A 57671-nucleotide genomic window follows, 5' to 3' on the forward strand; every position below is an offset into this window, starting at 1 on the left:
AAAGCGGATGGCCTGTTGAATGCTAATTTAAGTTTATCCGGCAATGCGCAAAACCCCAAAATTTCTGGCCCTCTGGTACTTGATCAACTGAAGTTGAATACCCAGATGATCCCTCTGACGGTTAAAGATGGTCGTATTGCTCTGAACTTCAATGGTACCAGCTCTGAACTAACCGGCCTTATCCAGACAGAGAAAGGTTCATTGAGTCTTGGGGGAAATGCAGACTGGCGTCAAATTGATGCATGGCGAGCATCAATCACGGCAAAAGGCGACCGGATTCGCATTTCTATGCCACCAACCGTGTTGCTTGATGTGTCTCCTGATATTGTTTTTGAGGCAACACCTCAATTGCTGACATTAAACGGTTCTGTCGGTGTGCCGTGGGCTAGGATCTCAGTAGAAGAGATACCTGAAAGTGCTACGGGTGTCTCTTCTGATGAAGTGATGCTGGACAAACAGCTAAAACCGATTGAAGCCAGAACCACATCAATACCAATTAATAGCAATTTAGTTATTCATATCGGTAATAACGTTGCAATTAATGCATTTGGTTTGAAAGCACGTTTACAGGGTGATTTAAAAGTTGCTCAGGATAAAAAAGGGCTAGGCTTAAACGGTCAGGTTAATATTCCAGACGGTTCTTTTCGCGCTTATGGGCAGGATTTGGTGATTCGTAAAGGTCAAATTCTGTTTGCCGGAGCAGCCGATCAGCCAATGTTGAATCTGGAAGCTATTCGTAATCCTGATGCGACAGAGAATGATGTTACCGCGGGGGTTCGCGTTACCGGGCTTGCCAGTGAACCGAAAGTAGAGATTTTCTCCGATCCGGCAATGTCACAGGAACAGGCGCTATCTTATCTGCTCAGGGGGCAGGGGCTGGACAGTGGTGGTGGTGACAGTGATATGATGACTTCGATGCTGATTGGAATAGGCGTTGCCAAGAGCGGTAAACTGGTTGGACAGATCGGTGAAGCTTTTGGCGTTAAAAATTTATCACTGGATACGCAAGGCGTTGGCGACAGCTCTTCTGTTGTTGTGAGTGGCTATATTATGCCAGGCTTACAGGTAAAATATGGTGTAGGGATTTTTGACTCGCTGGCAACATTAACTTTACGCTATCGGCTGATACCAAAATTGTATCTTGAAGCGGTGTCTGGCATCGATCAGGCGTTGGATTTGCTTTATCAGTTTGAGTTTTGATTATGCGAATTATTGTTTATGGTAGTTTACGACGGGGTCAGGGTAATAGTCACTGGATGACAAACGCCCAGTGGCTTGGTGAATATCGCATTGCTGGCTACGAGCTGTATGATTTAGGGCATTACCCTGCTGTAATTAAAGGTGAAGGAGAGATCGATTGCGAGGTTTATCGCATCGATTCATCTATTCTGGCTGAGCTTGATGAGTTGAAAAACGATACGCGGGACTATAAGAGAGAGTTGGTTAAAACGCCTTATGGCAGTGCCTGGATGTATTTATATCTGCATTCAGTTGACGGGTTAAAGCGTATTGATAGCGGTGATTGGGTTCATCGTAAAGATGATGAATAATTCATGCTAGGTGTTATTTGTCACCAAGAAATGACTACAAAAAAGAGCGCTAATTAGCGCTCTTTTTACGTTGATTAAAAGCTGTATTACTTCTTAGCGCGTTCGAAAGAGGCCATGATTTCAGCTTTAGCGGCGGCAGCGTTATCCCAACCGTCAACTTTCACCCATTTGCCTTTTTCTAAATCTTTATAATGTTCGAAGAAGTGAGTGATTTGTGCACGTAGCAGCTCAGGCAAGTCGTTAACATCTTTGATGTGATCGTATTCTTTGCTCAGCTTAGTGTGAGGTACGGCAACTAACTTAGCGTCTTCGCCTGATTCATCAGTCATCTTCAGTACGCCAACTGGACGGCAGCGAATAACAGAACCTGGCAGCAGTGGATAAGGCGTTGGGACTAAAACGTCAACCGGATCCCCATCCAGAGATAATGTGTGGTTAATGTAACCATAGTTGCATGGATAGAACATGGCGGTTGACATAAAACGGTCAACAAAAATAGCGCCGGTCTCTTTGTCTACTTCGTATTTGATCGGATCGGCATTGGCAGGAATTTCAATTACAACATAGATATCTTCCGGAAGGTCTTTCCCTGCCGGGACTAAATTAAGGCTCATCTCTATTTCCTTTTACTCAAATAAAGTTGGGTTACAGTTGGCGCCTATTATAGCCGACTCTGGAACGGAATCTTCAATTTTTGACGAGATTGCTTTTAATTAATCATCAATCAGAAAGATTAGTTGAAGCATCGACGGGGGAACGTTTACAAGAATGCAAAAACAGCCAGAAGATATTGACTCTCTGGTCATGAGAAATGAAGTAACGCTATTAGGAAATCGAGTGGGTGTAGATGATTAAACCTGCAAGCGCAACGCCACCGATGCCGGATAATGCACAGATAGAAATCAACGCAATAATACTTTTGTGTATGAAGTTATTCATTGCCTAGTCTCAGAAAATTGTAAACCGCACTGATTATAAATGTTTTATAAATGTAAACAATGATAACGCGTTAATTTTATACACATCGTTAAATAATGATGATTTTGGTAATGTAAATAGATATGAATAATACATTGAATTTATTAAATTCCTTATGCAGTGAAAATGAAAACGGGCAGAAATATCTGCCCGTTATAACTTGCTTTTACTTATAGATGAAAAATATTACTCATCTGGATAGTTATGCATGAAGCGCTCAGCATCTTTAACCATGGATTCTGTGCCGATAAACAGTGGCATACGCTGGTGAAGCTCTTGCGGCACAATGTCCAGAATACGTTTGAATCCATCGCTGGCGCGGCCGCCAGCCTGTTCAGCCAGAAAGGCCATTGGGTTGCATTCGTACAGTAAACGAAGCTTACCTTTCGGGTGTGAAGCGGTGCTTGGGTAGAGATAAATGCCCCCCTTTAGCAGATTGCGGTGGAAGTCTGCTACCAAAGAACCAATATATCGGGAGGTATAAGGACGACCGGTAGATTCATCCTGCTCCTGACAGAATTTGAGGTATTTCTTAACCCCTAATGGAAACTTAATATAGTTACCTTCGTTGATGGAATACATATTCCCCTTGCTCGGGAAACGAACCTTTTCATGGGACAGACAGAACACCCCAATGGAAGAGTCGTAGGTAAAGGCATGCACACCAACACCCGTAGTGTATACCAGCATGGTTGATGAACCATAAACCACATATCCGGCAGCAACCTGGCGATTACCTGGCTGTAAGAAGTCAGCTTCAGTGATTGGCTGACCAATTGGCGTAATACGACGGTAGATAGAGAAAATTGTACCGACCGAGACGTTTACATCGATATTTGAAGAACCATCCAATGGATCCATTAAAACAACATATTTTGCATGAGTGGCGCGCTCGCCTTCAAAAACAACAATGTCATCTTCTTCTTCTGAGGCAATACCTGCCACTTCACCACGGGCGATTAAGGCCGCCTTAAGCTTTTCGTTGGCATACAGATCAAGCTTCATCTGAGCTTCACCCTGTACGTTAGAAATGCCGTTTGTCCCGAGAATATCAACTAGGCCCGCTTTGTTAATGTCACGGTGAATAATTTTAGCGCCTAGCTTAATTGCTGAAAGCAGTGACGTAAGCTCACCTGTCGCGTGAGGGAAATCTTGTTGCTTCTCGACGATAAATTCGCCTAACGTTTTCATGAACGATTCCTGAGTCAACCAAAGGTATAATGGCGATTGTATGCCATCCGTGTTATGTGGAAGGAAATTTTAACTAAAGGTTAAAGAAATTGATAGGTTATTCCCCTTCTTATAACCTATCTGAGGCGTTAGAATGAGAGCTAACTCGATACACCAAAAACTGGAAATATAATGCATATTCATATTCTTGGTATTTGTGGCACTTTCATGGGCGGTATTGCCATGTTGGCCCGTGCCCTAGGGCATCAAGTCACAGGTTCTGACGCTAACGTTTATCCACCGATGAGTACGCTGTTAGAAAAGCAAGGTATCGACTTGATTCAGGGATATGCTCCATCACAGCTTAATCCTCGTCCCGATCTGGTCATTATTGGTAATGCGATGGGGCGTGGTAATCCTTGTGTTGAAACGGTGCTGGAAGAGGGTATCCCCTACATGTCTGGACCTCAGTGGTTACATGACAATGTACTGCGCGATCGTTGGGTGGTTGCCATAGCGGGGACGCACGGCAAAACGACTACCGCTGGTATGGCGACCTGGATTCTGGAAAGCTGCGGCTATAAGCCCGGTTTTGTTATTGGTGGTGTGCCGGGAAATTTCGATGTTTCTGCTCGTTTGGGCGACAGTCCGTTTTTTGTGATTGAGGCCGATGAGTATGATAGTGCCTTCTTTGATAAGCGTTCTAAATTTGTGCACTACTGCCCTCGTACTCTGGTCCTGAATAACCTTGAGTTCGATCATGCGGATATATTTGAAGATTTACGAGCAATCCAAAAACAGTTCCACCATCTGGTGCGTTTAGTTCCGGGACAAGGCAAGATTTTACTGCCAGAAAACGATTTGAACTTAAAGCATGTGATTAATATGGGGTGCTGGAGTGAATTAGAAACTACCGGTGAAGGGTACACATGGGCGGCGCATAAGCTCACGGTCGATGCCAGCCACTATCAGGTGTTATTAAATGGTGAGGTGGTTGGTGAGGTTAACTGGTCGCTGGTAGGTGAGCACAATATGCAAAATGGTCTGATGGCCATCGCTGCAGCTCGTCATGTTGGCGTTCAACCCCAGGATGCCTGCCGTGCTTTGGATGACTTTATTAACGCCCGTCGTCGTCTGGAGTTACGTGGTGAGGCTAATGGTGTTACCGTTTATGATGATTTTGCTCATCATCCAACCGCAATTTTAGCAACCCTAACGGCTCTGCGAAGTAAAGTTGGCGGGACAGCGCGTATTCTGGCAGTGCTGGAACCTCGCTCAAACACTATGAAGATGGGAGTGAGCAAAGATGAACTGGCTCCTGCATTTGGCCGGGCGGATGAGGTATTCTTGCTGCAGCCGGCAAACCTTCCTTGGCAGGTTACTGATGTAACCGATGCCTGTATTCAGCCTGCTCACTGGTCTGGCGACTTGGACGCGTTGGTAGATATGATTGTTCGCAGCGCTCAGCCGGGTGACAACATTCTGGTAATGAGTAACGGCGGCTTTGGTGGCATTCACGATAAGCTGTTGGCTGGGTTAAAACAAAAGCAGAAAGATACCCAGTAACTTGAATTGATAAATAAAAAGGCCTTCTCCGGAAGGCCTTAGTTTTTTAAGCAGGATTAGAGCTCCTGCTCAAACAAATCGAGAATTGCTTCGTAAAGTTGTTCTACGCTAAACCCTCTGGCAGGGGTAGTGAAAATCGTGTCATCTCCGGCGATAGTGCCGAGAATTCCCTCTGATTTACCAATTGAATCGAGTAATCGAGCCAGAAGCTGTGCTGCGCCGGGGCTGGTGCGGATCACTACCAAGGCATCGTTGTAATCAATATCCAGAATCAGGTTCTTCAGTGGGCTAGTTGCAGTCGGCACCCCGAGTTCAGTGGGTAGGCAGTACACCATCTCCATTTTAGCGTTACGAATTCGTACTGCGCCAAATTTGGTTAGCATGCGTGAGACTTTGGACTGATTAATGTTCTCAAAGCCTTCATCCTGTAAAGCCTGAACAATTTCACCCTGAGAGCTGAGTTTTTCTTCTTTTAACAGCGCTTTAAACGCCTTCACCAAATCATCTTGTTTTGTTGGGCTTCGCATCGTGCACCGTCGATAGTTGGATAACAATACTAGTATTATGAATAAAAATGACCGAGTACTCAAAAGTCTTTACTCATTGCTGTGATTAAAATGCGTTTAACTCCTGATTCTCGCGACCAAAATGTTTTTAATTCCCTATTTATGTGACCATAATGTTTTTAATTAATTATTCTTTGCAGCATATCTCAATCTTAAATCTAAGGATTGGTGATTATGCTCACGATCCTCTAAGCTTGATGTTGCATTTTAGTTACACATCAAAATAAGCAAAAATAAAAGGAGTAATGAATGAAAATTACAGTTCTTGGCGCAGCCGGTGGAATTGGTCAGGCTTTAGCCCTGTTACTGAAAACGCAGCTTCCTGCGAATTCTGAGTTATCTCTCTATGATATCGCGCCGGTTACTCCGGGGGTTGCTGTTGATTTAAGTCATATTCCGACAGCAGTTAAAATCACCGGTTTTAGCGGTGAAGATGCTAAACCAGCTCTGCAAGGTGCAGATATTGTTTTAATTTCTGCAGGTGTTGCACGTAAACCCGGCATGGATCGCTCCGATTTATTTAATATTAATGCGGGTATTGTACGTAATCTGGTAGAACAGGTAGCTCAGGTATGTCCAAAAGCGTGTATTGGTATCATCACTAACCCAGTTAATACCACTGTTGCTATTGCCGCAGAAGTATTAAAGAAAGCTGGCGTTTATGACAAAAATAAACTGTTTGGTATCACCACGCTGGACATTATCCGTTCTAATACTTTTGTTGCAGATCTGAAAGGTAAGTTACCTACTGACGTAGAAGTTGCCGTTATTGGCGGTCATTCAGGCGTAACCATTTTGCCTCTGTTATCACAAATTCCTGGCATAAGCTTTACCGATGCTGAAATCGAGTCACTCACTAAACGTATTCAAAACGCAGGTACCGAAGTGGTCGAAGCTAAAGCTGGTGGCGGATCGGCAACCCTATCAATGGGGCAAGCGGCAGCGCGTTTTGCGTTGTCCCTGCTGCGCGGATTACACGGGGAACAAGGCGTCGTTGAGTGTGCTTATGTTGAGGGTGATGGTAAGTATGCCCGCTTCTTCGCCCAGCAGTTAGTATTAGGTAAGAATGGTATTGAGAGCAGAAAAGCGATCGGCACATTAAGCGCGTTTGAACAACAAGCGCTGGATTCAATGCTGGACGTATTGCACAAAGATATTGAACTGGGTGAAAAATTCATTCAGGGATAATTTCCTCTTAGAATAAGTGAGATCAGACCGCTATCGAAAGTATTTCGGTAGCGGTTTTTTTCACTTAATGTCATGTCTACGGCTATCAGGTAGGTTCTTTTTCATCAGAATGCAATCGATTGTTTTTTATCTTTAAGTATCTGCTGGGCCAAATTTCAGAAGGGTGTTTTTCTAATGCTTCTGCAATAATCCTTTCTCCCTTGGGCCACGGACGGACGAGCGCATTGGCTAAAGTAGATGAACTTAAACCGGATTGGCGTGATAAAGCTGCTAATGTGGTACCTCGTTTGCGTAAGGCGGCAATGATATCTGCAGAATGCCAATCTTCTTTCCTTGAAATCATTCAATGTTTCCTTTTAAAGTCAGTATAAACTTGTCGTTTATAAGGGATAGATAACACAATATTCATTGAGTATATTGATTTTTGGTAAAATTTATATCAACAAATTTCTCAATATAATTCAAATGATTTATTTTTATTGAATAGAATGGATTTTATTATGGTTGGCGGTTTATATGATTTAGTGGTTTGTTTTATAACAAAATTAAACCGAATTATTTTTTCATTTTCTTAACTTGTTTATTAAAAATAATTTATTGAATCAATTAAATTGTTTTTAAATAACATTCACACGCTGTTTATGTGAACAAATATCAGAAAACCGTTATTTTGTGCGTATATATTTTATTTTATCAATAAGTTATTTAAATCAATACAACGCATGAGATGCACTATTACAACGCTTTTTCCCTGTATTAAAATACAGGGCGTCTATATTAAATAAACTATTCTTTTATTTAACCAACTAACATAAACTACTTACTTGTTTATATACTCTGATTGAGATTTATCAGAGATATGGATTTGTTTACTTCTTTATTGTTTGTTTTTTTCAGGAGAGTAAGAAGTAACTGGGACCAGTAGGAATATTGGAATAAAGGGATGGTGTTTTATGAAAAAAGAATGGTTTTCAACAAGTGAGTTAACCGGAATAGCTGGGCTACCCTCAACCATTCAGGGAATTAATCAAAAAGCACGCCGTGAGCAATGGAAAAGTCGTAAACGCACTGGCGTACAGGGTAAGGCTCTGGAATACCACATAGACAGTATTCCGGATAAAGTCAGGATCGTGCTTCGTAGTCATGAAGAAGGCGCTAAGTATAGCGCGATGGTTAATGATCCTTTTGCTATTTGGGTAACTGCATATAATCAACTGACGTCAACCGAACGTGAAAGAATTATCTCTTTGATCGTTCGTCATGGTATTTCAGGGCTAATGGATAAAGTGAATATGTTTACCGTTGAGCCCGTTGCTGAAGTAGCTGAAGTTTGCTGATTTAGCACTTTTGATATTGGGTGGCGTGATGAAAAAAGAATGGTTTTCGACCAGGGAACTAACAGGCGTTGCTGGATTACCCGGCACCATTCAGGGCATCAATCAAAAAGCCCATCGGGAGAAGTGGGAAAGCCGCAAACGCACAGGTGTTCAGGGGAAGGCTTTGGAATATTATATCAATAGTATTCCTGAAAAGGTTCAAATTGCACTACAAGCTAAAGAAAATGGGGTGCCGTTTGATGCTATTCCAAATGATTCATTATCCGTCTGGATAAGTGCGTTTCATCAATTAACGGCGACAGAACGAGAGAAACTTATCTCTCTGCTTATGAGGCAGGGTATTGCCGGATTAATGGCTAAAGTTAATTGGGGTGAAGGTAGTGATGATGCTTCACAAAGCTGATATGACCGATAGGTCAAATCAGCTTTGTGAATAGTCGTGATAATCAAATATTGAATCAGGTATCTCTGTGTACGGACATACGCGCTAGCGATTCTAATGCTGTTTTGTAAGGTGTATTTGGCAAACAGGATAATGCAGCAATTGCTTTATTTGCTTCTTCTTCCGCACGTTGTTGTGTATAAGTCAGTGAACCGCACTGATTCATAGTCTTCAGTACTGAATCCAATAAATGGCGTCCGTTTCCTTGTTCAATCGCTTCACGAATTTGAGCTGCGTTTTCGGCGGGTCCATTACGCATAGCATGAAGCAATGGTAATGTTGGTTTCCCTTCGTTCAGGTCATCTCCTAGGCTTTTACCCAGTTTTGAACCGTCAGCACTGTAATCCAATAGATCATCGATCAACTGGAATGCCGTACCAATATAACGACCATAGTCCTGCAGCGCTTTTTCCTGTTCTGGCGTTGCCCCTGCAAGTATTGCAGAAGCTTGGGCGGCAGCCTCAAAAAGTCGAGCAGTTTTGCTGTAAATCACCTGCATATAATTTTCTTCAGTAATATCAGGATTGTTACAGTTCATCAATTGCATGACTTCGCCTTCAGCAATGACGTTGGTTGCTGATGACATCAGTTTTAAAATCTCCAACGAACCAAGGGTGGTCATCATTTGGAAAGAACGGGTGTAGATGAAGTCGCCGACTAATACGCTGGCGGCATTACCAAACGCGGCATTGGCCGTGGCTTTTCCTCTGCGGAGATCGGATTCATCAACTACATCATCATGCAGCAACGTTGCGGTATGGATGAACTCGATTAATGCCGCTGACGTAATGTGCCCATCCCCCTGGTAGCCTAGGGCCCGAGCAGCGAGGACGGCAATCATAGGACGGATGCGCTTCCCTCCTCCGCTGATGATGTAATGCCCCAATTGATTGATCAAAACAACATCAGAATCCAACTGGGTAAGTATTGCGGCATTGACTGCAGCCATGTCCTTTTCTGCTAACTGGGTGATTTTTTCAATATTCATAGCGTCAATTGTAATATTATGATTTTGATAGTAAGAGCCATCCACTAGCGCAGCAAAATGAACGCAGGGTCGGGGAGATTGTACTCGAAAAATAGCATAGATGAACGCCATTAAAAGTGCTTAATTATTTTCTTCTGATTCTTCTCTTATTCTGAGCTTGTAAATGGTAAGTTTTTTGCGTAGAATTCGCGCCCTATTGTGAATATTTTATAGCGCACTCTAATAACACTATATTTAGCTGGAAGTGGGTGTGCGGAAATGCGGAGTTAATATGTACGCGGTTTTCCAAAGTGGTGGTAAACAACACCGAGTAAGCGAAGGTCAAATTGTTCGCTTGGAAAAGCTGGACATCGCAACTGGTGAAACTATTGAGTTTGATCAAGTGATGATGATTGCTAATGGTGATGACGTTAAAATCGGCGTTCCATTTGTAGACGGCAGCAAAATTAAAGCAGAAGTTGTGGCGCATGGTCGTGGCGATAAAATTAAAATCGTTAAGTTCCGTCGTCGTAAACACTACCGTAAGCAGCAGGGCCACCGTCAGTGGTTTACTGATGTTAAAATCACTGGTATCAGCGCTTAAGGTTTAGGAGAGCGGATAAATGGCACATAAAAAGGCTGGCGGTTCCTCACGAAATGGCCGCGATTCTGAAAGTAAACGTCTGGGCGTAAAACGTTTCGGCGGTGAATCAATTCTGGCAGGTAACATTCTGGTTCGTCAACGTGGTACTAAATTCCATGCGGGCACCAATGTTGGTTGTGGTCGCGACCACACCCTGTTTGCTTTAATTGACGGTAAAGTCAAGTTTGAAGTAAAAGGCCCAAAAAATCGTAAATTTATAAGCATCGTTGCTGAATAATTTTTCGATAGCCAAATCGAACGAGGCCCTGCAATAATTATTGCGGGGCTTTTTATTTTCAAAATGTGTTACTTTATAGGGCCTATATAGAGTAGCTGGCGAAGGTCTGGTTAGCTAAAGCGCCGTACCTGATAAAATGTCGAACGCCCATCAGTTAGATATAGTTAAGAGCAGAAGTGCTGCTCTGGAGCCTCTGGAAAGAAATGTCGCAAGTTAAGCAGAGTATGGCATTAGGCATAACATTTGCCCTGACCACTGCCGTGTTATGGGGTGTGGTGCCTATCGCGATGAAACAAGTTCTTCCGGTGATGACCCCTTATACATTGGTATGGTATCGCTTTTTAATCTCGGCAATTGGATTAGGCTTGATATTAGTGATGCAGCGTAAGTTGCCTCGGTTAGGTTTATTTCGTCGTCCCCGTTGGTTGGTATTACTGCTCATTGCAGCGGTAGGACTAGCGGCTAACTTTGTTTTTTTTAGCTCGGCGTTACAGTATCTGAGTCCAACAGCTTCACAGGTCATAGGGCAGCTTTCACCGGTAGGTATGTTGTTTGCCAGCGTACTTATTCTTAAAGAGAATATGCGGGTTACTCAAATTATAGGTGCAGTGCTGCTGATTGTGGGTTTGATACTGTTCTTTAATACGAATCTGATTGAGATTTTTACCCGTCTGACGGATTACACCAGGGGTGTTTTACTGGGTGTTTGCGGATCGCTGGTTTGGGTGACTTATGGTGTAGCGCAGAAGGTATTACAGCGTAGGCTATCCGCCTCTCAAATTCTGTTTTTACTTTATGTGTTGAGCACGCTTTTTGTGACTCCGTTGGCGGATCCGACGGAGATTTATCAACTGAATAGTTGGCAACTTGCCTGTTTAGCTTTTTGTGGCTTAAACACGCTGGTTGCTTACGGTGCGCTGGGAGAAGCCATGGCGCGCTGGCAAGTGGCTCAGGTGAGCGCATTGATCACCTTGACGCCACTGTTTACTTTATTATTTTCTGATTTATTAGCGTTGATGTGGCCGGATATGTTCTCCAGCACCGTGCTAAATATACTTGGATATAGCGGCGCATTCATTGTTGTCATGGGCGCCATGTTTTCCGCTGCGGGTCATCGGTTATTTCCCCGGCGGTTAGAGAAAAACACGGGATTACCCCTGAAATAATACGCCTTTTATGCGTCAGACAGGCTCTGGTTTGTTGACGGAAAATTGTGTGGGTAAACCAAACAGATAAATTACGGAGACAGTGAATGAAATTCGTTGATGAAGCCGTCATTCGCGTTGAAGCAGGCGATGGTGGTAATGGTTGTGTCAGTTTCCGCCGTGAAAAATATATTCCTAAAGGCGGACCAGACGGCGGCGACGGCGGCGACGGCGGCGACGTTTTCATGATTGCTGATGAAAACCTGAACACACTGATTGATTATCGTTTTGAAAAATCATTCCGTGCTGAGCGTGGACAAAATGGGCAAAGCAAAGCTTGTACTGGCCGCAGAGGTTCAGATACTACGATTAAGGTGCCTGTCGGTACACGTATTCTGGATCAGGGAACGGGAGAAGTGCTGGGTGATTTGACGCGTCATGGGCAAAAACTGATGGTAGCTAAAGGCGGCTTCCATGGTTTGGGCAACCTGCGTTTTAAATCTTCAGTTAACCGAAGCCCACGTCAAAAGACCAGCGGTACACCGGGTGATAAGCGCGAGCTGCTGTTGGAACTACTGCTGTTGGCTGACGTAGGAATGTTAGGGCTGCCTAATGCCGGTAAATCGACATTTATTCGGGCGGTTTCAGCAGCCAAGCCGAAAGTTGCTGATTATCCGTTTACTACTCTGGTGCCTAGTTTGGGCGTAGTGCGCATGGACAGTGAACAGAGCTTTGTTGTGGCGGATATCCCTGGTTTGATTGAAGGTGCTTCCGATGGTGCTGGTTTAGGTATTCGTTTCCTTAAACATCTTGAGCGTTGCCGGGTATTATTACACCTGATCGATATTGCTCCGATAGATGAGTCCGATCCGGTAGAAAACGGCCACGTTATCGTGAATGAGCTGAATCAGTACAGTGAAAACTTGGCTGATAAGCCGCGTTGGTTAGTGTTCAATAAAGTGGACTTGGTCGATGAAGAAGAAGCTCAGCAAAGAGCTAAAAGCATTGCGGATGCGTTAGGATGGGAAGGTAAATATTATTTGATCTCTGCCGCTAATCGCGAAGGTACAACAGCCCTTTGTTGGGATGTCATGTCATTCCTGAATACACATCCTAAAACTATGGCTATTGAAGAGAAGTCTCCTGAGAAAGTCGAGTTCATGTGGGATGACTATCACCGTACCCAGTTGGAAGAGCCTGAACCAGATGTGGATGAAGAAGACTTGGATGATGACGATTGGGATGAAGAAGACGATGATGGTGTTGAATTCATCTATGAGCGTTGATTAAGCCATACCAAACTCCTAAAAAGGCTGCCTGTTACGGTAGCCTTTTTTACATCTGTACCATAATTGTCTATGGTTTAAACAGCCATTCGCTAAATCGATTCTATGATTTGGCCGTATTTTTATAAATCGGAGAATCGGAAAGCTATGAAGAAAGCAACCTTATTACAGTTTTTCCACTGGTATTATCCGGATGGCGGTAAATTGTGGCCAGAAGCTACGGAACGGGCACAAGATCTCGCCGAGATGGGAATTACGGCCGTATGGTTGCCACCCCCTTATAAAGGCGCGTCAGGCGGTTATTCGGTGGGTTATGACAGCTATGACCTGTTCGATTTAGGTGAATTTGATCAAAAGGGAACCCGGGCAACCAAGTATGGCGATAAAGAAGGGCTGCTCAAAGCGGTTAATACGCTGAAAGAAAATGGACTGGAAGTGTATCTTGATGTGGTGTTAAACCATAAAATTGGCGCTGATGGAACCGAGCAGATAAAGGTTTCCCGGGTTGATCCTGACGATCGAAACATAATCTCTTCCGAGGTGATTGATGCACGGGCCTATACCCGTTTTACGTTTCCCGGCAGAAAAAATACCTATTCAGAATATGTATGGGACTTCCACAGTTTTAATGGTGTGGACTACCTTGAAGAGCCCAGAGAAGAGGGGATTTTCAAAATTGTGAATGATTACACTGACGATGGATGGGGTGATCAGGTCGACAGTGAAAACGGCAACTATGACTATCTGATGGGGGCCAATATTGAGTTTCGTAATCCGGCGGTGATGGATGAACTTAAACGCTGGGTTACTTGGTTGATGGAAACTGTACCTAGCGATGGTTTTCGGCTGGATGCGGTTAAGCACATCCCTGCATGGTTTTTCAAGCAGTGGCTCGATCATGCTCGAGGTACGGTTCAGCGAGATTTATTTACGGTGGCGGAGTACTGGTCTCACGATCTGGCAACGTTGCAAAACTATCTGGAGTTGGTTGACGATAAACTGATGCTGTTTGATGCGCCGCTACATCTTCATTTTCATCATGCATCACAACAAGGCAAAGCGTTTGACCTCAGTAAAATTTTTGCCGATACATTAACAGCAGCGGATGCGGAACATTCTGTCACTCTGGTTGCCAATCATGATACCCAACCTTTACAGGCGTTAGAAACGCCAGTTCAACCATGGTTTAAACCATTAGCCTATTCGTTAATTTTACTGCGTGAGCAGGGTGTTCCTTGTATTTTCTATCCGGACCTGTTTGGTGCCAGCTACCGTGATAAGGGGCATGACGGTAAAATGTGCAGTGTGGAGATGCCAGCCATTCGTGAGCTTCCTCTGTTGATTCGTGCCCGTCAACGTTTTGCTAATGGCCTGCAGACGGATTATTTTGATACGCCGAACTGCATTGCATTTGTTCGTGAAGGAACAGCCGAAGAACCAGGCTGTGTGGTGGTACTGTCCAATGACACTGAAAATAGTAAATCAATAGAATTGGGTAACGAATTAGCCAATAAACAGTATCGCGATTATCTTGGTATTCGACAGGATACCGTGGTAACTGATGAACAGGGGAAGGGAGTATTTCCGGTTAACGCCGGTAGCGTTAGCGTTTGGGTTCTAGACGAGTTCATGGAAAAGAACTGATGTAGCCGCCTGCTGTGTATAAAGCAGGCGGATGGGTATTATCATCGAACCAGTTAGTTGCTGTTGTACAGATCCCGGTATAGCGTACTTTCAAACTTTGCTAGCGTGGCCTTGCGACCAGAACGATCCTGTGGTGACATCGCATAGCTGGAAAGGAACTGAACAAAAGCGACTTTCTCTCCACTGGCGGCGGTCATAAACCCGGCCAGATTATAAACGCCCTGTAATGCGCCCGTTTTGGCAGAAACTTTACCTTCCAAACCGGCATCTTTAAAACCGCTGCGTGCACGTAGCGTTCCATCCTGACCGGCGGTCGGTAACATGGAAATAAAATCCAGTTGGCTATCGTTGCGGGCAATGTACTGCAGAATTTGCATCATGGTGTCTGCTGAAATCAGATTATGGCGTGACAAACCAGAACCGTCCGCAATCACTGTGTTGCCAATATCAATACCGGCTTGTTGACGCAATACTAACCGGACTGCGCTGGAACCAGAACGCCAGGTACCCGGTAAGTCGTATTGTTTATTACCCATCGTGCGGAAAACCGTATCGGCAATCATATTGTCTGAGCTTTTCAACATCACTTTTAGCAGGTCATGTAGTGGGGCAGACTGATTTTTGGCTAATACTTTGCCCGATTCAGAGTGAACGGTCTGGTAGCGAATAGCATTGCCAATCTGAATACCTGCCTGTTTCAGCTCATTCTTCACGATTTGAGCCGCGTATTCATTACCATCCTGAACGGCAAATGACAAAGTAACAGGCTTGTCTTGCTGAGTGAGACAGCCTGTCAGGGTATAACGCAGATTTTCACCGGCGGTAACGTCAAATTCGCAAAAGCGAGCATTGGGCGCGTTTCTTGAGTAAGATCGCACCTGACTGCTGACCTGTACAGGGAAGTAGGATGCGACTTGCACCGTGGCTATGCCCCCTTCCTGTTTTGAAGTTTGTAATGCGATAGAGAAGCAGTTTTTATCAATAATAGCGGCTGATGGTGGTGCACTGAAGCACTGGGTCATATCATTCCATGACCACCCGGGAGCTTTGTCATGACTGGCAAATACTGACGTATCGATTACCAGACTACCCGATATCTGGCGGATCCCCTGTTGTTTAAGGGATTGAACCATCGAGTGGACTTGCTGACTTTTCAAGGTAGGATCGCCGCTGAAACGAACAATTAAATCACCATTCAACACGCCATTATTGACTGGACCAGAACCTTCAATCGTGGTGGTAAAACGATAATCGGCTCCCAACTGCAACAGCGCGGCCAGTGCGGTGACGACTTTTTGTGTGCTGGCCGGTAACGTTAGCTGCTTATCCTGATAGTCGATAGAGGGTGTTGATGCGCCGACTTTCTGGACCATCAATGAAAGATTGGCCCCCTCAGGCAATAATTGGGTGTATTGTTCTATTTGAGTCGCTTGTGCACCAGTGATAACCAGTGAACAGGCAATTCCGCTGAAAACTTTCAATAAGCGCATAGTGAAAAATGACCTGCTTTTCTGCATGAAAAAATGATTACCCAACGTAGTTTGATATTAATAAATCAGTGATACGCCTAGGGCAAACGTCTGTTTAATAGGTAGTGTACCATCATTTGAGCGGCTAATTTATACCCTTGTTGTTATTGCTAGTTGTCGATTACGAAAGGCGAAATAAAAGTAAACGATGACCCCAATGCAACTCTAAGGTAAAATAACGTCTATCTATGACATATCGTTTGGTCTGGCGAAGTTATACCAGGCTGGGCGCTTTTTGCTTATAAAAGCAGTGGGAGTCACCGACTGCTATAGGTTGATTATTATATAAATCACTGATTATTTGAGCGTGACAAGTGATTTAAGAGGGATACAAGAGTATGCAACAAATTCCAATGACATTACTGGGTGCAGAAAGACTTCGCGAAGAACTCGAATACTTAAAAGGTGTACGTCGGCCGAAGATTATTGCTGATATCGCTGAGGCGAGAGCTCACGGTGACCTGAAAGAGAATGCTGAGTATCATGCAGCGCGTGAGCAGCAGGGTTTCTGTGAAGGGCGGATTCAGGAGATTGAAGCTAAACTGTCTAATGCACAAGTCATTGATGTTACCAGAATGCCTTATACTGGCCGGGTGATTTTTGGTGCGACGGTTAAGGTGATGAATCTGGAAACAGAAGAAGACGTTGTCTACCGTATCGTAGGTGATGATGAAGCAGATTTTAAACAAAACCTGATTTCAATTAACTCACCGATGGCCCGTGGTCTGGTTGGTAAAGAAGCCGATGATGTGGTCGTGATTAAAGCACCTAGTGGTGATATAGAGTTTGAAATTTTGAATGTCGAATATCTCTAAGCATCAACCGAATTTATGCAGGTTGTTATTTGACCGAGTGTAAAGAAATGAAAAAAGGCGACAATTATCACCTTTTTTCATCAAACTTAACGTGGCAGGCTGATCTTTTTGTCTTTACTGGCTCGATAGAGCACTAAAACACTACCGATCACCTGCACATTGTTAGCACCAGTTTCACGAGCGATCGCGTCTGCAATCAATTGTTTAGTTTCACGATCTTCCGTTGATATCTTTACTTTGATGAGTTCATGGTGCTCTAAAGCATGCTCAACTTCAGCGATAACGCCTTCAGTGAGACCGCTTGCACCTACCATGACAACAGGCTTTAACGGGTGCGCTAAGCCTTTAAGGTGCTGTTTTTGCTTGTTAGATAGATTCATTTTCTTTACGTCTGTTTGGGGTTGGGGGTTGAAAACGGTGTATTCTACCGCCATCTGATAGTTATCACCAAGGTTTGGTGTAAAACCTGATATTAAGTTATGGTTGGAATGCCGCATGGGTAATAAAAAGCGTTCAGCCAGCTCAACGCGCTGGTTACAAGAACACTTTAACGACAAATATGTACAACAGGCGCAGAAAAAGGGGCTACGTTCCCGCGCATGGTTTAAACTAGATGAAATACAGCAAGCAGACAAACTGTTTAAACCGGGTATGACAGTCGTTGATTTAGGCGCAGCTCCAGGTGGCTGGTCGCAATATGTTGTGACACAGATTGGTAACATAGGTAGAGTCATTGCATGTGATATTTTACCGATGGATCCTATCGCTGGCGTCGATTTCCTTCAGGGCGATTTTCGTGATGAGATGGTACTGAAGGCTTTGCTTGAGCGCGTTGGTGACAGTAAAGTTCAGATAGTTATGTCTGATATGGCGCCAAATATGAGCGGTACCCCTGCCGTTGATATTCCCCGGGCGATGTATCTGGTTGAATTGGCGTTAGACATGTGTAAAGACGTGCTGGCTCCAGGTGGAAGTTTTGTGGTTAAGGTCTTTCAGGGGGATGGATTTGATGAGTATTTACGAGATATCCGGGCCCTGTTTAAAACAGTGAAGATCCGCAAGCCCGATGCTTCACGGTCTCGTTCACGTGAAGTATACATTGTAGCGACTGGGCGCAAACTATAGTACCCTAACGCGTATTGTTAACACCATTGTAATATGAGGTTAATTCCTTGAGTGATATGGCAAAGAACCTAATTCTCTGGTTAGTCATCGCCGTTGTGCTGATGACCGTATTTCAGAGTTTCGGACCTAGTGAGTCGGGTGGCCGCCGAATCGATTATTCGACGTTCATGACGCAGGTTAGTAACAATCAGGTCAGCGAAGCTCGGATTAGTGGACGCGAGATACAGTATAAAACGCAGCCAGATAACGCGGCTCATACGACATACATGCCAACAGAAGATCCTCTGCTGCTGAGTCTTCTGCTGAAAAATAATGTTAAAACCGTTGGTGAACCACCGGAGCAACCAGGATTCCTGCAACAGGTATTCATTTCTTGGTTCCCAATGTTGCTATTGATTGGCGTATGGGTCTTCTTTATGCGTCAGATGCAAGGCGGTGGTGGTAAAGGTGCGATGTCCTTTGGTAAGAGCAAGGCGCGCATGCTGACAGAAGAGCAAATTAAAACTACATTCGCTGACGTTGCCGGTTGTGATGAAGCGAAAGAGGATGTCAGCGAGTTAGTTGAATTCCTGAGAGAACCGAGCCGTTTCCAGAAGCTGGGCGGTAAGATTCCAAAGGGCATTCTGATGGTAGGGCCTCCGGGTACGGGTAAAACCTTATTGGCAAAAGCGATTGCCGGTGAGGCGAAAGTGCCGTTCTTTACTATCTCTGGTTCTGACTTCGTTGAAATGTTTGTTGGTGTGGGTGCTTCTCGTGTTCGAGACATGTTTGAGCAAGCGAAGAAAGCCGCACCTTGTATTATCTTCATCGATGAAATCGATGCGGTAGGTCGTCAGCGTGGCGCTGGTTTAGGCGGCGGTCACGACGAACGTGAACAAACGCTGAACCAAATGCTGGTTGAGATGGATGGTTTTGAAGGCAACGAAGGTGTTATCGTCATCGCTGCAACCAACCGTCCAGACGTTTTGGACCCTGCATTATTGCGTCCGGGCCGTTTTGACCGTCAGGTTGTTGTTGGTTTGCCAGATGTTCGCGGTCGCGCGCAAATTCTGAAGGTGCATATGCGCCGTGTACCGGTATCCCCGGATGTGGATGAGTCTATTATTGCCCGTGGTACACCCGGTTTCTCCGGCGCAGATTTGGCTAACTTGGTTAACGAAGCCGCACTGTTTGCTGCACGTACTAACAAACGTGTGGTATCAATGGTTGAGTTTGAAAAAGCCAAAGATAAGATCATGATGGGTGCAGAGCGACGTTCTTTGGTCATGACTGAAGAGCAGAAAGAGTCAACGGCTTATCATGAAGCAGGCCATGCAGTTATTGGTTATTTAGTGCCAGAACATGACCCATTGCATAAAGTGACGATTATTCCCCGTGGTCGTGCATTAGGTGTTGCTTTCTTCTTGCCTGAAGGGGATTCAATCAGTGCCAGTCGCCAAAAGTTGGAGAGTCAGATATCTACAGCATATGGCGGGCGCTTAGCAGAAGAATTAATTTACGGTAAAGAAAAAGTGTCTACTGGCGCTTCGCAGGATATTAAATATGCGACTTCCCTTGCACGAAATATGGTCACACAGTGGGGCTTCTCTGAGAAGTTAGGACCATTACTGTATGCTGAAGAAGAGGGCGAAGTTTTCTTAGGGCGTTCAATGTCGAAAAGTAAGCATATGTCTGATGAGACAGCGCGTATCATCGATCAGGAAGTAAAAGCTCTCATTGAACGTAACTATGAACGAGCCAGACAGATCTTAGTGGACAACATGGATATTCTGCATTCGATGAAGGATGCACTGATGAAGTATGAAACCATCGATAAGCCACAAATTGATGATTTGATGGCTCGTCGTGAAGTTCGTGCGCCAGCGGGTTGGGATGATGTGCAAAGCGGTGGAATGAAACCACCGGCCAGCAACACTCAACCCCCCGTAACACCAGAAGAGAAGCCTGCGTCACCGGAATTCAGTAAGACTGATGAACCAAGTGATAAACCAGCGGTTTAATCTGTGTAGATGAACGATAGCGGCTCCTAAACGGGAGCCGTTTTTTTATCTCTAAAATATTAACTCGGGATGTAATATCCCTTTTGATGTGTGCTATTGTCTGGTGCTCTCGCAGTGGTATAAACACACCTTTGGCTGCCTATGATGCTATTCAAGGGACAATTTTGTTTTTATGGAGTGAAATTATAACGATGAAGACGTTTCGATTAATGGTAGCCGTGTTGCTGGCGGGTTACGGCGTTTTAAGCGTGGCTCAGGCTGCAGAACGAATTCCCGGCACGCCTGTCTCTATTGAAGCACCGGCTGGTTTCTCATTATCTAAACAGTTTACTGGATATATGAATGAAGCTGAGGGAGCTTCCATTATGGTCAACGAGATGCCCGCGCCTCTGGAAGAGATTAAGCATACTTTTATCCCCGACCTGATGAAAACGGAAGGTGTTCGCCTGCTGGCAACAGAAGAGGCCGTTAGCCATGAACGTAAAGTCTGGTTATATAAAATTGGTCAAACTGCCAATAATCAATCATTCAATAAATGGATACTACTTCAGGGTGACAGCAAGCGTTCGCTGATGTTAGTAGGTACTTATCCCGCAGCCGAAGAAGCTAAATTAGGTGATGCCATTAAGCGTTCTCTGATCAGCATGGATCTCGCTCAGGGGGAAGAAGGCAAACTGAATCTGGATGCGTTGGGCTACTCTATACAGGAATCAGACCATCTTAAAATTATTCGCCGGGTTAGTAATATGCTGATATTAAGCTTGCCCGGAGAGGCAGCCCCTGCGGCGGAAGGGGTTCAACCTATGATGGTGATTGCTTCCTCATACAGCAAAGTAGCGATTGGCGATCTGGTGGCATTCAGTGAAAAGCATATGAAGAATACTGCATCTTTGATAGAAATTGCCGTGCAGAAAGAAAGCGTTAAATCCGTCGATATAAAGGGTCATCATGGCGTTGAGATGTTGGCGAATGCAGAAAATGCAAAGAATCATGAGCCAATGAAAGTCTATCAGCTGATTGTGGAATCTAATGGTACTTATTATGTGCTTAAGGGCCTAGTTAAGGCCGAACAAAGTGAACAATACATACCTGAATTCAGAAAGATTGCAGAAAGCTTAAAAATTACCGATTAATTATTTTCATTTCTCAAGGCAGGGAATTTGAGCAGAATGTTCATCCCTGCCTCTGTTTTGGTATATTCTGATAGCCTTATTAAATTTGTAAGTATCTGCTCACTTATCTTTGAGTAGGTATCCGCACGTTAGTCATGTCTTACCTAGTGTTAAGGAATTCATCATGAAGTTAGAAAGTAGGGGATTAACGTTAGACCTCAATTACCCTCAGGTGATGGGAATTCTCAACGTAACGCCTGACTCCTTTTCTGACGGAGGTCGCTACCGCCAGATAGAAAATGCCCTACGCCATGCCAATGAGATGATTCAGGCAGGCGCAACAATTATTGATATTGGTGGTGAGTCGACACGCCCCGGAGCAGACGAAGTTCCGACAGATGAAGAACTTGAACGGGTCATCCCTGTTGCGGAAGCCATAGCAAAAAATTTTGAAGTATGGGTATCTGTGGATACTTATAAGCCCGAAGTTATGAGAGAATCTCATCGGGTTGGTGTTCATCTGATTAATGATATCCGGGCATTACAAGAGCCGGGGGCATTAGAAGTTGCAATAGAGTCTGGGCTGCCCGTGTGTCTGATGCATATGCAAGGTATGCCCAGAACCATGCAACATGAACCACAATATACCAATGTAGTGTCTGAAGTTGACGCCTTCTTTACTGAGCACATTACCCGCTGTGTTAACGCAGGTATGGACAGAGAGAAGATATTGCTCGATCCGGGATTCGGTTTTGGCAAGAATTTGAGGCACAATTACCAGCTATTGGCACATCTGTCAGATTTTCACCATTTTGGCCTTCCACTTCTGGTTGGAATGTCGAGAAAGTCGATGGTAGGGCAACTATTAAACGTTCCCCCCGAACAGCGGGTTATTGGCAGCATCGCCTGTGCAACAATCGCCGCGATGCAGGGGGCACAAATTATTCGTGTTCACGACGTAAAAGAAACCGCTGAAGCAATGCGAATTGTTGAAGCAACACTTTCGGCTAAGGAATAGAGATAACATGAGCGGCGATCGTAAATATTTTGGTACAGATGGCATTCGGGGCAAAGTGGGCGATCATCCAATTACGCCTGAGTTCGTGCTTAAACTAGGTTGGGCGGCTGGTAAAGTTTTAGCCCGCCACGGTTCGCGTAAAATCATTATCGGTAAAGATACGCGTATTTCTGGCTATATGCTGGAGTCTGCCCTGGAGGCAGGTTTGGCTGCGGCGGGGCTTTCAGCTTCGTTTACTGGCCCAATGCCAACACCGGCGGTGGCTTATCTGACCCGTACCTTCCGTGCGGAAGCGGGTATTGTTATCTCTGCTTCTCATAACCCTTATTACGATAATGGCATCAAGTTCTTCTCTATTGACGGTACAAAACTGCCGGATGAAGTTGAAGAAGCGATTGAAGCTGAAATGGAAAAACCACTGACCTGTGTAGATTCAGCCGAGTTGGGTAAAGCTAGCCGCATTAATGACGCTGCCGGTCGTTACATTGAGTTCTGCAAAGGCGGATTTCCAAGCGAACTTAGCCTGAGTGAATTAAATATCGTTGTAGATTGCGCTAATGGTGCAACTTACCATATTGCACCAAGCGTACTGCGTGAGCTGGGCGCAAATGTAATTACTATTGGTTGCGATCCCGATGGTATGAACATTAATGAGAAATGTGGCGCGACGGATGTTCGTCTACTGCAAGAACGTGTGGTTGCAGAGAAGGCACATTTGGGCATTGCATTTGATGGCGACGGCGATCGGGTGATTATGGTTGACCATTTGGGCAATAAGGTCGATGGCGATCAAATTATGTATATCATCGCGCGCGAATCTTTACGTCAGGGTCAACTTAAAGGCGGTGCTGTTGGTACGCTGATGAGTAACATCGGTCTGGAACTGGCGTTAAAACAGCTGGGTATTCCGTTTACCAGAGCGAAAGTGGGAGACCGCTATGTACTGGAAAAAATGCTGGAACTGGGCTGGACTATTGGTGCTGAAAACTCAGGTCACGTTATCTTATTAGACAAAACAACTACCGGAGACGGCATTGTTGCTGCATTGCAGGTACTGGCTGCAATGGCCCGTAATAATATGTCACTGCATGATTTATGCAGTGGCATGAAGCTGCTACCTCAGGTTTTGGTTAATGTTCGTTTTGTTGGTCAACATGATCCACTGGCTAATGAAACCGTGATGAAAGTGACCTCAGAGGTAGAAAAAGAGCTGGAAGGCCGCGGTCGTGTGCTGCTACGTAAATCAGGAACCGAGCCATTAATCCGAGTGATGGTAGAAGGTGAAAATGACGAAGAAGTTCTGCGATTAGCTAACCGTATCGCTGATGCAGTGAAAGCCGCAGGCTAATCTGTTTTAGATAGTACAAAGGGCGGATATATCCGCCCTTTGTTTAGCAATGTATAGGCCGTTATAAGCAAGGATGCAGCACGCCCATGTATAAGCTAATGAATAAAGTGGTGATCATTTTCCTGAGCTTGATTATTGCTGGATTACTACTTTTATATGGGTTGCATAGCGGCTATATCAGATTCAATTATCCATCACTTTCCGAGTACCCGATTCAGGGATTGATGTATCCCACCATCAGAATGAAATTAGCTGGCAGCAACTGGATAAAAAAAGCATTCGCTTTGTTTTTATCAAAGCAACAGAAGGCGGTGATTTTAAAGACAAGTCTTTTGCCACTAACTGGCAACGAGCCAATGAACAACGTTTGGTGGTGGGGGCTTATCACTTTTTCACCTTTTGTAAATCCGGTGAAGAGCAGGCACAGAATTTTATTAAAACCGTGCCAAAAATAGCGAATACATTGCCACCGGTAATTGATTTGGAATACGGCGGTAATTGCCAGTTAACGACAGAAAAAACTCAGGTACTGGCAGAGATAGCTGTACTTATTGAGCGATTAGAAGGTTTTTATCAGAAGAAACCCATTTTGTATGTGACCCAAGAGTTTTTTGATGATTTTCTTGTGGGGCAATTCGAGCAGAATCCACTTTGGATTAGGAACATATACCAGCGTCCGGATTTAAAAGACCAACGCCCTTGGTTATTCTGGCAATATGCAAATCGTGGGCGCTTAGACGGAATTGAAACTGCTGTTGATCTCAATACGTTCAATGGAAGTGAAGACGAGTTTAAAACACTCATTAGAGATTAAATATGAATGGTTTATCATCACTTTTCTCTGCGAATTTGGTTTTAACTGCGAACGCAAGTTACCCTAGTTTTCCCTTGATTATCGAATAAAATTGGAAGGTAATGTGTTTCCTTGGGGACTATACTGCTTAACAAACCGATGTAAATACGTTATTGGGTGCTGGTTTTTTCTGCAAATAGGCGTTGATGGTGAAAATGCACTTGCACCTCTTTCTGGCTTTAGATAGTATTCACACCCGCTCCGGTCGGGTATAATAAATGTCATCATCAACATGAATTACTCCGATAACGGGTTAAAGCTTTAGCACGGGATTATCCCGCAAGGATAAAGGCAAGAATATGTACGAAGCGCTTCTTATTATTTTCCTGTTGGTAGCCATCGGTCTGGTTGGCCTGATTATGCTGCAACAAGGTAAAGGTGCTGATATGGGTGCCTCTTTTGGTGCTGGTGCATCTGCGACTTTATTTGGTTCCGGCGGTTCAGGTAACTTCATGACCCGGACTACGGCAATTTTAGCCGCGCTGTTCTTTGTTATCAGCCTAGCGCTGGGTAACCTGAGTACACATCAGGACAAAAAAGTCGGCGAGTGGGATGATTTAAGTACTCCGGTAAAAACTGAGCCAGCTAAACCTGCGCCTCAGACGCCAAGCAGCGACATCCCTCGCTAAGGGATAAAGAGTAATAAACTGGCAGGATTACCCTGTCAGATAGTTGTTATACAGTGCCGAGGTGGTGGAATTGGTAGACACGCTACCTTGAGGTGGTAGTGCCCGATTGGGCTTACGGGTTCAAGTCCCGTCTTCGGTACCAATAACAAATAAAGAGACGTCTACGGACGTCTTTTTTTATGCCTGAAATTCAGTAACCGCATGGTTTTTTCTGTCTTTTGAGGTGTTTTGAAAATTTGATTGTATATTCTGTCGCTAAAATTTTTGCATCTTACAACTGTTTTAGGTGATAACGCTTTTTATACCAGAGTGAACTGTTCTATGCCTCTGGCCTACAGATAAACCAGTGCCTCAAATAGCCGCATCGATTAAGGGGGATTTATTCAGTTTCTCCCTAAAATTCTAATGACATCATCCATCAGATGAACTTTGTCCTTAAGATACCCATATGCTAAAGCGTAGGATTTCTAATTATCAATAAAAAGAGGATATCACATGTTCCCTATAGTAAAGCTAGTCACTATAAGATAATCCTATATATGAGTTATTTCTCATTCCGCTATGTGAAGATCTATTTCCTGTCAAATAAAGATAGAGTTTATTATTGTTAATAAATATTAATTTTTCAATCCAATAAATAATCACAGATTTTTATAATGATTGAGTGTGATATTTATTTGTTTTTTATTTAATGGCTTGGTGATTGTCAATAGTCTAATGGTATTAATCTAGTGTTATATCTATTTTTATGTTCTTAAATTTTTGTATTTATAAAAAAATCATTTTTATCATACTGTTGTTTCTTGTAGCTATATCATGGTAATTAATCAAGTCAAATATAATTTAATTTTGTTTTTGATTGATTTTTCTAGTAAAAATATTTTTTTATTTATTTTTTAATTTGTGTTTTTTTGTTAATTTAATTCATGTTTTATTAGCGCAATGGAATTATTTTTAACTCATACCATAATTTATCTTATTGAGTGTGGGTGAATTATTCTCACCTGCTGAAATTTATATCTTGGGGAATGGTATGGATAACGTTAATAATTCAAGTGCTTTAATCAATAATGAAATTAATATCTTATCCAGAGAGGGTGGGAATTTTATTTCTTCAGTTAAGCTTGACTCTGCAACTCAGACTATAACATTGACAGAACCTTCAATTGTTAAGATTCATGGTGCTGTGAAAACAGTTGTTAGTTATGAGCGGCAAGGTAATGATCTTATTATACATATGATGGATGGCTCCATTGTAATATGTAAAGATTACTTTTTTGAAGTTGATGGAACTCACAGTGAATTAGTTTTTACTAATGATGCACAGGAACTTGTACATGTTACATTTCCTGAAAGTCAGGGCGTTGATGTCCTTATCCCTGAATATCAATCGATAGAGGATATTTCCCCCCTTTATCTGGTAGAGCATAGTTCAAACAATCTCTTCCCATTGGGGCTTGGCGCCTTAGCGATTCTGGGTGCAGGTGTCGCTATTGCGAATAGCAATAGTAATAGCAAGGGATTATTTATTGATCTATCGCCTGATGAACCCCAACCTCCAGCGCCGACTGTTGTCCCACTGTTTGGTGATAACGTATTGAATCTTGCTGAAAGCCAAAACGAACAGGTCATAAGCGGTACAACAGGTATAACCGGCTCCGGACAAAGTGTCACCGTGTCTATTGCTGGAAATACTTACACGGCAAATGTTGATAATAACGGTGGTTGGAATTTAGCGCTTTCGCCATCCATATTGAGTTCTCTGGCACAAGGGGAGCAGTCTGTCACGGTCGTGGCAACCAATAGTGCTGGCCTCACCGGAACAGTTACAACGGTGGTTATGGTAGATACGATTCCACCGTTGGTTACCGTTGATCCTGTGACTCAAGATAACGTGGTTAATCTGACCGAATCTAATGGCGTTATCTTAGTGACTGGAACATCGGAACCAGGGGCTCACATCTCACTCAATTATGACGAGCAGCAATATACAACTACTGTCGATGCACAAGGTGTCTGGAGTATAGAATTACCGCCAAATGCATTAAGTAATATGAGTAATGGTATTTACACATTAACGATCACAGCTACTGATTCTGCTCAAAACAGTACCAGTGTAAGCGAGTCTGTGACAATGGCGCTTATTCCTCCAGCCCCTACGCTAAACGTCCCTTTCAATGACGATATTCTAAATAGCAATGATGTGAACCGCACTCAGCGGCTTAGTGGTGTAACTAATTCTTTTGGTGAAAACCAGACGGTTGTGGTGAATATTGGTGGTTTGAATGTCAATCAGCATGCCATAACGCAACGAGACAGCAATGGTAGATGGGAAATCGTTGTTGCTCCTGAAGCGGGTGGACATACTTATGTGGCTCAAGTTGATATTAATGGAAACTGGGTATTAGATTTACCCCCAGAGGTCCTTCAACAACTTGATAATGGAACAATCACGATTACGGTTGCTGCTGCTGATGGTCTGGGAAATTATGGTATCGCACCTCAACAAAACTTCTATGTGGATACGATACCACCTACTCTGATTTTGGATCCGGTAGCAATAGATAACATTATTAACGGCCCTGAGAGTATCAATCCTTTGGTCATAACTGGAAGTTATGCCGATCTGGAAATAGGGCAACCTATCACATTAGTGTTAAACAACATCACTTACACAACTGTTGCTGATGGCAGTGGTTTGTGGAGTATCGAGATCCCATCAATAGATCTAATCGCGCTCCCTCAGGGTGAGGTAGATATTGTACTGAGCGCTAGCGATCTGGCGAGGAATAATAGTACGCAAACTAAGTCAATCGCGGTGGATACACAAATATTTTTGACGGTTGATCCCGTCGCGGGCGATGACATCATTAATGCTGCCGAAGCGAGCTCCCCGGTGGTGGTCAGTGGAACTGCAGATGCGGCTGATAGCGGTCATACGGTGACCGTGACGCTGGGAGGCACTGAATATACCACTACGGTACAAACAGGTGGCGCGTGGAGCCTCTCCATCCCATCGGCGGATATCACCGCGCTGGCGGACGGCCCTTACGACCTGAGCGTCAGCCTGACCGATGCGGCGGGTAACAGCATCACGGTTGACCATTCCATTACCCTGTCTGCGGGGGCGGCGAACCTGCCGACGCTGACGCTGTCCCCGGTCTCCGGCGACGGTTACCTGAATGCCACCGAGGCCACCTCACCGCTGACCTTAAGCGGGACGTCGACCAATGTGACGTCGGGGCAGGTGGTGACGTTGGTGTTAAACGGGGTGACTTACACCGCCACGGTGGGTATCGACGGCACGTGGAGCACCACGGTGCCGGTGGCGGATTTGGATAACATGACTGACGACAGCTATCAGGTGACCGCCACGGTGAGTGATACCGCCGGTAACCCGGCGTCGGATAGCCAGCCGTTGGTGTTAATCACCGACAGCGCCAATCTGCCAACCCTGAGCGTCAATCCGGTGACGGCGGACGACATTGTCTCGGCGACCGAGAGCCAAAGCGACCTGACGGTCAGCGGGGGCAGCACAAATCTACAAGTAGGACAGTTGGTGACGGTGACCATCAACGACATTGATTACACCGGCACGGTAGGTGCGGGCGGCAGTTGGAGCGTCACGGTACCGACCGCGGACGCTCAGGCCCTGTCCCAAGGCAGCGTAGCCATTGCGGTGAGCGCACAAGATATCGCCGGTAACCCGGCCACGGCGTCAGACAGCTTTACCGTCGACACCCTAGTCAATCTGACGGTGGGCGTGGTCGCCGGTGACGACATCATTAACGCCGCCGAAGCCGCCGCACCGGTGGTGGTGAGCGGAACGGCGGATGTGGCTGACAGCGGTCAGACCGTGACGGTCACCCTCGACGGGACCAGTTATACCACCACGGTGCAGAGCGACGGCAGTTGGAGCCTCGCCATCCCATCGGCGGATATCACCGCGCTGGCGGACGGCCCTTACGACCTGAGCGTCAGCCTGACCGATGCGGCGGGGAACAGCATTACGGTTGACCATTCCATTACCCTGTCTGCGGGGGCGGCGAACCTGCCGACGCTGACGCTGTCCCCGGTCTCCGGCGACGGTTACCTGAATGCCACCGAGGCCACCTCACCGCTGACCTTAAGCGGGACGTCGACCAATGTGACGTCGGGGCAGGTGGTGACGTTGGTGTTAAACGGGGTGACTTACACCGCCACGGTGGGTATCGACGGCACGTGGAGCACCACGGTGCCGGTGGCGGATTTGGATAACATGACTGACGACAGCTATCAGGTGACCGCCACGGTGAGTGATACCGCCGGTAACCCGGCGTCGGATAGCCAGCCGTTGGTGTTAATCACCGACAGCGCCAATCTGCCAACCCTGAGCGTCAATCCGGTGACGGCGGACGACATTGTCTCGGCGACCGAGAGCCAAAGCGACCTGACGGTCAGCGGGGGCAGCACAAATCTACAAGTAGGACAGTTGGTGACGGTGACCATCAACGACATTGATTACACCGGCACGGTAGGTGCGGGCGGCAGTTGGAGCGTCACGGTACCGACCGCGGACGCTCAGGCCCTGTCCCAAGGCAGCGTAGCCATTGCGGTGAGCGCACAAGATATCGCCGGTAACCCGGCCACGGCGTCAGACAGCTTTACCGTCGACACCCTAGTCAATCTGACGGTGGGCGTGGTCGCCGGTGACGACATCATTAACGCCGCCGAAGCCGCCGCACCGGTGGTGGTGAGCGGAACGGCGGATGTGGCTGACAGCGGTCAGACCGTGACGGTCACCCTCGACGGGACCAGTTATACCACCACGGTGCAGAGCGACGGCAGTTGGAGCCTCGCCATCCCATCGGCGGATATCACCGCGCTGGCGGACGGCCCTTACGACCTGAGCGTCAGCCTGACCGATGCGGCGGGGAACAGCATTACGGTTGACCATTCCATTACCCTGTCTGCGGGGGCGGCGAACCTGCCGACGCTGACGCTGTCCCCGGTCTCCGGCGACGGTTACCTGAATGCCACCGAGGCCACCTCACCGCTGACCTTAAGCGGGACGTCGACCAATGTGACGTCGGGGCAGGTGGTGACGTTGGTGTTAAACGGGGTGACTTACACCGCCACGGTGGGTATCGACGGCACGTGGAGCACCACGGTGCCGGTGGCGGATTTGGATAACATGACTGACGACAGCTATCAGGTGACCGCCACGGTGAGTGATACCGCCGGTAACCCGGCGTCGGATAGTCAGCCGTTGGTGTTAATCACCGACAGCGCCAATCTGCCAACCCTGAGCGTCAATCCGGTGACGGCGGACGACATTGTCTCGGCGACCGAGAGCCAAAGCGACCTGACGGTCAGCGGGGGCAGCACAAATCTACAAGTAGGACAGTCGGTGACGGTGACCATCAACGACATTGATTACACCGGCACGGTAGGTGCGGGCGGCAGTTGGAGCGTCACGGTACCGACCGCGGACGCTCAGGCCCTGTCCCAAGGCAGCATAGCCATTGCGGTGAGCGCACAAGATATCGCCGGTAACCCGGCCACGGCCTCAGACAGCTTTACCGTCGACACCTTGGTGAATCTGACGGTGGGCGTGGTCGCCGGTGACGATATCATTAACGCCGCCGAAGCCGCCGCACCCGTGGTGGTGAGCGGAACGGCGGATGTGGCTGACAGCGGTCAGACCGTGACGGTCATTCTGGATGGCACAACTTATACCACCACGGTGCAAAGCGACGGCAGTTGGAGCCTCTCCATCCCATCGGCGGATATCACCGCACTGGCGGACGGCCCTTACGACCTGAGCGTCAGCCTGACCGATGCGGCGGGGAACAGCATTACGGTTGACCATTCCATTACCCTGTCTGCGGGGGCGGCGAACCTGCCGACGCTGACGCTGTCCCCGGTCTCCGGCGACGGTTACCTGAATGCCACCGAGGCCACCTCACCGCTGACCTTAAGCGGGACGTCGACCAATGTGACGTCGGGGCAGGTGGTGACGTTGGTGTTAAACGGGGTGACTTACACCGCCACGGTGGGTATCGACGGCACGTGGAGCACCACGGTGCCGGTGGCGGATTTGGATAACATGACTGACGACAGCTATCAGGTGACCGCCACGGTGAGTGATACCGCCGGTAACCCGGCGTCGGACAGCCAGCCGTTGGTGTTAATCACCGACAGCGCCAATCTGCCAACCCTGAGCGTCAATCCGGTGACGGCGGACGACATTGTCTCGGCGACCGAGAGCCAAAGCGACCTGACGGTCAGCGGGGGCAGCACAAATCTACAAGTAGGACAGTCGGTGACGGTGACCATCAACGACATTGATTACACCGGCACGGTAGGCGCGGGCGGCAGTTGGAGCGTCACGGTACCGACCGCGGACGCTCAGGCCCTGTCCCAAGGCAGCATAGCCATTGCGGTGAGCGCACAAGATATCGCCGGTAACCCGGCCACGGCCTCAGACAGCTTTACCGTCGACACCTTGGTGAATCTGACGGTGGGCGTGGTGGCGGGGGATGACATCATTAACGCCGCCGAAGCGAGCTCCCCGGTGGTGGTGAGCGGAACGGCGGATGCGGCTGACAGCGGTCAGACCGTGACGGTCATTCTGGATGGCACAACTTATACCACCACGGTGCAGAGCGACGGCGCGTGGAGCCTCTCCATCCCATCGGCGGATATCACCGCGCTGGCGGACGGCCCTTACGACCTGAGCGTCAGCCTGACCGATGCGGCGGGAAACAGCATCACGGTTGACCATTCCATTACCCTGTCTGCGGGGGCGGCGAACCTGCCGACGCTGACGCTGTCCCCGGTCTCCGGCGATGGCTACCTGAATGCCACCGAGGCCACCTCACCGCTGACCTTAAGCGGGACGTCGACCAATGTGACGTCGGGGCAGGTGGTGACGTTGGTGTTAAACGGGGTGACTTACACCGCCACGGTGGGTATCGACGGCACGTGGAGCACCACGGTGCCGGTGGCGGATTTGGATAACATGACTGACGACAGCTATCAGGTGACCGCCACGGTGAGTGATACCGCCGGTAACCCGGCGTCGGATAGTCAGCCGTTGGTGTTAATCACCGACAGCGCCAATCTGCCAACCCTGAGCGTCAATCCGGTGACGGCGGACGACATTGTCTCGGCGACCGAGAGCCAAAGCGACCTGACGGTCAGCGGGGGCAGCACAAATCTACAAGTAGGACAGTCGGTGACGGTGACCATCAACGACATTGATTACACCGGCACGGTAGGTGCGGGCGGCAGTTGGAGCGTCACGGTACCGACCGCGGACGCTCAGGCCCTGTCCCAAGGCAGCATAGCCATTGCGGTGAGCGCACAAGATATCGCCGGTAACCCGGCCACGGCCTCAGACAGCTTTACCGTCGACACCTTGGTGAATCTGACGGTGGGCGTGGTCGCCGGTGACGATATCATTAACGCCGCCGAAGCCGCCGCACCCGTGGTGGTGAGCGGAACGGCGGATGTGGCTGACAGCGGTCAGACCGTGACGGTCATTCTGGATGGCACAACTTATACCACCACGGTGCAAAGCGACGGCAGTTGGAGCCTCTCCATCCCATCGGCGGATATCACCGCACTGGCGGACGGCCCTTACGACCTGAGCGTCAGCCTGACCGATGCGGCGGGGAACAGCATTACGGTTGACCATTCCATTACCCTGTCTGCGGGGGCGGCGAACCTGCCGACGCTGACGCTGTCCCCGGTCTCCGGCGACGGTTACCTGAATGCCACCGAGGCCACCTCACCGCTGACCTTAAGCGGGACGTCGACCAATGTGACGTCGGGGCAGGTGGTGACGTTGGTGTTAAACGGGGTGACTTACACCGCCACGGTGGGTATCGACGGCACGTGGAGCACCACGGTGCCGGTGGCGGATTTGGATAACATGACTGACGACAGCTATCAGGTGACCGCCACGGTGAGTGATACCGCCGGTAACCCGGCGTCGGACAGCCAGCCGTTGGTGTTAATCACCGACAGCGCCAATCTGCCAACCCTGAGCGTCAATCCGGTGACGGCGGACGACATTGTCTCGGCGACCGAGAGCCAAAGCGACCTGACGGTCAGCGGGGGCAGCACAAATCTACAAGTAGGACAGTCGGTGACGGTGACCATCAACGACATTGATTACACCGGCACGGTAGGCGCGGGCGGCAGTTGGAGCGTCACGGTACCGACCGCGGACGCTCAGGCCCTGTCCCAAGGCAGCATAGCCATTGCGGTGAGCGCACAAGATATCGCCGGTAACCCGGCCACGGCCTCAGACAGCTTTACCGTCGACACCTTGGTGAATCTGACGGTGGGCGTGGTGGCGGGGGATGACATCATTAACGCCGCCGAAGCGAGCTCCCCGGTGGTGGTGAGCGGAACGGCGGATGCGGCTGACAGCGGTCAGACCGTGACGGTCATTCTGGATGGCACAACTTATACCACCACGGTGCAGAGCGACGGCGCGTGGAGCCTCTCCATCCCATCGGCGGATATCACCGCGCTGGCGGACGGCCCTTACGACCTGAGCGTCAGCCTGACCGATGCGGCGGGAAACAGCATCACGGTTGACCATTCCATTACCCTGTCTGCGGGGGCGGCGAACCTGCCGACGCTGACGCTGTCCCCGGTCTCCGGCGATGGCTACCTGAATGCCACCGAGGCCACCTCACCGCTGACCTTAAGCGGGACGTCGACCAATGTGACGTCGGGGCAGGTGGTGACGTTGGTGTTAAACGGGGTGACTTACACCGCCACGGTGGGTATCGACGGCACGTGGAGCACCACGGTGCCGGTGGCGGATTTGGATAACATGACTGACGACAGCTATCAGGTGACCGCCACGGTGAGTGATACCGCCGGTAACCCGGCGTCGGATAGTCAGCCGTTGGTGTTAATCACCGACAGCGCCAATCTGCCAACCCTGAGCGTCAATCCGGTGACGGCGGACGACATTGTCTCGGCGACCGAGAGCCAAAGCGACCTGACGGTCAGCGGGGGCAGCACAAATCTACAAGTAGGACAGTCGGTGACGGTGACCATCAACGACATTGATTACACCGGCACGGTAGGTGCGGGCGGCAGTTGGAGCGTCACGGTACCGACCGCGGACGCTCAGGCCCTGTCCCAAGGCAGCATAGCCATTGCGGTGAGCGCACAAGATATCGCCGGTAACCCGGCCACGGCCTCAGACAGCTTTACCGTCGACACCTTGGTGAATCTGACGGTGGGCGTGGTGGCGGGGGATGACATCATTAACGCCGCCGAAGCGAGCTCCCCGGTGGTGGTGAGCGGAACGGCGGATGCGGCTGACAGCGGTCAGACCGTGACGGTTATCCTCGACGGGACCAGTTATACCACCACGGTGCAAAGCGACGGCGCGTGGAGCCTCTCCATCCCATCGGCGGATATCACCGCACTGGCGGACGGCCCTTACGACCTGAGCGTCAGCCTGACCGATGCGGCGGGGAACAGCATCACGGTTGACCATTCCATTACCCTGTCTGCGGGGGCGGCGAACCTGCCGACGCTGACGCTGTCCCCGGTCTCCGGCGACGGTTACCTGAATGCCACCGAGGCCACCTCACCGCTGACCTTAAGCGGGACGTCGACCAATGTGACGTCGGGGCAGGTGGTGACGTTGGTGTTAAACGGGGTGACTTACACCGCCACGGTAGGTATCGACGGCACGTGGAGCACCACGGTGCCGGTGGCGGATTTGGATAACATGACTGACGACAGCTATCAGGTGACCGCCACGGTGAGTGATACCGCCGGTAACCCGGCGTCGGATAGTCAGCCGTTGGTGTTAATCACCGACAGCGCCAATCTGCCAACCCTGAGCGTCAATCCGGTGACGGCGGACGACATTGTCTCGGCGACCGAGAGCCAAAGCGACCTGACGGTCAGCGGGGGCAGCACAAATCTACAAGTAGGACAGTTGGTGACGGTGACCATCAACGACATTGATTACACCGGCACGGTAGGCGCAGGCGGCAGTTGGAGCGTGACGGTACCGACCGCGGACGCTCAGGCCCTGTCCCAAGGCAGCGTAGCCATTGCGGTGAGCGCACAAGATATCGCCGGTAACCCGGCCACGGCGTCAGACAGCTTTACCGTCGACACCTTGGTGAATCTGACGGTGGGCGTCGTCGCCGGTGACGACATTATTAACGCCGCCGAAGCCGCCGCACCCGTGGTGGTGAGCGGAACGGCGGATGTGGCTGACAGCGGTCAGACCGTGACGGTCATTCTGGATGGCACAACTTATACCACCACGGTGCAGAGCGACGGCGCGTGGAGCCTCTCCATCCCATCGGCGGATATCACCGCGCTGGCGGATGGCCCTTACGACCTGAGCGTCAGCCTGACCGATGCGGCGGGGAACAGCATCACGGTTGACCATTCCATTACCCTGTCTGCGGGGGCGGCGAACCTGCCGACGCTGACGCTGACCCCGGTCTCCGGCGATGGCTACCTGAATGCCACCGAGGCCACCTCACCGCTGACCTTAAGCGGGACGTCGACCAATGTGACGTCAGGGCAGGTGGTGACGTTGGTGTTAAACGGGGTGACTTACACCGCCACGGTAGGTATCGACGGCACGTGGAGCACCACGGTGCCGGTGGCGGATTTGGATAACATGACTGACGACAGCTATCAGGTGACCGCCACGGTGAGTGATACCGCCGGTAACCCGGCGTCGGATAGTCAGCCGTTGGTGTTAATCACCGACAGCGCCAATCTGCCAACCCTGAGCGTCAATCCGGTGACGGCGGACGACATTGTCTCGGCGACCGAGAGCCAAAGCGACCTGACGGTCAGCGGGGGCAGCACAAATCTACAAGTAGGACAGTTGGTGACGGTGACCATCAACGACATTGATTACACCGGCACGGTAGGCGCGGGCGGCAGTTGGAGCGTGACGGTACCGACCGCGGACGCTCAGGCCCTGTCCCAAGGCAGCATAGCCATTGCGGTGAGCGCACAAGATATCGCCGGTAACCCGGCCACGGCGTCAGACAGCTTTACCGTCGACACCCTAGTCAATCTGACGGTGGGCGTCGTGGCGGGGGATGACATTATTAATACTATCGAGGCAGGAGCGCCAGTGGTAGTCAGTGGGACGGCGGATGCGGCCGACAGCGGCCAAACGGTGACGGTTATCCTCGACGGGACCAGTTATACCACCACGGTGCAAAGCGACGGCGCGTGGAGCCTCTCCATCCCATCGGCGGATATCACCGCACTGGCGGACGGCCCTTACGACCTGAGCGTCAGCCTGACCGATGCGGCGGGGAACAGCATTACTGTGGACCATAGCATCACGGTAGATGTGCACACTAATCTGCCTACCATAACTATCAATGCGCTTACTGGTGATAACTATATTAATGCGCAGGAAATCACCCAAGCGATGACCGTCACGGGAAATACGACTAACGTTGAAGAAGGTCAGATGGTTATGATTAACCTTAATGGCCAGAATTATACGGGAACGGTACAGGAAGACGGATCTTGGAGCCTAGTGGTACCCGCAGAGGATATGGGGGCCTTATTGGATAGGGAATATACGATAACAGGTAGCGTCTCGGATGTGAGTGGTAATTCGGTAACTATCCTTGGAGGACTGACTGTAGATACTCAGATTGCGCTGAATATTAATACAGTCGCCGGGGATGATATTATTGATAATACTGAGGCTGCCTTGCCTGTGACCATCAACGGAACAGCCTCGCCAGAGGATATCAATATTATTGTCACGGTGACACTCAATGGTGTGGAATATACCACCGCTATACTAACTGGCGGTATCTGGAGTCTGGACATTCCAGCAGCTGATATTCAGGCTCTTCCCGATGGCCCTTATACCTTGACAGCCGCCTATATCGATGGTGCCTTAAATAGCATTTCAGTTAGTCACAATATTACCATTGATGCATCAGCACCTCTCTCGCTAACCATTAATGATATTAGTGATAATAACTATATAAACTCCTTTGAAATTAATCAGGATTTATTGATTAGTGGTACGTCTACTGGCGTAGCGGCAGGTCGAACCGTAACGGTTACTTTCAACAATCTTGATTACACGGCTATCGTTCAAACCGATGGTAGTTGGAGTTTGAGTGTCCCTGCACTTTCAGTGGGCGCAACCCCGGATAATGTTTATGTTGTTTCGGCAAGTGTTACCAATACCAGCGGTACTGAAGCGACGGCTGAACATGTTGTCATTGTGGATACTTATATAGCGTTAACGATTGAGCCGATAACGGGAGATGACATCGTTAACGCCGCCGAGCTTACGGGGCCAGTAAGGATTTTCGGTATCGCTTCCGGGGATGATGTCAGCTCAGTGATCACGCTGACTATGGGTACTTTTTCTTATACTATCAATCCAAATCTTAGTGGTGCCTGGAGTTTTGAAATTCCGGCTGCTGATTTAGTCAGTCTTGGCGCTGGAAATTTTAACTTACATGCCACAATGGGCGATTTATCCGGTAATGTAATAGCAATTGACCATCCCTTCACGATTAGCACCAGTACTCCGGCATTAGCCATTGATGCGATTACCGGAGATGATTATATCAATGCACTGGAAGCCAACTCCCCTATCGCGATAGGGGGGAGTACCGTTGGGATAGAGGCGGGCCAGATAGTAACCATTACGCTGAATGGCATTTCTTATACAGCCACCGTAGGATCAGACGGTAGTTGGAGTACGAATGTTCCAGTCGGGGATATACAAGCCTTGCCCGATAATGCCTATTCGATAACGGGTACAGTCAGTACGGTTGGTGGCAATGATGCTGATACCAGCAGAGTGTTGACGTTTATGACTGAAACGGTAAACCAGCCAACGCTGAGCATTAATTCGGTGACGGCAGATAACACCCTTAGCGCCAATGAAATTACTACCGATTTAGTTATTACGGGAAGTAGTACTCATATTCATCCTGGGCTGAGTATTGTTGTGACGTTAAACGGCGATACTTATTCAGGACAGGTAGGTAGTAACGGTAATTGGCAGATAACAGTACCCGTAGCTGCTTTGGAAGCCTTACCACAAGGAAGTGTGTCTTTGGAGGTGACGTCACACGATCTAGCGGGAAACTCTGCCACTCAAAGTAGTAATTTTACCGTTGATACTGAAGCTGCGAGATTATCGACCTTATTTTCACTGATGACAACCGAACAGAATATTGATGGTTATCATTCCCATACTGATTCTCAAATGGTTGATGAAAATATGACGGGTAGTGTCAGTGGCATAAATAGTCCGATATTTAGTTATCCTCTTATTGATCTGATTGAGCCAACGCAAACTGGCTCACAAATAAATCATTCAGCTAACAATGCTGAGTCACAAGGACTAGAACACCATTTGCCTGAGCATTTCGAAGACAAAGATGGTCAACATAGCGTTCTTCTGATCTCTGCTGAAGATGAAGATAGTGGTTATATCACATTATTTAATTCGCCAGAGGAAATCAGGAATGCCAACGTGCAGCATACTTATGCAATGGAGAGCCAATCTTTTGATGTATACCATAGTGTATCACTGGGGTTGGATAATACTTTAACTCAAGAAAACATATACATGTAAATAGGTTAACTAATATTAGCGGTAAGTGTTCTATTGGTAATAAATTTGAACAATGCCAGTTATCGTTACCGCTTTTACTGCTCTACAAAAAGAGGACACATATTGTGTCCTCTCAGATTGATGACAAAGTCTGATGGTGCCGTTAGCGTATTGCTCATTAAAACAAAACGTCCCGAAAATACGCGGGACGTTAATTATTTAATATTTCTGCGTGGTGTTATTGATCAATTTGATAATTCGGCAAATTTGGTTCGAATTTCTTCTTCAGGTAAATCAATACCAATGAATACCATGGTGCTTTTTTGTTCTTCATCTGGAAGCCACTCACGATCCCAATCGGCATTATACAGGCGTTGTACACCCTGAAATAGTAGACGGCGCGGCTCGTCTTTTATCAACAGAATTCCCTTATAACGCAGTAAATTGTCGGCAAATTTCACCAGAAGGTTTTCCATGACCTCTGATATTTGCATCAGTTCTATCGGTTGGTCGTGATAGATCACGATTGACTGAATATTATTTTGCGGTTGAGGAATGCGGCGAAAGATCGGTGTTGGTGCAGTAACATTCATTTTGTCATTAAGCACAAAGCCTTCGATATCGAATAATACACTGAGGTCGATATTGCCATGCGTCACTTTATGAATGGGGGCACGAGCGTTCATTAACTGTAGCCGTTGGATTAGCGCTTCGTTATCGGGCGCAACATCGGTTTTGGTCAGCAAAATGCGATCGGCATAGCCGACTTGTGCTTGTGAGATAGTAAACTGGTTCAGTTGCTGGTCAGCATGTACGGCATCGACTAATGTGAGAATGCCATCTAACAGAAAACGTTGGCAAATAAGCTCATGGGCAAAAAAGGCTTGAGTAATAGGACCTGGGTCGGCCATACCGGTGCATTCAATAACCAACCGGTCAAATTCCAACTGGTTTTTATCCACGCCATCTAATAGGTCCAGCAGGGCGTCTTCCAGTTCATTTGATTTACTGCAACAGATGCAGCCGTTGCTGAGGGTGGTGATGCGACTGGCCCGATCGCCAATGATGGTATTGTCTATCGGTACTTCACCAAATTCATTTTCAATAACGGCAATTTTGTAACCGTGATTTTCATTCAGAATATGGCGTAACAGTGTGGTTTTACCTGCACCCAAAAAGCCTGTCAGGATAGTGACTGCAATGGGTTTCATATTGAATCCTCAATGTTGATTAGCAGCAGCGCATTCCACCTTTACCGTCAGCACCGTAGCGGGCATCTTGACGTTCGCGGAAAAACTCTTCATAAGTCATCGGCGTTTGGTCCGGGTGAGTGAGCTTTATATGTTGAACATAATTATCATAGTCAGGCACACCGATTAACATACGCGCGGCTTGCCCCAGATATTTACCAGCTTGACCGAGATTTCCAAACATTTTGTTCTCCAGGAAAATACGCTACAGAGATTATCAGTAAACCTGATGGATAATGGGCGCAGTATTTGCTGCGCCCATGAGTATCAGATCTTAAGTTGTCTTGAATACGACATCATACACATGATGTCGCGTATCCACGACGCATATTAATGGTGCGAAGAAATCTGAATGCCGCCTTCAGGAACTGGCACAAAAGGCGTTTCCTGGTCGGTACGTTCTGATTTTTTATGTGCAGCCATCGCAGTTTTGATACCGTAGAAAATGATGCTGTAAACCACTAACAGGAACAGGATGCTTAAACCAGCGTTAGTGTAGTTGTTGACTACAATGTGGTTCATGTTAGCAATCTGTTGTGCAGTCAGGTTAGCGCCACCATCAGCGATCTTCTGCTTATAGTTGTTAGCCTGGAAGAAGAAGCCTTCTAACTGTGGATTGTTGCTCAGCAGTTTTAGACCCAGTGCATAAGTGGTACAGATTAACAGCCAAATAGCTGGAATCACAGTAACCCAAATGTACTTGGCACGCTTCATCTTAATCAGTACAACGGTACTCAGAACCAGAGCAACAGCAGCTAACATCTGGTTGGAGATACCGAACAGAGGCCACAGGCTCTTAACGCCGCCTAATGGATCCACTACGCCTTGATACAGTAAGTAACCCCAAAGACCAACACAACCCGCTGTACCGACGATACCGGCAATCAGAGAATCCGTTTTCTTCAGGAATGGTACAAAGTTACCCAGCAGGTCTTGCAGCATGAAGCGGCCAGAACGCGTACCGGCATCCAGAGCAGTCAGGATGAACAGTGCTTCAAACAGAATACCAAAGTGGTACCAGAAGCCCATGTTTGCAGCAGGGATGATCTGATGGAATACGTGTGCAATACCAACAGCTAATGTTGGAGCACCACCCGCACGGTTCAGTACTGAAGGTTCACCGATATCTTTAGCAGTTTGCAGGATTTGATCAGGACTAATGACAAAACCCCAAGAGCTAACGGTAGCCGCAGCATGGGTAGTTACGTCACGCAGTGACTCCATGATCATTGGCGCATCTGAAGTACCCAATCTGTGCAGGTCTGGCATGGTGATGCCTAACGCTGCTGGCGGGGTATTCATTGCAAAGTACAGACCTGGCTCGATAATAGAAGCCGCGATCAGAGCCATGATAGCTACGAAAGATTCCATCAGCATTGCACCGTAACCGATAAAGCGAGAGTCGGTTTCGCAAGCCAGCAGTTTTGGTGTAGTACCAGAAGAAATCAGTGCGTGGAAGCCAGAAACAGCACCACAGGCAATAGTAATAAACAGGAATGGGAACAGTGAACCTTTCCAAACTGGACCTGTACCGTCAACGAACTGCGTTACTGCAGGCATTTTCAGGTCTGGGTTCAGGATCACGATACCAATTGCTAAACCAACGATAACGCCGATTTTCAGGAAGGTCGCCAGATAATCGCGTGGTGCCAGAATCAACCATACAGGCAGTAAGGCAGAAATAAAGGCATAACCAATCAGCGTATAGGTAATAGTGGTGTCTTTAAATGTCAGAGCAGGGCCCCAGTATGGGTCATGGGCAATAACGCCACCGAACCAGATGGATGCAACTAACAGAATGATACCGATAACCGAAATTTCGCCCACACGACCTGGGCGTAAGAAGCGCATGTAAACACCCATAAACAGCGCGATCGGTACAGTAGAACATACGGTGAACACACCCCATGGGCTTTCGGCCAAGGCTTTAACAACGATAAGAGCCAGTACCGCCAAAATGATGATCATAATCAGGAAGCAGCCAAACAGCGCGATAGTTCCCGGAACCGGGCCCATTTCCTTTTTAATGATCTCACCCAGAGAAGCACCATTACGGCGTGAGGAGATAAACAGTACCATGAAGTCTTGTACTGCACCTGCTAATACCACACCGGCGAGTAGCCATAGGGTACCAGGCAGATAACCAACTTGTGCAGCTAATACAGGACCAACTAAAGGACCCGCACCAGCGATAGCAGCAAAGTGGTGACCAAACAGGACTTTCTTGTTAGTTGGTACATAGTTCAGACCGTCATTATTGATGACGGCTGGTGTTGCACGATTTGGGTTCAATTGCATCACTTTAGAAGCGATGTAAAGGCTGTAGTAGCGGTATGCCACCAGATAAACCGATACCGAAGCAACGATAATCCACAGGGCACTGATGTGCTCACCACGGCGCAGGGCAACTACGCCCAAGCAAGATGCACCGAGTATTGCCAACAATATCCATGGGATATGTTTTAATATTCCCTCTCTTTTCATGAGGTATCCTTTCTTCCTAATCTGTAATAAATTGAGTAATTAGCCCGGTTATATGTCGTTTTAAGCAAATCGTTGCCTGCTCCGGACAAACGTCCTTTCCACCCTCATGATGATAAATAAGGGGGGAATATACTAGTGACGGCTCATTATCATTGCGCGCGTCAAGGGAGAACATCCCAATTTGAGTCAGCGGTTTGATCTACAGGCTAAGCGGTTAAAATCGCATGGTGAGTGGTTGAGTGTTCAGCCTACCGGTAGAGCGGCGGTGGTTGATTAATCAAATAGCGTGTTTTCTTGTTGTGTGGCTTATTCTGAACATTTTGAGAATGAATACGGTGATGTACCAATGGATAAAATTTTGATTTCTTCCAGCGGAGTCCGTATTATCAGCGTATCTGAGGTGTTTATATTGTCATTAAGTTATCGTATGCAAATATAAAAGATGCAGTAATTGGATTTAGACAGGCGAGGCTGGTTAATGTTTATTATTAGCCAATTGCATTAGTATTTAAGGCCTGTCCCATAAGCATTACCTTTTGAACATTTGCGTTTTGCAGGTGGTTAGCGTATTATACGCATCGTTCGGACGCGGGGTGGAGCAGCCTGGTAGCTCGTCGGGCTCATAACCCGAAGGTCGTCGGTTCAAATCCGGCCCCCGCAACCATTTTCCCTAGTTTATTTTCAAATAGAGCAGCGGCAGATTGTTGCGGCTGTTTATTCGAAAAGATACTCACTGTGTTAGTGGCTCAATCGCTTTCTCAGTAACAGGGTCCAGTTGCAAAAGCCCCGACTTATCGGGGTTTTTTGTTATTAGACAGCAGAATCACTGGGCTTTATGCCCTTTTTTTATGTCTTGGGGGTGGGGTTGGCCACGCTAGAGCAGAAGTTGACAGAGTTGATAAGCGCACCGGTAGAAGCATTAGGCTTTGAACTGGTTGGAATTGAGTTCATCCGTGGGCGTCAATCGACACTGCGTATCTACATTGACAGTGAAAACGGTATTAATGTTGATGATTGCGCCGATGTCAGTCATCAGGTCAGTGCGGTGTTGGATGTTGAAGATCCAATTACCACGGCCTATAACCTGGAGGTATCGTCTCCGGGCCTAGAAAGACCGTTATTCACAACAGCTCACTATGAGCGCTTTATCAATGAAGACGTATCCCTGACTTTACGCATGGGTGTACAAAACCGTCGTAGATGGGCAGGCAAGATTAAATCCGTCGAGGGTGAAATGATAACTCTTGATGTGGAAGGTAAAGATGAAGTATTCGCGCTGAGCAATATTCAGAAAGCGAATCTGGTCCCCCACTTTTAGAGCTCATATGAGGCAACTAGATGAATAAAGAGATTCTGGCTGTTGTTGAAGCGGTTTCTAATGAAAAGGCGCTTCCTCGTGAGAAAATTTTCGAGGCGCTAGAAACAGCTCTGGCAACAGCAACTAAGAAAAAGTATGAGCAAGAAATTGACGTACGCGTAAGTATCGATCACCGTTCCGGCGATTTTGATACTTTCCGTCGCTGGATGGTGGTTGAAACCGTTACTCTGCCAACGCGTGAAATTACGTTAGATGCTGCTCGTCTTGATGAACCTGAAATTCAGGTTGGCGATTACGTTGAAGATCAAATTGAATCGGTAACGTTTGACCGTATCACAACCCAGACCGCGAAGCAGGTTATCGTACAAAAAGTACGTGAAGCTGAGCGCGCTATGGTTGTTGAACAATTCCGTGAGTATGAAGGCGAAATTGTTACTGGCGTAGCTAAAAAAGTTAACCGTGATAGTATCATTCTTGATTTAGGTAACAACGCAGAAGCCGTTATCGGTCGTGAAGATATGTTACCGCGCGAAAACTTCCGCCCTGGTGACCGCGTTCGTGGCGTACTGTATATCGTTCGCCCGGAAGCCCGTGGTGCTCAGCTATTTATCAGCCGTTCACGCCCGGAAATGCTGATCGAACTGTTCCGCATTGAAGTACCGGAAATTGGCGAAGAAGTTATCGAGATTAAAGCAGCCGCCCGTGACCCAGGTTCTCGTGCGAAAATCGCAGTGAAAACCAACGATAAGCGTATCGACCCAGTTGGTGCTTGTGTTGGTATGCGCGGTGCACGTGTACAAGCCGTTTCAGGTGAACTGGGCGGTGAGCGTATTGATATCGTGCTATGGGATGATAATCCAGCACAGTTTGTGATTAATGCGATGGCCCCCGCAGACGTGGCCTCTATCGTTGTTGACGAAGATAGACATACCATGGATATCGCTGTAGAAGCCGGTAATTTGGCTCAGGCGATTGGTCGTAACGGTCAAAACGTTCGTCTTGCTGCTCAGCTAACTGGCTGGGAGCTGAACGTGATGACAACCGAAGAGTTACATGCAAAACATCAGGCAGAAACGTACGCTGCGATTGATGCCTTTACCAAGTATCTGGATATCGATGAAGATTTCGCCACGCTACTGGTACAGGAAGGTTTCTCATCTCTGGAAGAGTTGGCCTATGTGCCGGTGAAAGAGCTGTTAGAAATTGACGGTCTGGATGAAGACACCATTGAAGCGTTACGTACCCGTGCTAAAAATGCGTTAACGACGCTGGCATTAGCGCAGGAAGAGAGCCTTGGCGACAACAAGCCGGCAGAAGATTTATTAAGTCTGCCTAATCTTGATCGTTCTATGGCGTACAAATTGGCTGCGAAAGGCGTTTGTACGTTAGAAGACCTTGCAGAGCAAGGTGTTGACGATTTGACAGATATTGATGGCCTGACCAGCGAGAAAGCTGGCGAGTTAATTATGGCCGCACGCAATATTTGTTGGTTTGGCGATCAAGAGTAATCACTGTAGCAGGAAGGAACAGCATGTCAGAAGTAACCGTAAAATCGCTGGCCGAAGAGATTCAAACTCCGGTAGACCGCCTGTTGCAGCAGTTTGCTGATGCAGGTATTAAAAAGTCTGTATCGGACTCTGTTACCCAGCAGGAAAAAGAAGCTTTGCTGGCGCACCTTAATCATGAACATGGTGGTGCACCAAGTAAACTTACGTTGCAGCGTAAAACCCATAGTACACTGAGTATTCCAAGTACCGGTGGTAAGAGTAAGTCTGTCCCGATTGAAGTACGTAAAAAACGGACTTATGTAAACCGCGACTCACAAGAAGCTCAGGAAGCAGAAGCACAGGCTGCACGCGAAGCGGAAGAATTAGCCCAACGCGAAGCAGAAGAGAAAGCCAAACGCGCTGCAGAAGAGCAGGCGAAACGCGAAGCGGAAGAGAAAGCCAAGCGTGACGCTGCTGCTAAGAAAGCGGCTGAAGAGAAAGCTAAAGTGGCGACAACAGCGAATAAATCTGCAGAAAAGGCTGAAAAACCAGCCCAGACGGAAAAAGCCCGTCGTGAAGCAGAAGCGGCAGAACTGAAGCGTAAAGCTGAAGAAGAGATGCAGCGCAAGGTTGAAGAAGATGCCAAACGCGTAGCGGAAGAAGCTCGCAAAATGGCAGAAGAGAATGAAGGTCGTTGGGCATCTGAATCGCAAGCAGAAGAGGTCGTAGAAGATTATCACGTCACTACATCTCACCATGCTCGTGAAGCCGAAGATGAGAACGATCGTAAAGTGGAAGGCGAACGTCGCGCTCGCGGTGGTAAATCAGGCAAGCCGAAGAAAGGGAATAAACTCTCTGAATCGAAAGCCGACCGTGAAGAGGCTCGCGCCGTTACCCGTGGTGGTAAAGGTAAGCGTAAGCCAAGCACATTACAACACAGCTTTAATAAACCGGCTCAGGTAGTAAACCGTGACGTAGTGATTGGTGAAACCATCACCGTTGCTGAGTTGGCAAACAAAATGGCAGTTAAAGGTTCTCAGGTTATTAAAACCATGATGAAACTGGGTGCCATGGCGACCATCAATCAGGTTATCGATCAGGAAACAGCCCAGCTGGTTGCTGAAGAGATGGGCCACAAAGTTATCCTGCGTCGTGAAAACGAGCTTGAAGAAGCGCTGATGAGCGACCGTGATACCAATGCAGCATTGGAGCCACGTGCACCGGTTGTTACCATCATGGGTCACGTAGACCACGGTAAAACATCCCTGCTGGACTATATCCGTTCAACTAAGGTGGCATCCGGCGAAGCGGGTGGTATTACCCAGCATATCGGTGCTTACCACGTTGAAACTGAAAACGGCATGATCACCTTCCTGGATACCCCAGGACACGCCGCATTTACCTCAATGCGTGCTCGTGGTGCTCAGGCAACGGATATCGTTGTTCTAGTGGTTGCGGCAGATGATGGCGTGATGCCACAGACTATCGAAGCTATTCAGCATGCTAAAGCGGCGAAAGTTCCTTTAGTGGTTGCAGTGAACAAGATCGATAAGCCAGAAGCCGATATGGATCGAGTCAAGCAAGAACTGTCTCAGCACAACGTTCTGCCTGAAGAGTGGGGCGGCGACACTCAGTTCATTCCTGTTTCTGCGAAAGTCGGTACCGGTATTGATGAGCTGCTGAATGCGATTCTGTTGCAGGCTGAAGTTCTGGAGCTGAAATCAGTACGTGAAGGCATGGCTAGTGGCGTGGTGATTGAATCATTCCTAGATAAAGGTCGTGGCCCTGTGGCAACGGTTCTGGTTCAGGAAGGTACACTGCGTAAAGGCGATATCGTTCTGTGTGGTTTCGAATATGGCCGCGTTCGCGCAATGCGTGATGAAGTGGGTCGTGAAATCAGTGAAGCTGGCCCATCTATTCCAGTAGAAATTCTGGGGCTGTCAGCGGTTCCTGCTGCCGGTGATGAAGCGACTGTGGTTCGTGATGAGAAGAAAGCGCGTGAAGTAGCTTTATATCGTCAGGGTAAATACCGCGAAGTGAAACTGGCTCGTCAGCAGAAGTCTAAACTGGAAAACATGTTTGCTAACATGGAAGAAGGTGATGTTTCTGAACTGAATATCGTTCTGAAAGCGGACGTTCAGGGTTCTACTGAAGCGATTTGTGAATCACTGTTGAACCTGTCTACTGATGAAGTGAAAGTGAAGATCGTTGGTTCAGGCGTCGGTGGTATTACTGAAACTGATGCTACTTTGGCTGCCGCGTCTAACGCAATCATTTTAGGCTTCAACGTGCGTGCTGATGCCTCTGCGCGTAAAGTAGTAGAAGCGGAAAGTTTGGATCTGCGTTACTACTCGGTTATTTATGACCTGATTGGCGAAGTGAAACAAGCCATGAGCGGTATGCTAGCGCCTGAATATAAACAGCAGATCATTGGTCTGGCTGAAGTGCGTGACGTATTCCGTTCACCGAAGTTTGGTTCCATCGCTGGTTGTATGGTGACTGAAGGTATTGTTAAACGTCATAACCCAATCCGCGTACTGCGTGACAACGTGGTTATCTATGAAGGCGAACTGGAATCCCTGCGTCGCTTTAAAGATGATGCCAGTGAAGTACGTAACGGTATGGAATGTGGTATCGGCGTGAAGAACTACAATGACGTTCGCGTTGGCGACCTGATTGAAGTGTTTGAAGTTATCGAGATTAAGCGGACTATCGCTTAATATCTATGGCTTAAAGTAGTATCCATTTGGGGGGCCTGGCGCCCCCCTCATTGTTTTGGAGATTATATTTATGGCAAGAGAATTTAGCCGGACTCAGCGCGTTTCTCAGGAGATGCAAAAAGAGATTGCCATCATTTTACAGCGTGAAGTCAAAGATCCGCGCATTGGAATGGCAACGGTTTCTGGTGTTGAACTTTCACGGGATCTGGCCTACGCCAAAGTATTCGTGACTTTCCTGAACGACAATGACGACGACGCCATCACAACAGGTCTGAAAGCCCTACAGGATGCATCTGGTTTTATCCGTTCGCTGTTAGGAAAGGCTATGCGTCTACGGGTTGTTCCTGAATTGACCTTTGCTTATGATAATTCACTGGTAGAAGGTATGCGCATGTCCAACCTAGTTACCAGCGTAGTAAAGAATGATGCCGAGCGCCGTGCGGCTGCCGGTGAGGATGAGGAAAAAGAGTAATGGGACGTCCTCGTCGTCGCGGTCGCGATATACATGGTGTTCTGCTGCTGGATAAGCCGACAGGCATAGGCTCCAACGATGTCCTGCAGAAGGTAAAACGTATCTTTAACGCCAATAAGGCGGGGCACACGGGTGCACTGGATCCGCTGGCTACGGGCATGTTGCCAATCTGTCTGGGAGAAGCCACTAAGTTCTCCCAGTTCTTATTGGATGCCGATAAACGTTATCGAGTGATCGCGCGGTTAGGGCAAAGAACGGATACCTCTGATTCTGATGGTGCTATCATTTCTGAACGTCCGGTTAACTTTACTCAAGCGCAACTTGATGGTGCGCTTGAGACTTTCCGTGGAGAATCAGACCAGATCCCATCAATGTATTCCGCATTGAAATATCAGGGTCGACCGCTGTATGAATATGCCCGGCAGGGAATCGACGTTCCGCGCGAATCCCGAAAAATCACAGTGTATGAACTGAAATTCATCCGCTGGGAAGGTAACGAGCTGGAGTTGGAAATCCATTGTTCCAAAGGTACTTATATTCGCACCATCGTTGATGATTTGGGTGAGTTACTGGGCTGTGGTGCTCATGTGATATACCTGCGCCGCCTAAATGTGGCGGACTACCCAACTGAACGGATGGTAACGTTAACTCAGCTTGAACAAATTGTTAATAGCGCCCAGGCTGAAGAACGCGCCCCGGCAGAAGATTTAGATCCACTGTTGCTACCAATGGATAGCGCCGTTGCTGATTTTCCGGAAGTTAACTTACTGCCAGTCATGGGCGTATACGTTAAACAAGGGCAAGCAGTACAAGTCGCCGGTGCCCCACGTAGTGGACTGGTGCGCATTACCGTAGGTGATGAACGCGAATTTATCGGCGTCGGCCAAATCGACGACGATGGTCGCGTAGCCCCCCGTCGTCTGGTAGTTGAAAACCCGGTTGAATGAGAGAATATGTTTCCACGTTTTGAGTTAGTTAGAAACTTAAACTGAGGGAGAGACCGCCGTTGGGGTCGACTTGGCGTAAGCCAACGAAGCGCCCCTAGGCGGGCTAGGCCTGAAGCTCTCCGATGCTAAGTACCGATGGTCTTCCGGCCGAGCACTTTGGTGATATGAGTACATGGATTTTACGGACGGAATATTCTCAGAAACTAATTTAAAGTGGAACCATTAACCACATAATTCCCACTATAATTGTCCCGCCGCCTTAATCGCCAGATACCGATTCACACTCTCAACCGCCAACTGCTGCGGCTGAACGTCCAGACAAAGTACACCCGCGCTACGCAATCGCGTTAATACCGCCTGACGCTTAGACTGATAACTCGCTGCCGCAGCGCGCAGCGCGGCATCCTGTTGATTATTAATCGGCATCGACGCCGCATTATCCAGCTCGGTTTCACGCAGGCTGGCAACCAATACCAGATGGCGCTTACTTAACAGTTTTACCGCAGCCAGCAGGCTTTGTTCATCTTCATCTCTTAAGTTGGTAAACAACACGACCAGTGAGCGCTTACGCTCTCGGGTAATCAGTGACTGGGCTGCAACTTCGAAATCGCTACTGGATAGAGTAGGTTGCAGATCGTACACCTCATGCAGTACTCGGTTAATGGCATTAACTGAGCGAACCGGTGGCAAATAACGCTCTGGACCACCTAGCGTGATCAAACCAACGGAATCACCATAACGCAACCCAACATACGAGAGCAGCAACACGGCATTTAACGCGTGGTCAAAATGCATCAACTCACCTTCGCTGGCACCCATACGGCGTCCGCAGTCCAGCATCATAATAATGCGTTGATTGCGTTCATCCTGATATTCCCGAGAGATCATTTTTCTCAGGCGGGTGGTGGCCTTCCAGTCTATTTGCCGCATGGCATCACCACTACGATACTCACGCAATTGTTCAAACTCCATACCCTGACCGCGTTTACGGAATTTATGAAATCCCATACCAGCCTGAGTAATGGTGGTTTGCAGTGCCATTTGAGTGATGGGTGCAAAGTTTGGAAAAACACTGACTTTTTGTGTCGAACCCACTAATGCCTGACGTTGCCATAATTGCAAGGGTGAAAATAGACGCAAATGAACACGACCAAACCATAAATCACCCCGCATTAATGGTTTGATTCGGTAAACAACCTGAGAAACGAGTAGAGGAGCAAGTGTCAGGTGAATGGTTCGATCGTCGTATTCACACTTTTCCGGCGGGCTGTCTTTCAATTGAATTTTTTGCCGAACAGATACCTGAGAGGTGACATATAACGTCACATTACGCCAGATGGTTTGCGGTAGACTGCCGGCAACTTCGCGTTCAATAACAGGTAAGGGTTGCCGATATAAACCGATAGCATCCAGAGTAACCAGCAGCAGGAGTGCTGCACCGCCTATCAGCCAGACAGGAAACAGCGAAGGTACGATGGTTGTGGGAATAGACCCACAGAACCAAAGACCTCCAAGTACCAGTAGCCGGTTAGAAGGCAGAATCATCTGCGAGGAGCCTCAATTTGGTCTAGCAAACGGTTGAGAATGTGCTCTTCTGTCAGCCCTTCAATTTCTGCATCAGGTGAAAGTGCGATACGGTGACGTAATGTCGGTATTGCCTGCTGCTTCACATCGTCAGGAGTAACAAAGTCACGACCGGCCAATATGGCACTGGCGCGGGCGGAGCGAATCAGCGCAATACCGCCGCGCGGGCCAGCTCCAGTGATGATACCTGGCCAGTTACGTGTCGTTCTGACAATACTTAATGCGTAATTCAACACGCTGTCATCAACTCGAATGCCGGCGGTAATTTTTTGTAAAGCAACAATCATTTCCGGGCTGGCAACCGCTTCGATTTTATCAACATCCAGACGATCGCCTACGCGTTCAAAGGTGCTGGCGGCAACTAATGCCAGTTCTTCCTGCTCGGTAGGGTAGTCAAACATCACGTGAAGTAAAAATCTATCCAACTGAGCTTCTGGCAGTGCATAGGTACCGTCTTGCTCAATCGGGTTCTGAGTAGCAATAACTAAGAAAGGCGGTGAAAGTTGAGCGGTTTCTCCTTCAATGGTTACCTGACCTTCTTGCATAACTTCCAGCAGCGCTGCCTGAGTTTTTGCCGGAGCACGGTTGATTTCATCCGCCAGCATCAGGTTGGTAAATACCGGCCCACGACGCACCACAAATTCAGATGCTTTCATATCATAAAACATATGACCGGTAACGTCGGCTGGCATTAAGTCTGGAGTAAACTGAATACGTGATGAATGACAACTACAGGCCTGAGCCAGCGCTTTAGCCAGTAAAGTTTTTCCTAGCCCCGGAACACCTTCAAGTAGCACATGACCGCCCGCCAGTAGTGCGCAAAGGATTTGTTCTACAACCTGTTCCTGGCCAATAAATACTTTGCGGATCTGTTCCTGAATACGCAGAATAATATCTGTTGCATCCTGAGGGGTCGTCGGGATAGTGGGTACCTGAGCGGCTGGTGAAAAGTAGCTATCCGTTGAGTTAAATTCCATAGTTTAGTCTCCTACTCGAACTGCTTTGCAGTGAGTTTAATCGGTCGATCAGCAGGCACAGGGTTTGGGCCGATTGGGTAAATTGGTTCAGGTACTGAACCTCCCCTTCCATCGCTTGATTAATAAGCCCGATGTCATAATGAGTTATATGTTCAATAAGTTGGGTGTCGCTACGGCTGCCAGTGTACTGAATGCGTAACGGTTGCAACAAGCGTAAAACCTCTTCCCTGAGCGGTGCGACCAGCCGTTCATAGTCGTAATTATGCAGATGGAAGTCAGCTACAGCTTTTAAATGTTCGGTAAGGCTGGGACGAGCAGGTGGTGGTGTAGGAATAAGCGCGCCAAAACGAGGGATGTAGCGCCATAGCACCAATAAGATGCAAAGTCCAAATGCCAACAATGTGTAAAGCGCATGTTCAACCAGCCAGCTTAATAAATTGGGCAAAGTGGCATAACGAACCAGGTAGAGGGTGTCATTTCTGTCTGGTAAGGTGGCAACATGTAACCAGAGTTTGGCATGGTCATATTGCTTAATATTGTCATTGCCGAACAGATTGAGTGGCACAACCGTCACCCACCCCTGTTCAAACTGAAACCGGCTGATAATATCCCATTCGCTTTTCGGTGATTCCGGAACGTTTTCTGTGGTTTTCGAGTCTACGTAAAAGCGAGGCGTGTCAGCGATATCAGCCACCATATTGTCTTTTTCAAAGACAATGGGTACACCAGCTCGTTTTTTGACGGGTGTATCATTCTCTTTTTCTTTTTCTTTTTCTTTTTCAGGTACTTTAACCGTGACTAGCTTAACGGGTGCTTTTGGGGTTTCACACTTATCATCGTCATCACATTCATCTTTCAGATAAATATCAAACAATTCCTGTAGGTCGACGCTATTTTTATCATCAAGGGGGGAAATAATCAGATGCCCACCTTTACTGACCCAGTCCATCAGTTTATTTTTTTGAGTCGGTTCTTTAAGTAGGCCGTCTGGATTTAGTAGTACTAATGTTGATTTTGCCGGTAACTTATTCAGCGACAGTGCATCACTTAAGGTTTTTACCTGATAGCCAGATTTATTAAGCAGTTGTTCCGCAGTGTAGTAATTATTCGCAATAACTTTCCAACTGGGAGATGTAGTCACTTCTCGTTCTTCCCATTCAAGCTGCTGATAGAAATAAACTGCCAGCCCGGCGATGACAGCAAATATAATCGCCAAAATCGGCCACGGGCTGCTGCTCTTTTTCACATTATTCACTGACATGATTAACGGGCCTCCCACTGAGATTGATGATCATAGTGAGTTGGCCATTCCCGGCAAAGTTGTTCTAGCTTTGTTGTATCAGGGGAGCGGTGTGCGTAAGCCTGTGCCAGCCAAAGCTGAGTGAGGTTGATAAAGAAACCCACGCTGTTAAGCTCAGCTCGTTTTACTAAACGGATACAGTCCTGCTCGGTATCCGACGACCGAAACATCACCCGATCTCGGTGGGCAAGGACCGATAGTGAGCCGCGAAATAGTAGGCTGAGGGCAGAACGTAAATCGCCCGAGTGAATCATCGATAGAGCGACTTCGGCAATATTATCCGGCAGCGATTCAGGTTGTATATCCAACCCGGCGATTTGTGCCGGAGGGGCCAGTTTTTGACCTTTCTGCCCTCGAATATCGGGTAATCGAATAATAATAAAGTAGGCAATAGCCATTACCACCAGAGCCAGTATGCCCCAAAGCATCCACTGGCCAGCGCCTGTCAGTGCGAGTAAGGTATTGTTAGGGTTAGTTGAAATTGGGTTAGGTGAGTATTGAACTTTCTCATCAGGCTTCCCTTGAGTTTCTTTCATAAGCTTCAACTGCTTTCTGATCTGTTTGCTGCCATATTCAGGCTGCTGCAGTATTTGCTGTAATTTTTCAGGTGCATTGGCAAGCGCCTCTTGCCTGATGACGGAATTATTTTGGCTGGCATAGCTATGGGAAGCGTAGCCAGATATACCCATGGTTAGCACAAGAAACAGAACACTAAATAGGGTTGATGAAGTAATGCGGCTTTTCTTTTCTATTTTGCGGAATTCCAACTCAATATCCCAGGCTTCGATATCACTGCGTCTCTTTAAATAAAGGGAGAAGCCTGCTGCCACATAGATGGGTTCCCACAGTAAGATACCGAAGATATAGAATCCCAACGCCGTGAGTGAGTGGTAACTAAAATTGTTTCGCCACAGATCGCTCAGTAACTCATCAGTATAACTATTGCTATCAATAGATATCATAGCGATGAAGGCAAGAGCACAGAAAGGAAAAACTTTTTCGACGACAAAGCCAAACAGCGTTAAGACGGCAGCATTGATGCCAATGTAGTTTGAAATCGCTTTACGTCTTATTCTAGCGCTGGGGCCTTTAATACCTTCGAGAACATCAACGGGTAATGTCAGTGAACGATAGGGTGAGAAACGCGCCCAAGTCAATGCCCGGATTAGTCGGGTTTTAAATAATAATGTTGGAATTGCCTTCATGCTTTGACGTAACGTTGGTGCGGAGCCAAATACCGCCCTGCTGATAACAAACAGTGCCATACGATCAAGCATCGGTTTTATCCACCAAATCAGCAGATAGGTACCGGTATAACTAAGGTCTGCCCAATAGGCCAGCCCAAACAATACGCCTATCACGGGTAAAGAAAAGCATAACCACGCAATATAAAGAGGCTTGAACCAGTGCATTGCCATTCGCGTGCCTAAATCAATGGCCTCGTTGGCTGGTCTGGTGCGTAGCACAATGGCTAAACGATCAAGCTGCATGGCGGCGTCCTGTAAAAATAAAATAGCCAAGAAGCAGAAGTAGCGTAAAAATGCCTACAGCAATTTTTATCGGTAAAGGGAAGTTATGAGGTGACCAGAATGCTTCAATCATGGCGGCAATCAGTAGCATAATACCACTGCCGCAAATCAGCCCCAGTACTGAACTCGCCGTCGTTTTTAATGAATCAGGACGACTTAGTCGGCCTGGCATAATTAAACTCCAACCCAGCTTTAATCCGGCGGCACCAGAAATAATTATCCCGCCGATTTCAAATGCCGTATGACCAAGAACAAATGAATAAAAGTTGCGTCCAGCGCCAATATTGATCAGTCGGGCTTCGATAGCCCCCAAGTGGATGCCATTGAATATCAGCGTATAAACCGTGCCTAGACCTGCCAGCAGGCCACCGGCAAAAGCCCTGAAAGCAATGCTGATATTGTTGTAAATGTAGAAACCAAACATCTTCCAGTTAGAACCGGAATCACGCAAGATGCTGGCACCATAGTTAAAGGCATCATCGCCGTTGTACATTTCATCCATTTGATGAATATCATCAGGCGCAATAACCACGTAGATAAAATCAGGCCAGAGACGGATCACGACCATCATGATCATCCACGGTCCAATAATCAGAAGTGTAGAGAGCAACACCCAGCGAAGATTAGCGCGTAGGTCGGCGGCAAATCCCCCCGCAATATAGTTCAGCATTCGGCCACTTATACCGCTATTGGCTCGATATAAGATGTCATGCCCTGACTGAACCAAATTGTGTAACCGCTCAACCAGCAACAGGCTATAACCGCGATCGCGGGCGATAGCCAAATGTTGGCAAAGGTTTCGGTAACGTTGTGGCATCTCATGGTTGGCAAAAGGCTGCTGTGATACGGTTTCATCCTGATTTTTTATAATTCTTAGATGGTGACCTAACCAGTTTTCAAAGGCTTCCCACTCTGCTTGATGTAATGCCTCGAAGCGTTCCTGCTTCATGATTTACGTCCTATCAAAAAGTTAGCAATGCTGATAAGGCGTGCCGCACCCTGAGGTTCTTGTGGGTGCATTGTTTGTGATAATTGTGGCAACAATGCTGCTAGCTCTTCTTGCCTTGGTTTAGTCAAGCCAACTGAGCGTTCAGCAAAAGAGACAATAGTTTTTTGCGTATCGCGCGACAGCGGAAAATCAGGAGGAACGGGTATGGCTTCAGGCACACTAAAACGTCTGGCGGCAGGCTCGGTATAAACCACGATGGTACCCGCTGCGATATCCCCTAAACGACGAAATTCTTTGTTGGTCAGCATGGAGATCAGACCAAATAGATAGAAAAGCGGGAAAAAATCTGCAAAACGTAGAAAATTACGAATGATAGAAGCACTTAAACTAATTGGCGTTCCATTGTCATTAAGTACTTTTAAACCAACAAGGTGCTTACCGGGTGTTTTTCCCTGAAATACCACTTCGAAAAAGACCGGGTAAAACCACTCGATAAGAAAAATTGAAATCAGAAATAGCCCAATACCTAAATCACCAATAAATATGGATGGTATTGCGATAAGCAACATTAATAGCCAGCGTAAGATGGTATCAATAAAAAAAGCGAAGCCACGGGGCAAAAATCCGGCAGGGTGCAATCGGATTTCAATCAGCTCCGGCGTAGTGATGTCACGAACTGTATCAAGCATCATCTATTAAAGCCGGGCAGAGGCCCGGCTTTATCTCTGAAAATTACTTGGAAATAAACAGACTACGGTAAGTCGTGTAGTAAGTTGCAAGGAACATAGGTAGGGTGATTAACAGACCTAAACCAAAAGGCAAGGCTGAAACGAACAGGATAATACCCATTACCAAGAAGAACAGCAGGCCAGGAATAATGTTCTTTTTTACTGCTGACAGGCTCATAGAGACAGCCTGACCTAAAGGCAAGTTGTGAACAACGATTAATGCAGGAGCAAACCAAGTTAATGCGTAACCCACCAGATAGATAACCATCATTAACAGGAAGGCCAAGAATACCATACCGCCGCTTGCACCAGCCATTGCCATTGATGGATCGCCACCAGCTTGTGAACCCATTGACATTGCTAGCATAGCGCTACCGCCAACAACGAACATCACAATAATAGCCAGAATCATAATACCGAACATGATGGCACCAACGCCCAGCAATGAACCTAGATTCTTTTGGAAACCAGAGAACAATAAGCCAAGGTCAACTTCACCTGTAATACGCTGCTTTTCACAGATAGCAATAATGCCACCAACGAAAATTGGCATGATAACAGCAGTTAAAATGTTCAGGAATGGGATGAGACTAATAATCATCAGGATTACAAACAGTACGATACCCAGAACCACCCACATACCTAATTTAGGTTTCATGAAGTTCCAAGCTTGAGTAATCCAATTTACCCCTTCACCGGCAGGAACAGCCTGACCTCCAGGGATAAAGGATTCACTAGTTTTACCCAATACTACCGCTACGTCGTCTACGCTAGATTCTGGTGGTGTATAAGGGTTATGGTCTTGTTGAGTCATAGTATGTTTCTCTTTCCTTAGGGAGTTTATGGTCTATAAAGTATTGACCAAATCCATATATTCAAAAAATTATTTTAGCCAAGGCCCCTCAATGCCCAGAAAATCAAATACAGCGAGGGTTTGAGGAGTGGCAATCATACTCGCCCAACGTTTTTATGAAAAGAAGATTTGTGTTTTTTGGCATAATTTCCCACTCTTTTACATAAAATTTATTAGTCAGTTAATAGTTAAGTGGTGATGCGAATTGTTAGTAATTGTTATAGTTGACGGTTATTGGTGTGCGCTGAAGAATTTTTTATCTAAGACCCGTTCACTAGCTTGCTATATGCTAGTGTGGAGAGTAGTATATGTCGGCTT

42 protein-coding genes and 2 tRNA genes (1 of these 44 running past the window's edge) are annotated in these 57671 nt (G+C 47.6%); 27 read left to right on the forward strand and 17 right to left on the reverse strand.

Going from position 1 to position 57671, the window contains the following annotated elements; all coding sequences use genetic code 11:
- Both tamB and HYN51_RS01760 read left to right on the forward strand, forming a co-directional pair.
- Positions 1-1200, forward strand: the final stretch of a protein-coding gene (tamB, locus tag HYN51_RS01755) for an autotransporter assembly complex protein TamB (protein WP_108901266.1). It extends 2547 nt beyond the left edge of the window; the window shows 1200 of its 3747 coding nt (coding positions 2548-3747); its start codon lies beyond the left edge, outside the window; it ends in the stop codon at positions 1198-1200.
- 2 nt (positions 1201-1202) lie between these two features.
- The gene (locus tag HYN51_RS01760) at positions 1203-1550 is read left to right on the forward strand and encodes a gamma-glutamylcyclotransferase family protein (RefSeq protein WP_108901267.1); all 348 of its coding nucleotides are present in this window, start codon (positions 1203-1205) and stop codon (positions 1548-1550) included.
- 86 nt (positions 1551-1636) lie between these two features.
- On the opposite strand, the gene ppa is transcribed toward HYN51_RS01760, so the two are convergent.
- Both ppa and fbp read right to left on the reverse strand, forming a co-directional pair.
- A complete protein-coding gene (gene ppa, locus HYN51_RS01765) occupies positions 1637-2164 on the reverse strand; it encodes an inorganic diphosphatase (RefSeq protein WP_108901268.1) in 528 nt (175 codons plus the stop codon).
- A gap of 550 nt (positions 2165-2714) precedes the next feature.
- Positions 2715-3719, reverse strand: a complete 1005-nt coding sequence (fbp, locus tag HYN51_RS01770; protein WP_108901269.1) for a class 1 fructose-bisphosphatase — start codon at positions 3717-3719, stop codon at positions 2715-2717.
- A 171-nt stretch (positions 3720-3890) separates the two neighbouring features.
- Between fbp and mpl the strand changes: the two genes are divergently transcribed.
- Positions 3891-5264 (forward strand): UDP-N-acetylmuramate:L-alanyl-gamma-D-glutamyl-meso-diaminopimelate ligase, encoded by a 1374-nt coding sequence (gene mpl, locus HYN51_RS01775; protein WP_108901270.1) that lies wholly within the window; start codon positions 3891-3893, stop codon positions 5262-5264.
- A gap of 56 nt (positions 5265-5320) precedes the next feature.
- On the opposite strand, the gene argR is transcribed toward mpl, so the two are convergent.
- Positions 5321-5791, reverse strand: coding sequence for a transcriptional regulator ArgR (gene argR, locus HYN51_RS01780; protein WP_108901271.1), 471 nt, complete (start codon positions 5789-5791; stop codon positions 5321-5323).
- A 288-nt stretch (positions 5792-6079) separates the two neighbouring features.
- Here argR and mdh point away from each other — a divergent pair, with 288 nt between their 5' ends.
- Entirely contained in the window at positions 6080-7018 is a 939-nt protein-coding gene (gene mdh / locus HYN51_RS01785; RefSeq protein WP_108901272.1) for a malate dehydrogenase, read from the forward strand.
- An 85-nt stretch (positions 7019-7103) separates the two neighbouring features.
- Here the strand turns inward: mdh and HYN51_RS01790 are convergent, their stop codons facing one another.
- Positions 7104-7361 carry a helix-turn-helix domain-containing protein gene (locus HYN51_RS01790; protein WP_108901273.1) on the reverse strand — a complete coding sequence of 86 codons (258 nt, stop codon included), beginning with the start codon at positions 7359-7361 and terminating at the stop codon, positions 7104-7106.
- A 610-nt stretch (positions 7362-7971) separates the two neighbouring features.
- Between HYN51_RS01790 and HYN51_RS01795 the strand changes: the two genes are divergently transcribed.
- The gene (locus HYN51_RS01795; RefSeq protein ID WP_108901274.1) at positions 7972-8355 is read left to right on the forward strand and encodes a DNA-binding protein; all 384 of its coding nucleotides are present in this window, start codon (positions 7972-7974) and stop codon (positions 8353-8355) included.
- A gap of 28 nt (positions 8356-8383) precedes the next feature.
- Positions 8384-8758: a DNA-binding protein gene (locus HYN51_RS01800; protein WP_108901275.1), complete on the forward strand. Its 375-nt coding sequence runs from the start codon at positions 8384-8386 to the stop codon at positions 8756-8758.
- A gap of 55 nt (positions 8759-8813) precedes the next feature.
- Here HYN51_RS01800 and ispB read toward each other — a convergent pair whose 3' ends face one another.
- Entirely contained in the window at positions 8814-9785 is a 972-nt protein-coding gene (ispB, locus tag HYN51_RS01805; RefSeq protein WP_108902121.1) for an octaprenyl diphosphate synthase, read from the reverse strand.
- 271 nt (positions 9786-10056) lie between these two features.
- Here ispB and rplU point away from each other — a divergent pair, with 271 nt between their 5' ends.
- From rplU to amyA, 5 genes are all read left to right on the forward strand, one after another.
- Entirely contained in the window at positions 10057-10368 is a 312-nt protein-coding gene (gene rplU, locus HYN51_RS01810) for a 50S ribosomal protein L21 (RefSeq protein WP_108901276.1), read from the forward strand.
- Positions 10369-10387: 19 nt separating this feature from the next.
- Positions 10388-10645, forward strand: a complete 258-nt coding sequence (gene rpmA, locus HYN51_RS01815) for a 50S ribosomal protein L27 (RefSeq protein ID WP_108901277.1) — start codon at positions 10388-10390, stop codon at positions 10643-10645.
- Positions 10646-10848: 203 nt separating this feature from the next.
- Positions 10849-11811 carry a DMT family transporter gene (locus tag HYN51_RS01820; protein WP_108901278.1) on the forward strand — a complete coding sequence of 321 codons (963 nt, stop codon included), beginning with the start codon at positions 10849-10851 and terminating at the stop codon, positions 11809-11811.
- An 86-nt stretch (positions 11812-11897) separates the two neighbouring features.
- On the forward strand, positions 11898-13076 hold the full coding sequence (gene cgtA / locus HYN51_RS01825) for an Obg family GTPase CgtA (RefSeq protein WP_108901279.1): 1179 nt from the start codon (positions 11898-11900) through the stop codon (positions 13074-13076).
- A gap of 147 nt (positions 13077-13223) precedes the next feature.
- A complete protein-coding gene (gene amyA / locus HYN51_RS01830; RefSeq protein WP_108901280.1) occupies positions 13224-14720 on the forward strand; it encodes an alpha-amylase in 1497 nt (498 codons plus the stop codon).
- A 53-nt stretch (positions 14721-14773) separates the two neighbouring features.
- Here amyA and dacB read toward each other — a convergent pair whose 3' ends face one another.
- Complete coding sequence (gene dacB, locus HYN51_RS01835) at positions 14774-16210, reverse strand: serine-type D-Ala-D-Ala carboxypeptidase (RefSeq protein WP_108901281.1); 1437 nt, start codon at positions 16208-16210, stop codon at positions 14774-14776.
- Positions 16211-16587: 377 nt separating this feature from the next.
- Between dacB and greA the strand changes: the two genes are divergently transcribed.
- The gene (gene greA, locus HYN51_RS01840; protein ID WP_108901282.1) at positions 16588-17064 is read left to right on the forward strand and encodes a transcription elongation factor GreA; all 477 of its coding nucleotides are present in this window, start codon (positions 16588-16590) and stop codon (positions 17062-17064) included.
- An 86-nt stretch (positions 17065-17150) separates the two neighbouring features.
- On the opposite strand, the gene yhbY is transcribed toward greA, so the two are convergent.
- A complete protein-coding gene (yhbY, locus tag HYN51_RS01845) occupies positions 17151-17444 on the reverse strand; it encodes a ribosome assembly RNA-binding protein YhbY (RefSeq protein ID WP_108902122.1) in 294 nt (97 codons plus the stop codon).
- Positions 17445-17559: 115 nt separating this feature from the next.
- On the opposite strand from yhbY, the gene rlmE reads away from it, so the two are divergent.
- From rlmE to HYN51_RS01890, 9 genes are all read left to right on the forward strand, one after another.
- Positions 17560-18189 (forward strand): 23S rRNA (uridine(2552)-2'-O)-methyltransferase RlmE, encoded by a 630-nt coding sequence (gene rlmE, locus HYN51_RS01850; RefSeq protein ID WP_108901283.1) that lies wholly within the window; start codon positions 17560-17562, stop codon positions 18187-18189.
- Positions 18190-18236: 47 nt separating this feature from the next.
- Complete coding sequence (gene ftsH, locus HYN51_RS01855; protein ID WP_108901284.1) at positions 18237-20189, forward strand: ATP-dependent zinc metalloprotease FtsH; 1953 nt, start codon at positions 18237-18239, stop codon at positions 20187-20189.
- 191 nt (positions 20190-20380) lie between these two features.
- Positions 20381-21322 (forward strand): hypothetical protein, encoded by a 942-nt coding sequence (locus HYN51_RS01860; protein ID WP_157952953.1) that lies wholly within the window; start codon positions 20381-20383, stop codon positions 21320-21322.
- A 163-nt stretch (positions 21323-21485) separates the two neighbouring features.
- Entirely contained in the window at positions 21486-22319 is an 834-nt protein-coding gene (gene folP / locus HYN51_RS01865) for a dihydropteroate synthase (RefSeq protein ID WP_108901286.1), read from the forward strand.
- Positions 22320-22326: 7 nt separating this feature from the next.
- A complete protein-coding gene (gene glmM / locus HYN51_RS01870) occupies positions 22327-23667 on the forward strand; it encodes a phosphoglucosamine mutase (RefSeq protein ID WP_108901287.1) in 1341 nt (446 codons plus the stop codon).
- Positions 23668-23944: 277 nt separating this feature from the next.
- Complete coding sequence (locus HYN51_RS01875; RefSeq protein WP_230514044.1) at positions 23945-24481, forward strand: GH25 family lysozyme; 537 nt, start codon at positions 23945-23947, stop codon at positions 24479-24481.
- Between the two features lie 338 nt (positions 24482-24819).
- Positions 24820-25149, forward strand: a complete 330-nt coding sequence (gene secG, locus HYN51_RS01880) for a preprotein translocase subunit SecG (RefSeq protein ID WP_108901288.1) — start codon at positions 24820-24822, stop codon at positions 25147-25149.
- Positions 25150-25204: 55 nt separating this feature from the next.
- Positions 25205-25291, forward strand: a tRNA-Leu gene (locus tag HYN51_RS01885).
- A gap of 891 nt (positions 25292-26182) precedes the next feature.
- Entirely contained in the window at positions 26183-38776 is a 12594-nt protein-coding gene (locus HYN51_RS01890; protein WP_157952954.1) for an Ig-like domain-containing protein, read from the forward strand.
- A gap of 224 nt (positions 38777-39000) precedes the next feature.
- On the opposite strand, the gene yjiA is transcribed toward HYN51_RS01890, so the two are convergent.
- The 3 genes from yjiA to HYN51_RS01905 form a co-directional block, all read right to left on the reverse strand.
- The gene (yjiA, locus tag HYN51_RS01895; RefSeq protein WP_108901290.1) at positions 39001-39966 is read right to left on the reverse strand and encodes a GTPase; all 966 of its coding nucleotides are present in this window, start codon (positions 39964-39966) and stop codon (positions 39001-39003) included.
- Between the two features lie 19 nt (positions 39967-39985).
- Complete coding sequence (locus HYN51_RS01900) at positions 39986-40189, reverse strand: YbdD/YjiX family protein (RefSeq protein ID WP_108901291.1); 204 nt, start codon at positions 40187-40189, stop codon at positions 39986-39988.
- A 146-nt stretch (positions 40190-40335) separates the two neighbouring features.
- On the reverse strand, positions 40336-42489 hold the full coding sequence (locus HYN51_RS01905; RefSeq protein WP_108901292.1) for a carbon starvation CstA family protein: 2154 nt from the start codon (positions 42487-42489) through the stop codon (positions 40336-40338).
- A gap of 587 nt (positions 42490-43076) precedes the next feature.
- Between HYN51_RS01905 and HYN51_RS01910 the strand changes: the two genes are divergently transcribed.
- The 6 genes from HYN51_RS01910 (at position 43077) to truB (ending at position 49433) form a co-directional block, all read left to right on the forward strand.
- A tRNA-Met gene (locus HYN51_RS01910) sits at positions 43077-43153 on the forward strand.
- Between the two features lie 201 nt (positions 43154-43354).
- Positions 43355-43807 (forward strand): ribosome maturation factor RimP, encoded by a 453-nt coding sequence (gene rimP / locus HYN51_RS01915; RefSeq protein ID WP_157953063.1) that lies wholly within the window; start codon positions 43355-43357, stop codon positions 43805-43807.
- Positions 43808-43827: 20 nt separating this feature from the next.
- Positions 43828-45315 (forward strand): transcription termination factor NusA, encoded by a 1488-nt coding sequence (nusA, locus tag HYN51_RS01920; protein ID WP_108901294.1) that lies wholly within the window; start codon positions 43828-43830, stop codon positions 45313-45315.
- Positions 45316-45338: 23 nt separating this feature from the next.
- On the forward strand, positions 45339-48014 hold the full coding sequence (gene infB, locus HYN51_RS01925) for a translation initiation factor IF-2 (protein WP_108901295.1): 2676 nt from the start codon (positions 45339-45341) through the stop codon (positions 48012-48014).
- Between the two features lie 70 nt (positions 48015-48084).
- The gene (gene rbfA, locus HYN51_RS01930; protein ID WP_108901296.1) at positions 48085-48486 is read left to right on the forward strand and encodes a 30S ribosome-binding factor RbfA; all 402 of its coding nucleotides are present in this window, start codon (positions 48085-48087) and stop codon (positions 48484-48486) included.
- Positions 48486-49433, forward strand: coding sequence for a tRNA pseudouridine(55) synthase TruB (gene truB / locus HYN51_RS01935; RefSeq protein ID WP_108901297.1), 948 nt, complete (start codon positions 48486-48488; stop codon positions 49431-49433). The genes rbfA and truB overlap by 1 nt, the downstream gene beginning before the upstream one ends.
- 240 nt (positions 49434-49673) lie before the next feature.
- On the opposite strand, the gene HYN51_RS01940 is transcribed toward truB, so the two are convergent.
- Genes HYN51_RS01940 through HYN51_RS01970 form a run of 7 tightly spaced genes read right to left on the reverse strand, consistent with a single transcriptional unit; the run spans position 49674 to position 57314 of the window.
- Positions 49674-50978, reverse strand: a complete 1305-nt coding sequence (locus tag HYN51_RS01940) for a DUF58 domain-containing protein (protein WP_108901298.1) — start codon at positions 50976-50978, stop codon at positions 49674-49676.
- Positions 50975-51994, reverse strand: a complete 1020-nt coding sequence (locus HYN51_RS01945; protein ID WP_108901299.1) for an AAA family ATPase — start codon at positions 51992-51994, stop codon at positions 50975-50977. The genes HYN51_RS01940 and HYN51_RS01945 overlap by 4 nt, the downstream gene beginning before the upstream one ends.
- Positions 51984-53255: a DUF4350 domain-containing protein gene (locus tag HYN51_RS01950; RefSeq protein ID WP_108901300.1), complete on the reverse strand. Its 1272-nt coding sequence runs from the start codon at positions 53253-53255 to the stop codon at positions 51984-51986. The genes HYN51_RS01945 and HYN51_RS01950 overlap by 11 nt, the downstream gene beginning before the upstream one ends.
- A gap of 2 nt (positions 53256-53257) precedes the next feature.
- Positions 53258-54784, reverse strand: coding sequence for a DUF4129 domain-containing protein (locus HYN51_RS01955; protein ID WP_108901301.1), 1527 nt, complete (start codon positions 54782-54784; stop codon positions 53258-53260).
- Positions 54774-55772 carry a stage II sporulation protein M gene (locus HYN51_RS01960; RefSeq protein WP_108901302.1) on the reverse strand — a complete coding sequence of 333 codons (999 nt, stop codon included), beginning with the start codon at positions 55770-55772 and terminating at the stop codon, positions 54774-54776. The genes HYN51_RS01955 and HYN51_RS01960 overlap by 11 nt, the downstream gene beginning before the upstream one ends.
- Positions 55769-56464: an RDD family protein gene (locus HYN51_RS01965; protein ID WP_108901303.1), complete on the reverse strand. Its 696-nt coding sequence runs from the start codon at positions 56462-56464 to the stop codon at positions 55769-55771. The genes HYN51_RS01960 and HYN51_RS01965 overlap by 4 nt, the downstream gene beginning before the upstream one ends.
- 40 nt (positions 56465-56504) lie before the next feature.
- Positions 56505-57314 carry a BPSS1780 family membrane protein gene (locus HYN51_RS01970; RefSeq protein WP_230514005.1) on the reverse strand — a complete coding sequence of 270 codons (810 nt, stop codon included), beginning with the start codon at positions 57312-57314 and terminating at the stop codon, positions 56505-56507.
- Positions 57315-57671: the final 357 nt, after the last annotated feature.

The sequence above is a fragment of the Limnobaculum parvum genome, from assembly GCF_003096015.2.
Classification (GTDB): Bacteria; Pseudomonadota; Gammaproteobacteria; order Enterobacterales; family Enterobacteriaceae; genus Limnobaculum; species Limnobaculum parvum.

Excerpts from the sequence above, each read along its gene's own strand:
- HYN51_RS01760 (WP_108901267.1), top strand. The coding sequence starts at position 1,203 with ATGCGAATTATTGTTTATGGTAGTTTACGACGGGGTCAGGGTAATAGT.
- ppa (WP_108901268.1), bottom strand. The coding sequence starts at position 2,164 with ATGAGCCTTAATTTAGTCCCGGCAGGGAAAGACCTTCCGGAAGATATC.
- fbp (WP_108901269.1), bottom strand. The coding sequence starts at position 3,719 with ATGAAAACGTTAGGCGAATTTATCGTCGAGAAGCAACAAGATTTCCCT.
- mpl (WP_108901270.1), top strand. The coding sequence starts at position 3,891 with ATGCATATTCATATTCTTGGTATTTGTGGCACTTTCATGGGCGGTATT.
- argR (WP_108901271.1), bottom strand. The coding sequence starts at position 5,791 with ATGCGAAGCCCAACAAAACAAGATGATTTGGTGAAGGCGTTTAAAGCG.
- mdh (WP_108901272.1), top strand. The coding sequence starts at position 6,080 with ATGAAAATTACAGTTCTTGGCGCAGCCGGTGGAATTGGTCAGGCTTTA.
- HYN51_RS01790 (WP_108901273.1), bottom strand. The coding sequence starts at position 7,361 with ATGATTTCAAGGAAAGAAGATTGGCATTCTGCAGATATCATTGCCGCC.
- HYN51_RS01795 (WP_108901274.1), top strand. The coding sequence starts at position 7,972 with ATGAAAAAAGAATGGTTTTCAACAAGTGAGTTAACCGGAATAGCTGGG.
- HYN51_RS01800 (WP_108901275.1), top strand. The coding sequence starts at position 8,384 with ATGAAAAAAGAATGGTTTTCGACCAGGGAACTAACAGGCGTTGCTGGA.
- ispB (WP_108902121.1), bottom strand. The coding sequence starts at position 9,785 with ATGAATATTGAAAAAATCACCCAGTTAGCAGAAAAGGACATGGCTGCA.
- rplU (WP_108901276.1), top strand. The coding sequence starts at position 10,057 with ATGTACGCGGTTTTCCAAAGTGGTGGTAAACAACACCGAGTAAGCGAA.
- rpmA (WP_108901277.1), top strand. The coding sequence starts at position 10,388 with ATGGCACATAAAAAGGCTGGCGGTTCCTCACGAAATGGCCGCGATTCT.
- HYN51_RS01820 (WP_108901278.1), top strand. The coding sequence starts at position 10,849 with ATGTCGCAAGTTAAGCAGAGTATGGCATTAGGCATAACATTTGCCCTG.
- cgtA (WP_108901279.1), top strand. The coding sequence starts at position 11,898 with ATGAAATTCGTTGATGAAGCCGTCATTCGCGTTGAAGCAGGCGATGGT.
- amyA (WP_108901280.1), top strand. The coding sequence starts at position 13,224 with ATGAAGAAAGCAACCTTATTACAGTTTTTCCACTGGTATTATCCGGAT.
- dacB (WP_108901281.1), bottom strand. The coding sequence starts at position 16,210 with ATGCGCTTATTGAAAGTTTTCAGCGGAATTGCCTGTTCACTGGTTATC.
- greA (WP_108901282.1), top strand. The coding sequence starts at position 16,588 with ATGCAACAAATTCCAATGACATTACTGGGTGCAGAAAGACTTCGCGAA.
- yhbY (WP_108902122.1), bottom strand. The coding sequence starts at position 17,444 with ATGAATCTATCTAACAAGCAAAAACAGCACCTTAAAGGCTTAGCGCAC.
- rlmE (WP_108901283.1), top strand. The coding sequence starts at position 17,560 with ATGGGTAATAAAAAGCGTTCAGCCAGCTCAACGCGCTGGTTACAAGAA.
- HYN51_RS01860 (WP_157952953.1), top strand. The coding sequence starts at position 20,381 with ATGAAGACGTTTCGATTAATGGTAGCCGTGTTGCTGGCGGGTTACGGC.
- folP (WP_108901286.1), top strand. The coding sequence starts at position 21,486 with ATGAAGTTAGAAAGTAGGGGATTAACGTTAGACCTCAATTACCCTCAG.
- glmM (WP_108901287.1), top strand. The coding sequence starts at position 22,327 with ATGAGCGGCGATCGTAAATATTTTGGTACAGATGGCATTCGGGGCAAA.
- secG (WP_108901288.1), top strand. The coding sequence starts at position 24,820 with ATGTACGAAGCGCTTCTTATTATTTTCCTGTTGGTAGCCATCGGTCTG.
- HYN51_RS01890 (WP_157952954.1), top strand. The coding sequence starts at position 26,183 with ATGGATAACGTTAATAATTCAAGTGCTTTAATCAATAATGAAATTAAT.
- yjiA (WP_108901290.1), bottom strand. The coding sequence starts at position 39,966 with ATGAAACCCATTGCAGTCACTATCCTGACAGGCTTTTTGGGTGCAGGT.
- HYN51_RS01900 (WP_108901291.1), bottom strand. The coding sequence starts at position 40,189 with ATGTTTGGAAATCTCGGTCAAGCTGGTAAATATCTGGGGCAAGCCGCG.
- HYN51_RS01905 (WP_108901292.1), bottom strand. The coding sequence starts at position 42,489 with ATGAAAAGAGAGGGAATATTAAAACATATCCCATGGATATTGTTGGCA.
- nusA (WP_108901294.1), top strand. The coding sequence starts at position 43,828 with ATGAATAAAGAGATTCTGGCTGTTGTTGAAGCGGTTTCTAATGAAAAG.
- infB (WP_108901295.1), top strand. The coding sequence starts at position 45,339 with ATGTCAGAAGTAACCGTAAAATCGCTGGCCGAAGAGATTCAAACTCCG.
- rbfA (WP_108901296.1), top strand. The coding sequence starts at position 48,085 with ATGGCAAGAGAATTTAGCCGGACTCAGCGCGTTTCTCAGGAGATGCAA.
- truB (WP_108901297.1), top strand. The coding sequence starts at position 48,486 with ATGGGACGTCCTCGTCGTCGCGGTCGCGATATACATGGTGTTCTGCTG.
- HYN51_RS01940 (WP_108901298.1), bottom strand. The coding sequence starts at position 50,978 with ATGATTCTGCCTTCTAACCGGCTACTGGTACTTGGAGGTCTTTGGTTC.
- HYN51_RS01945 (WP_108901299.1), bottom strand. The coding sequence starts at position 51,994 with ATGGAATTTAACTCAACGGATAGCTACTTTTCACCAGCCGCTCAGGTA.
- HYN51_RS01950 (WP_108901300.1), bottom strand. The coding sequence starts at position 53,255 with ATGTCAGTGAATAATGTGAAAAAGAGCAGCAGCCCGTGGCCGATTTTG.
- HYN51_RS01955 (WP_108901301.1), bottom strand. The coding sequence starts at position 54,784 with ATGCAGCTTGATCGTTTAGCCATTGTGCTACGCACCAGACCAGCCAAC.
- HYN51_RS01960 (WP_108901302.1), bottom strand. The coding sequence starts at position 55,772 with ATGAAGCAGGAACGCTTCGAGGCATTACATCAAGCAGAGTGGGAAGCC.
- HYN51_RS01965 (WP_108901303.1), bottom strand. The coding sequence starts at position 56,464 with ATGATGCTTGATACAGTTCGTGACATCACTACGCCGGAGCTGATTGAA.
- HYN51_RS01970 (WP_230514005.1), bottom strand. The coding sequence starts at position 57,314 with ATGACTCAACAAGACCATAACCCTTATACACCACCAGAATCTAGCGTA.